Origin of the sequence: Shinella zoogloeoides (assembly GCF_030733845.1) — a bacterium.
GTDB lineage: Bacteria > Pseudomonadota > Alphaproteobacteria > Rhizobiales > Rhizobiaceae > Shinella > Shinella zoogloeoides_C.
Map to the genome: position 1 here is coordinate 552,844 of NZ_CP132311.1, position 55,780 is coordinate 608,623.

Annotated in this window: 52 protein-coding genes, 1 tRNA gene and 1 CRISPR repeat array (2 of these 54 running past the window's edge); of the genes, 30 read left to right on the forward strand and 23 right to left on the reverse strand. The window is 65.5% G+C overall.

Annotated features, from left to right (window positions below):
* From Q9316_RS03625 to Q9316_RS03635, 3 genes are all read right to left on the reverse strand, one after another.
* Positions 1-504 carry the start of a sugar ABC transporter ATP-binding protein gene (locus Q9316_RS03625; protein WP_306033885.1) on the reverse strand. The gene continues 1,035 nt to the left of window position 1, outside the view, so only the first 504 of its 1,539 coding nucleotides appear in the window; it begins with the start codon at positions 502-504; its stop codon lies beyond the left edge, outside the window.
* Positions 505-661: 157 nt separating this feature from the next.
* Entirely contained in the window at positions 662-1,657 is a 996-nt protein-coding gene (rhaS, locus tag Q9316_RS03630; protein ID WP_306033886.1) for a rhamnose ABC transporter substrate-binding protein, read from the reverse strand.
* Between the two features lie 55 nt (positions 1,658-1,712).
* Positions 1,713-2,525: a DeoR/GlpR family DNA-binding transcription regulator gene (locus Q9316_RS03635; protein ID WP_306033887.1), complete on the reverse strand. Its 813-nt coding sequence runs from the start codon at positions 2,523-2,525 to the stop codon at positions 1,713-1,715.
* Positions 2,526-2,729: 204 nt separating this feature from the next.
* Here Q9316_RS03635 and Q9316_RS03640 point away from each other — a divergent pair, with 204 nt between their 5' ends.
* From Q9316_RS03640 to greA, 8 genes are all read left to right on the forward strand, one after another.
* A complete protein-coding gene (locus Q9316_RS03640; protein ID WP_306033888.1) occupies positions 2,730-4,826 on the forward strand; it encodes a bifunctional rhamnulose-1-phosphate aldolase/short-chain dehydrogenase in 2,097 nt (698 codons plus the stop codon).
* Between the two features lie 21 nt (positions 4,827-4,847).
* A complete protein-coding gene (gene rhaI, locus Q9316_RS03645) occupies positions 4,848-6,140 on the forward strand; it encodes an L-rhamnose catabolism isomerase (protein WP_306033889.1) in 1,293 nt (430 codons plus the stop codon).
* 83 nt (positions 6,141-6,223) lie between these two features.
* Positions 6,224-7,183, forward strand: a complete 960-nt coding sequence (gene bcsN / locus Q9316_RS03650; protein WP_306033890.1) for a cellulose biosynthesis protein BcsN — start codon at positions 6,224-6,226, stop codon at positions 7,181-7,183.
* Between the two features lie 88 nt (positions 7,184-7,271).
* The gene (gene bcsA, locus Q9316_RS03655) at positions 7,272-9,440 is read left to right on the forward strand and encodes a UDP-forming cellulose synthase catalytic subunit (protein WP_306033891.1); all 2,169 of its coding nucleotides are present in this window, start codon (positions 7,272-7,274) and stop codon (positions 9,438-9,440) included.
* Positions 9,437-11,779 (forward strand): cellulose biosynthesis cyclic di-GMP-binding regulatory protein BcsB, encoded by a 2,343-nt coding sequence (locus Q9316_RS03660; protein WP_306033892.1) that lies wholly within the window; start codon positions 9,437-9,439, stop codon positions 11,777-11,779. The genes bcsA and Q9316_RS03660 overlap by 4 nt, the downstream gene beginning before the upstream one ends.
* A gap of 158 nt (positions 11,780-11,937) precedes the next feature.
* Positions 11,938-14,106 (forward strand): cellulose synthase, encoded by a 2,169-nt coding sequence (locus tag Q9316_RS03665; protein ID WP_306033893.1) that lies wholly within the window; start codon positions 11,938-11,940, stop codon positions 14,104-14,106.
* Between the two features lie 95 nt (positions 14,107-14,201).
* The gene (locus Q9316_RS03670; RefSeq protein ID WP_306033894.1) at positions 14,202-14,411 is read left to right on the forward strand and encodes a hypothetical protein; all 210 of its coding nucleotides are present in this window, start codon (positions 14,202-14,204) and stop codon (positions 14,409-14,411) included.
* Positions 14,412-14,468: 57 nt separating this feature from the next.
* On the forward strand, positions 14,469-14,951 hold the full coding sequence (gene greA, locus Q9316_RS03675) for a transcription elongation factor GreA (RefSeq protein WP_306033895.1): 483 nt from the start codon (positions 14,469-14,471) through the stop codon (positions 14,949-14,951).
* Positions 14,952-15,001: 50 nt separating this feature from the next.
* Here greA and Q9316_RS03680 read toward each other — a convergent pair whose 3' ends face one another.
* The 5 genes from Q9316_RS03680 to Q9316_RS03700 all read right to left on the reverse strand — a co-directional run bounded on the left by Q9316_RS03680 (position 15,002) and on the right by Q9316_RS03700 (position 20,198).
* Positions 15,002-16,396 carry an amidohydrolase family protein gene (locus tag Q9316_RS03680; RefSeq protein ID WP_306033896.1) on the reverse strand — a complete coding sequence of 465 codons (1,395 nt, stop codon included), beginning with the start codon at positions 16,394-16,396 and terminating at the stop codon, positions 15,002-15,004.
* 105 nt (positions 16,397-16,501) lie between these two features.
* Positions 16,502-17,359 (reverse strand): LysR family transcriptional regulator, encoded by an 858-nt coding sequence (locus tag Q9316_RS03685; RefSeq protein ID WP_306033897.1) that lies wholly within the window; start codon positions 17,357-17,359, stop codon positions 16,502-16,504.
* 114 nt (positions 17,360-17,473) lie between these two features.
* Positions 17,474-18,712 carry a saccharopine dehydrogenase family protein gene (locus tag Q9316_RS03690; protein WP_306033898.1) on the reverse strand — a complete coding sequence of 413 codons (1,239 nt, stop codon included), beginning with the start codon at positions 18,710-18,712 and terminating at the stop codon, positions 17,474-17,476.
* Between the two features lie 35 nt (positions 18,713-18,747).
* Positions 18,748-19,848: a carboxynorspermidine decarboxylase gene (locus Q9316_RS03695; protein ID WP_306033899.1), complete on the reverse strand. Its 1,101-nt coding sequence runs from the start codon at positions 19,846-19,848 to the stop codon at positions 18,748-18,750.
* Between the two features lie 119 nt (positions 19,849-19,967).
* Positions 19,968-20,198, reverse strand: a complete 231-nt coding sequence (locus Q9316_RS03700) for a hypothetical protein (RefSeq protein WP_306033900.1) — start codon at positions 20,196-20,198, stop codon at positions 19,968-19,970.
* 173 nt (positions 20,199-20,371) lie between these two features.
* On the opposite strand from Q9316_RS03700, the gene Q9316_RS03705 reads away from it, so the two are divergent.
* Positions 20,372-22,591 (forward strand): heavy metal translocating P-type ATPase, encoded by a 2,220-nt coding sequence (locus Q9316_RS03705; protein WP_306033901.1) that lies wholly within the window; start codon positions 20,372-20,374, stop codon positions 22,589-22,591.
* Positions 22,588-23,169, forward strand: coding sequence for an SCO family protein (locus tag Q9316_RS03710; protein WP_306033902.1), 582 nt, complete (start codon positions 22,588-22,590; stop codon positions 23,167-23,169). The genes Q9316_RS03705 and Q9316_RS03710 overlap by 4 nt, the downstream gene beginning before the upstream one ends.
* On the opposite strand, the gene Q9316_RS03715 is transcribed toward Q9316_RS03710, so the two are convergent.
* Positions 23,166-23,582, reverse strand: a complete 417-nt coding sequence (locus tag Q9316_RS03715; protein WP_306033903.1) for a MerR family transcriptional regulator — start codon at positions 23,580-23,582, stop codon at positions 23,166-23,168. The genes Q9316_RS03710 and Q9316_RS03715 overlap by 4 nt on opposite strands.
* Before the next feature lie 360 nt (positions 23,583-23,942).
* Here Q9316_RS03715 and Q9316_RS03720 point away from each other — a divergent pair, with 360 nt between their 5' ends.
* The 3 genes from Q9316_RS03720 to Q9316_RS03730 all read left to right on the forward strand — a co-directional run bounded on the left by Q9316_RS03720 (position 23,943) and on the right by Q9316_RS03730 (position 27,002).
* Positions 23,943-24,986, forward strand: coding sequence for a hypothetical protein (locus tag Q9316_RS03720; RefSeq protein ID WP_371877950.1), 1,044 nt, complete (start codon positions 23,943-23,945; stop codon positions 24,984-24,986).
* A gap of 17 nt (positions 24,987-25,003) precedes the next feature.
* A complete protein-coding gene (locus Q9316_RS03725; protein WP_306033904.1) occupies positions 25,004-25,711 on the forward strand; it encodes a L,D-transpeptidase in 708 nt (235 codons plus the stop codon).
* Positions 25,712-25,802: 91 nt separating this feature from the next.
* Positions 25,803-27,002, forward strand: a complete 1,200-nt coding sequence (locus Q9316_RS03730; protein WP_306033905.1) for an amidohydrolase family protein — start codon at positions 25,803-25,805, stop codon at positions 27,000-27,002.
* 317 nt (positions 27,003-27,319) lie between these two features.
* Here Q9316_RS03730 and Q9316_RS03735 read toward each other — a convergent pair whose 3' ends face one another.
* From Q9316_RS03735 to Q9316_RS03745, 3 genes are all read right to left on the reverse strand, one after another.
* Positions 27,320-29,881, reverse strand: coding sequence for a GcvT family protein (locus tag Q9316_RS03735; protein ID WP_306033906.1), 2,562 nt, complete (start codon positions 29,879-29,881; stop codon positions 27,320-27,322).
* 171 nt (positions 29,882-30,052) lie between these two features.
* On the reverse strand, positions 30,053-30,655 hold the full coding sequence (locus Q9316_RS03740) for a glutathione S-transferase N-terminal domain-containing protein (protein ID WP_306033907.1): 603 nt from the start codon (positions 30,653-30,655) through the stop codon (positions 30,053-30,055).
* A gap of 96 nt (positions 30,656-30,751) precedes the next feature.
* The gene (locus Q9316_RS03745; RefSeq protein ID WP_306033908.1) at positions 30,752-31,756 is read right to left on the reverse strand and encodes a GlxA family transcriptional regulator; all 1,005 of its coding nucleotides are present in this window, start codon (positions 31,754-31,756) and stop codon (positions 30,752-30,754) included.
* Between the two features lie 107 nt (positions 31,757-31,863).
* Here Q9316_RS03745 and Q9316_RS03750 point away from each other — a divergent pair, with 107 nt between their 5' ends.
* A complete protein-coding gene (locus Q9316_RS03750) occupies positions 31,864-32,328 on the forward strand; it encodes an SRPBCC domain-containing protein (RefSeq protein WP_306033909.1) in 465 nt (154 codons plus the stop codon).
* Between the two features lie 2 nt (positions 32,329-32,330).
* Here the strand turns inward: Q9316_RS03750 and Q9316_RS03755 are convergent, their stop codons facing one another.
* From Q9316_RS03755 to Q9316_RS03765, 3 genes are read right to left on the reverse strand one after another with little or no spacing between them, the layout of a single operon-like run.
* Positions 32,331-32,750, reverse strand: coding sequence for a GFA family protein (locus Q9316_RS03755; RefSeq protein WP_306033910.1), 420 nt, complete (start codon positions 32,748-32,750; stop codon positions 32,331-32,333).
* Positions 32,751-32,760: 10 nt separating this feature from the next.
* Entirely contained in the window at positions 32,761-33,219 is a 459-nt protein-coding gene (locus Q9316_RS03760; RefSeq protein ID WP_306033911.1) for an SRPBCC family protein, read from the reverse strand.
* A gap of 11 nt (positions 33,220-33,230) precedes the next feature.
* Positions 33,231-33,572, reverse strand: a complete 342-nt coding sequence (locus Q9316_RS03765; RefSeq protein WP_306033912.1) for an ArsR/SmtB family transcription factor — start codon at positions 33,570-33,572, stop codon at positions 33,231-33,233.
* A gap of 128 nt (positions 33,573-33,700) precedes the next feature.
* On the opposite strand from Q9316_RS03765, the gene chrA reads away from it, so the two are divergent.
* Positions 33,701-35,092: a chromate efflux transporter gene (gene chrA, locus Q9316_RS03770; protein ID WP_306033913.1), complete on the forward strand. Its 1,392-nt coding sequence runs from the start codon at positions 33,701-33,703 to the stop codon at positions 35,090-35,092.
* A gap of 3 nt (positions 35,093-35,095) precedes the next feature.
* Here the strand turns inward: chrA and Q9316_RS03775 are convergent, their stop codons facing one another.
* Positions 35,096-35,653, reverse strand: coding sequence for a helix-turn-helix domain-containing protein (locus Q9316_RS03775; protein WP_306033914.1), 558 nt, complete (start codon positions 35,651-35,653; stop codon positions 35,096-35,098).
* A gap of 76 nt (positions 35,654-35,729) precedes the next feature.
* Between Q9316_RS03775 and Q9316_RS03780 the strand changes: the two genes are divergently transcribed.
* From Q9316_RS03780 to modC, 5 genes are all read left to right on the forward strand, one after another.
* Positions 35,730-36,866 (forward strand): aminotransferase, encoded by a 1,137-nt coding sequence (locus Q9316_RS03780; protein WP_306033915.1) that lies wholly within the window; start codon positions 35,730-35,732, stop codon positions 36,864-36,866.
* Between the two features lie 177 nt (positions 36,867-37,043).
* On the forward strand, positions 37,044-37,190 hold the full coding sequence (locus Q9316_RS03785; protein WP_242220819.1) for a DUF1127 domain-containing protein: 147 nt from the start codon (positions 37,044-37,046) through the stop codon (positions 37,188-37,190).
* Between the two features lie 623 nt (positions 37,191-37,813).
* Positions 37,814-38,587, forward strand: coding sequence for a molybdate ABC transporter substrate-binding protein (gene modA, locus Q9316_RS03790; protein ID WP_306033916.1), 774 nt, complete (start codon positions 37,814-37,816; stop codon positions 38,585-38,587).
* A 92-nt stretch (positions 38,588-38,679) separates the two neighbouring features.
* Entirely contained in the window at positions 38,680-39,381 is a 702-nt protein-coding gene (gene modB, locus Q9316_RS03795) for a molybdate ABC transporter permease subunit (protein ID WP_306033917.1), read from the forward strand.
* Positions 39,378-40,451, forward strand: a complete 1,074-nt coding sequence (gene modC, locus Q9316_RS03800) for a molybdenum ABC transporter ATP-binding protein (RefSeq protein WP_306033918.1) — start codon at positions 39,378-39,380, stop codon at positions 40,449-40,451. The genes modB and modC overlap by 4 nt, the downstream gene beginning before the upstream one ends.
* Positions 40,452-40,483: 32 nt before the next feature.
* Here modC and Q9316_RS03805 read toward each other — a convergent pair whose 3' ends face one another.
* Both Q9316_RS03805 and Q9316_RS03810 read right to left on the reverse strand, forming a co-directional pair.
* Positions 40,484-40,843, reverse strand: a complete 360-nt coding sequence (locus Q9316_RS03805; protein ID WP_306033919.1) for a winged helix-turn-helix domain-containing protein — start codon at positions 40,841-40,843, stop codon at positions 40,484-40,486.
* A 59-nt stretch (positions 40,844-40,902) separates the two neighbouring features.
* Positions 40,903-42,240 carry an aspartate aminotransferase family protein gene (locus Q9316_RS03810; protein WP_306033920.1) on the reverse strand — a complete coding sequence of 446 codons (1,338 nt, stop codon included), beginning with the start codon at positions 42,238-42,240 and terminating at the stop codon, positions 40,903-40,905.
* Between the two features lie 204 nt (positions 42,241-42,444).
* On the opposite strand from Q9316_RS03810, the gene Q9316_RS03815 reads away from it, so the two are divergent.
* Positions 42,445-42,993, forward strand: coding sequence for a cupin domain-containing protein (locus Q9316_RS03815; RefSeq protein WP_306033921.1), 549 nt, complete (start codon positions 42,445-42,447; stop codon positions 42,991-42,993).
* A 52-nt stretch (positions 42,994-43,045) separates the two neighbouring features.
* Here the strand turns inward: Q9316_RS03815 and Q9316_RS03820 are convergent, their stop codons facing one another.
* Positions 43,046-43,228: a YegP family protein gene (locus Q9316_RS03820; protein WP_306033922.1), complete on the reverse strand. Its 183-nt coding sequence runs from the start codon at positions 43,226-43,228 to the stop codon at positions 43,046-43,048.
* Between the two features lie 97 nt (positions 43,229-43,325).
* Positions 43,326-43,399, reverse strand: a tRNA-Gln gene (locus Q9316_RS03825).
* A 239-nt stretch (positions 43,400-43,638) separates the two neighbouring features.
* Here Q9316_RS03825 and Q9316_RS03830 point away from each other — a divergent pair.
* The 3 genes from Q9316_RS03830 to Q9316_RS03840 are packed head-to-tail and all read left to right on the forward strand — an operon-like array spanning position 43,639 to position 46,294.
* Positions 43,639-45,183, forward strand: coding sequence for a Ppx/GppA phosphatase family protein (locus tag Q9316_RS03830; RefSeq protein WP_306033923.1), 1,545 nt, complete (start codon positions 43,639-43,641; stop codon positions 45,181-45,183).
* Entirely contained in the window at positions 45,180-45,911 is a 732-nt protein-coding gene (locus Q9316_RS03835; RefSeq protein WP_306033924.1) for an RlmE family RNA methyltransferase, read from the forward strand. The genes Q9316_RS03830 and Q9316_RS03835 overlap by 4 nt, the downstream gene beginning before the upstream one ends.
* Positions 45,911-46,294: a VOC family protein gene (locus tag Q9316_RS03840; protein WP_306033925.1), complete on the forward strand. Its 384-nt coding sequence runs from the start codon at positions 45,911-45,913 to the stop codon at positions 46,292-46,294. The genes Q9316_RS03835 and Q9316_RS03840 overlap by 1 nt, the downstream gene beginning before the upstream one ends.
* A gap of 53 nt (positions 46,295-46,347) precedes the next feature.
* Positions 46,348-47,680: a CRISPR direct-repeat array (repeat unit 31 nt; unit sequence GTTTCAATCCACGCCTCCGTGAGGAGGCGAC).
* A 198-nt stretch (positions 47,681-47,878) separates the two neighbouring features.
* On the opposite strand, the gene Q9316_RS03845 is transcribed toward Q9316_RS03840, so the two are convergent.
* Entirely contained in the window at positions 47,879-49,288 is a 1,410-nt protein-coding gene (locus tag Q9316_RS03845) for a DHA2 family efflux MFS transporter permease subunit (RefSeq protein ID WP_306033926.1), read from the reverse strand.
* A 190-nt stretch (positions 49,289-49,478) separates the two neighbouring features.
* On the opposite strand from Q9316_RS03845, the gene Q9316_RS03850 reads away from it, so the two are divergent.
* From Q9316_RS03850 to Q9316_RS03875, 6 genes are all read left to right on the forward strand, one after another.
* Entirely contained in the window at positions 49,479-50,489 is a 1,011-nt protein-coding gene (locus Q9316_RS03850) for an MBL fold metallo-hydrolase (RefSeq protein WP_306033927.1), read from the forward strand.
* Positions 50,490-50,789: 300 nt separating this feature from the next.
* Positions 50,790-52,286: an IMP dehydrogenase gene (guaB, locus tag Q9316_RS03855; protein WP_306033928.1), complete on the forward strand. Its 1,497-nt coding sequence runs from the start codon at positions 50,790-50,792 to the stop codon at positions 52,284-52,286.
* A gap of 146 nt (positions 52,287-52,432) precedes the next feature.
* Complete coding sequence (locus Q9316_RS03860) at positions 52,433-52,792, forward strand: hypothetical protein (protein WP_306033929.1); 360 nt, start codon at positions 52,433-52,435, stop codon at positions 52,790-52,792.
* 115 nt (positions 52,793-52,907) lie between these two features.
* Positions 52,908-53,327: an MAPEG family protein gene (locus tag Q9316_RS03865; RefSeq protein WP_306033930.1), complete on the forward strand. Its 420-nt coding sequence runs from the start codon at positions 52,908-52,910 to the stop codon at positions 53,325-53,327.
* A gap of 137 nt (positions 53,328-53,464) precedes the next feature.
* Positions 53,465-54,340, forward strand: coding sequence for a dienelactone hydrolase family protein (locus Q9316_RS03870; RefSeq protein WP_306033931.1), 876 nt, complete (start codon positions 53,465-53,467; stop codon positions 54,338-54,340).
* A 177-nt stretch (positions 54,341-54,517) separates the two neighbouring features.
* A complete protein-coding gene (locus tag Q9316_RS03875; RefSeq protein ID WP_306033932.1) occupies positions 54,518-54,874 on the forward strand; it encodes a hypothetical protein in 357 nt (118 codons plus the stop codon).
* Positions 54,875-54,924: 50 nt separating this feature from the next.
* On the opposite strand, the gene Q9316_RS03880 is transcribed toward Q9316_RS03875, so the two are convergent.
* Both Q9316_RS03880 and Q9316_RS03885 read right to left on the reverse strand, forming a co-directional pair.
* The gene (locus Q9316_RS03880; RefSeq protein WP_306033933.1) at positions 54,925-55,500 is read right to left on the reverse strand and encodes a GNAT family N-acetyltransferase; all 576 of its coding nucleotides are present in this window, start codon (positions 55,498-55,500) and stop codon (positions 54,925-54,927) included.
* Positions 55,494-55,780: the final stretch of a LysR substrate-binding domain-containing protein gene (locus tag Q9316_RS03885; protein WP_306033934.1), read on the reverse strand. The gene runs 667 nt beyond the window's last position; the window shows 287 of its 954 coding nt (coding positions 668-954); its start codon lies off the right edge, out of view — the gene reads right to left on this strand; the stop codon is at positions 55,494-55,496. Before Q9316_RS03885 ends, Q9316_RS03880 begins: the two co-directional genes overlap by 7 nt.

Below are 55,780 nucleotides of genomic sequence, written 5' to 3' on the forward strand. Positions count from 1 at the left end.
CGCCACCAGATGCCGCTGGGCGATGGAGAGGTCCTTCAGCTTGATCGTCGGATCGATATTGCTTTCGAGCTGGTGCATCAGCGCGCTGGCGCGCTCGTTGATGGTCTTCCAGTCGATGAGGCCGAAGCGCGTGCGCGGCGCATGGCCGAGAAAGATGTTCTCGCCGACCGTCAGTTCGTCGAACAGCACGGTCTCCTGATGGATCGCCGTCACGCCGGCGTCGATGGCGGCCTGGGCGTTGGCGAAGGTCACCGGCTGCCCGTCCATGACGATCTCGCCCTCGTTCGGGCGGTAGATGCCGGTCAGGATCTTCACCAGCGTCGATTTGCCGGCGCCGTTCTCGCCGATCAGCGCCGTCACCTGGCCGGGATAGAGCGCGATATCGACGCCGTCGAGCGCCTTCACACCCGGAAAGATCTGCGAGATGCCGCGCATCTCCAGAATGGGCGCCTGTGCGGCGTCCGGCATCGGGACGGTATGGTGCTTTTGTGTTGCGGCAGGCATGGTTGCTTTCACCTTGAGGCCCCTCCCCAACCCCTCCCCACAAGGGGGAGGGGCTTACCCCGCCGCGATGCTACAGCTTGCGGCGGGCGGGGCGTTGCTCCGGATTTTCTCCCCCCTTGTGGGGGAGATGGCCGGCAGGCCAGAGGGGGTTTGCCGATCAGAAGATCTTCGCGAATTCTTCGACGTTCGAGGCATTGTAGACGAACGGGTCGGCCATGGCGGCTTCGCCGTTGTCGCCGATCTTGATCGAGCCCATGCGGCCGGCCTGGATTTCCGAGCCCGGCGCGCCGTCCGTGTCGCCCTTGACGAGGTGATAGGCGATCTGGGTGGCGGAATAGCCGAGGTCGATCGGGTTCCAGATGGCGAATTCCTTGGTCGCGCCCGACTTGATCGCGCCGGCCATTTCCGACGGCAGGCCGAGGCCCGTCACGTAGACTTCGCCGATCTTGCCGGCATCCTTGACGGCCTGCGAGGCGGCGAGAACGCCGACCGTCGTCGGCGCGACGATGACCTTGACGTTCGGCTGCGAGGTGAGAAGGCCGTTGGCCTCGCGGTAGGACTTGTCCGCAAGGTCGTCGCCATAGACGGTGGTGACGAGGTTGAGGCCCGGGAAGTCGCTGATCTGCTTCTTCATTTCCTCGATCCAGGTGTTCTGGTTGGTCGAGGTCGTTGTTGCCGACAGGATCGCGAAGTCACCCTTGCCATCAGGCAGGTGGTTCTTGGCAAGCTGCAGGCACATCTTGCCGATCAACTCGTTGGACGACGGGTTGAGATGCAGGATGCGGCCTTCCGGCGCCACGCCGGAATCCCAGGAGATGACCTTGATGCCGCGCTGCTGGGCCTTCTTCAGCGCCGGAACGACGGCGTCCGGGTCGTTGGCGGAGATCGCAATGGCGTCGACGCCCTGCGCGATCAGCGAGTTGATGACCTCGATCTGGCCTTCGGCGGTCGTCGTCGTCGGGCCGGTATAGATGATCTCGACGCCGCCGAGCTCCTTGGCGGCTTCCTGCGCGCCCTTGTTGGCGGCCTCGAAGAAGCCGTTGCCGAGCGACTTGACGACGAGGGCGATCTTCATGTCGGCGGCGCTGGCCGGGGACATCATGGCGACGAGCGCCAGCGCGGCGCCGGCGAGCAGTTTCGTGGACAATTTCATGGTCTTCCTCCCAGTGTTGAAAACAACGTCACTCCTCCCGGCCGCCCTCTTTTTGTTAGGCTGCCGAGGTGGAATCCTCCTTCTCGGTCGAAGCCATGGGCTTGACCGCAATGAGCCTTATGCCGGCATGGGCGACCATCGCGGCCGCCTCGTCCGAAATCCTGTCGTCGGTGATGATCGTCGTCACATTCTCCAGCGGGCATAAAATGAGACTGGAGCGCCGCTCGAACTTGCTGGAATCGACCATGACGATCAGCTCTTCCGCCTGCCGCATCAGCTTCTGCTCGCTCTGGATGACCAGCGCGTCCGATTCCATGATGCCGAGCGCGTTGACGCCCTGCGCGCCGATGAACATGCGCCGCGCATAGAAATTGCGGATCGCGTCATTGTCGAAGGGCGAGAGGATGAGGCTCTGGTCGCGGTAGATCGCGCCGCCGGGAACGCTGACCGTGCATTTGGAATGCTTGACGAGATGTTCGGCGATGGCGAAGGAATTGGTCATCACCTGCAGGCGGCGGGCCGACATGAAATGCACCATCTGGAACGTCGTGGTGCCGCCGTTGATGATGATCGAGTCGCCTTCCTCGCACAGCTCTACGGCGCGGCGGGCGATTGCGCGCTTGCGATCGATGTTGATCGATTCGGACACCTTGAAGGGACGCGCCGCCAGATTACCGAGCTGCGGCGGATGCACGGCCTCGGCGCCGCCACGCACACGGCGCAGCTTGCCCTGAACGTGCAGGGCGGCGATGTCGCGGCGGATGGTGGCTTCGGATGCCTCGGTCAGTTCGGCGATATCCTGCACCGTCACGACGGGCTTTTCCTGGATAGCGCTCAAAATGATGCGATGGCGTTCGCGTTCGTGCATGGGGCTCCTCCTAAGTATGATTTATTCGCATTTGTTTTATCCTGTCAATCACAAACGATCAAAAAAGATCATTGTGCGCTGCAACATGATCTTTAATGATCAAAATTGATTGACAGTTCGCCGCGGAATGCGTCATAGCTCCCGATGAAGGAGACGGGAGGCCGTGCTTGGTGTCCCGCGCATTGACAAGCCAGGGAGGATATTATGACGGGTCAGTCCCGCCTTCTCGAAAAACGTTGGGATGATGCCTATGCTGCCGGGCTCGACGAGCCGGGCAAACTGCTCTATCGCTCCAACCTCCTCGGCGCCGACAAGCGCATCACCAATTACGGCGGCGGCAACACGTCGGCCAAGGTGCTGGAAACCGATCCGCTGACGGGCGAAAAGGTCCGCGTCATGTGGGTGAAGGGTTCCGGCGGCGATGTCGGCACGATCAAGCTCGACGGCTTCGCCACGCTCTACATGGACAAGCTCGAGGCCCTGAAGGGCATCTACAGGGGCGTGGAAGACGAGGACCGCATGGTCGGCTTCCTGCCGCATTGCACCTTCAACCTCAATCCGCGCGCCGCCTCGATCGATACGCCCCTGCATGGTTTCGTGCCCTTCGCGCATGTCGATCACATGCACCCCGACGCGATCATCGCCATCGCTGCCGCGAAGAATTCGAAGGAACTGACCGCGCAGATTTTCGGTGCTGACATCGGCTGGCTGCCCTGGCGCCGCCCCGGCTTCCAGCTCGGCCTCGACCTCGAAGCCTTCGTCAAGGCGAACCCGAAGGCCAGGGGCGTCGTGCTCGAAAGCCACGGCCTCTTCACCTGGGCGGACGATGCCAAGGACTGCTATTTGCTGACGCTCGACATCATCAACAAGGCGATCGACTGGTTCGCCCGCGAGACGGACGGCAGGACGATCTTCGGCGGCGCCGTCGCGACGAGCCTCGGTAAGGCCGAACGCCGTGCGGTCGCCGCGAAACTGATGCCGGAAATCCGTGGCCGTATCGGCAAGGGCGAGCGCAAGCTCGGTCATTTCGACGACCAGGCCGCCGTGCTCGAATTCGTCAATTCCCGCGAGTTGAAGCCGCTCGGCGCGCTCGGCACGTCCTGCCCGGACCATTTCCTGCGCACCAAGATCCGCCCGCTGATCGTCGATTTCGATCCGGCAAAGCCCGATGTGGACGGCGTGATCGCCGGCCTCGACAAGGCGCTGGAAGACTACCGCGCCGACTACACCCGCTATTACGAGACCTGCAAGCACGGCAATTCGCCGGCCATGCGCGACCCCAACCCGGTCATCTTCCTCGTTCCCGGCGTCGGCATGCTTTCCTTCGCCAAGGACAAGGCGACCGCGCGCATTGCCGGCGAGTTCTACGTCAACGCCATCAACGTGATGCGCGGCGCTTCCACCGTTTCCGAATATCAGGGGCTGCCGGAACAGGAGGCCTTCGATATCGAATACTGGCTGCTGGAAGAGGCAAAGCTCCAGCGCATGCCTAAGCCGAAGAGCCTTGCCGGCCGCGTCGCGCTCGTTACCGGCGGGGCCGGCGGCATCGGCCGGGCGACGGCCGAGCGGCTGGCGGGCGAGGGCGCCTGCGTCGTGCTTGCGGACATCGACGCGGGCGCGCTGGAAAATGTCGGTGCGGACTTCGCGAAGAAATACGGCAGCGATGCGGTGCGAACGGTCAAGCTCAATGTGACCGACGAAGCCGGCGTGATTTCCTCTTTCGCGGAGGCCTGCGTCGAATTCGGCGGCATCGACATCCTCGTCTCCAATGCCGGCATCGCTTCCTCCGCGCCCGTCGAGAGCACGGAACTGTCGATGTGGAACAAGAACATCGACATTCTCGCGACCGGCTATTTCCTCGTCTCGCGTGAGGCCTTCCGGCTGTTCCGCCGCCAGAATCTCGGCGGCAACGTGGTCTTCGTCGCGTCGAAGAACGGCCTTGCCTCCTCGCCGAACGCCTCGGCCTATTGCACGGCCAAGGCTGCCGAGATCCACCTTGCGCGCTGCCTTGCGCTGGAAGGCGCCGAAGCGGGCATCCGCGTCAACACGGTCAATCCGGACGCGGTGCTGCGCGGCTCCAAGATCTGGGATGGCGAGTGGCGCGAACAGCGTGCCGCCTCGTCGAAGATCGAGGTGGACGACCTGGAGGAGCATTACCGCAAGCGCTCGATGCTGAAGCTGAACGTCTTCCCGGAGGACATTGCCGAGGCGATCTACTTCCTGGCATCCGATCTTTCGGCAAAATCGACCGGCAACATCATCAACGTCGATGCCGGCAACGCGCAGAGTTTTCCGCGCTGATCTGCGCAGAGGGAGGGTGGAATGGCAGAGTTCAAGATCGCGCAGGACGTCATCGCGCAGGAAAACGACAAGCGGGCGAGGGCGCTTGAGGAAGATTTCGACGCGCTCGGCGCCAGCCTTGCCCGCCGCGGCATCGACATCGAGGCCGTCACGCGCAAGGTCGAGCAATTCTTCGTCGCCGTTCCCTCCTGGGGCGTCGGTACCGGCGGCACGCGCTTCGCCCGCTTCCCCGGCACCGGCGAGCCGCGCGGCATCTTCGACAAGCTGGATGACTGCTCGGTCATCCACCAGTTGACCCGCGCGACACCGACCGTCTCGCTGCATATTCCCTGGGACAAGACGGACGTTAAGGACCTGAAGGCGAAGGGTGATACGCTCGGCCTCGGCTTCGACGCGATGAACTCCAACACCTTCTCCGACGCGCCCGGCCAGGCGCATTCCTACAAATACGGCTCGCTCAGCCACACGGATGCGGCAACCCGCGCCCAGGCGGTCGAGCACAATCTGGAATGCATCGAGATCGGCAAGGCCATCGGTTCCAAGGCGCTGACGGTCTGGGTCGGCGATGGCTCGAATTTCCCAGGCCAGAGCAATTTCACCAAGGCCTTCGAGCGCTATCTCGCGTCGATGGCGGAAATCTACAAGGCGCTGCCGGACGACTGGAAGCTGTTCTCCGAGCACAAGATGTACGAGCCGGCGTTCTATTCGACGGTCGTGCAGGACTGGGGCACCAACTACCTGATCGCCCAGACGCTCGGCCCCAAGGCGCAGTGCCTCGTCGATCTCGGCCATCACGCGCCGAACACCAATATCGAGATGATCGTCGCGCGGCTCATCCAGTTCGGCAAGCTCGGCGGCTTCCACTTCAACGATTCGAAATACGGCGACGACGATCTCGATGCCGGCGCGATCGAGCCCTATCGGCTGTTCCTCGTCTTCAACGAACTGGTGGAGGCGGAGGGCCGCGGCGGCGAAGGGTTCCACCCGGCCCACATGATCGACCAGTCGCACAACGTCACGGACCCGATCGAAAGCCTGATCAACAGCGCGAACGAAATCCGCCGCGCCTATGCGCAGGCGCTGCTTGTCGACCGCACGGCGCTTGCCGGCTACCAGGAGGATAACGATGCGCTGATGGCGACGGAAACCCTCAAGCGCGCCTATCGCGCCGACGTGGAGCCGATCCTCGCCGAGGCCCGCCGCCGTTCGGGCGGCGCGATCGATCCGGTCGCGGCCTACCGTGCCAGCGGCTACCGCCGCAAGGTCGCCGCGGAGCGCCCGGCCTCCGCCGCCGGCGGTGGCGGCATCATCTGATCCTTTAGCGCCCCCTCAAATTGTAGGGGGCGTTGCCATTTCTTGGGATTCCTATTTCCGCCGTGGCGAAATATGACTTTCCCATGTGTGATTCGGCGGCGATTCGTTTTCTGCGCCGTAGCGGCAAGATGCTTCGCGGGGCATCGCTGCTGACGGCAATCACGGCGACGGCTCTTGCCGGCTGCGCGGCACGCCCGGGAACGGGCATCGCCACGCTGTCGACGACCGTTCCGGCCGCAAGCGCGCTCGTGCTGCCGGCGCCGGGCACGCTCTCCATCGTCGGCGTGATCCAGCGGCAATATACCAACGCCATCGAGCAGCAGATCGCGCTCTCCACCTCGGCGGCGACGTCGGGCCAGAATTTCCTGAGCATCCAGGCTTTCGGGCCCGCCGAGACGGTCGCCATGCCGGCCGGCGCGCTCGCCTTCAAGCCGGTCCGCCATTCGGCGATCCGCGCGGAGATCGCCACCTATTTCGCCGGCCGCTCGCTGCCGATCTCCGCGAATTTCGTGCGCAACGGCTATGGCCCGTTCGGCTACGCCTATGGGCGCGGCGCGGGCAATGACGGCTGCCTCTACGGCTGGCAGCAGATCCGCTCCGACGAAGCCGACCGCAACAAGCTGAACAGCCTCGGCATGATCCAGGTCCGCCTGCGCGTCTGCCAGGCCGGCGCCTCGGAGAAGGAGCTGGTCGAGATGATGTATGGCTACACGATCGTCGGCGGCTTTTCCGGGCAGACGTGGAACCCCTACGGCACGCCGGCATCCGTCGACAGCCAGGTAGGCGGCGGCGAGCCGCTGCGCGTGCCGTTCGAGGAGCGCAGGGTGGAGCCGGCGGTCCGCGTCGAGAGCGAGAACAGCATTCCCGTCACGCGCCGGATTCCGGAAAGGAAGCCGGTCCGCAAGGTCGAGGCCGTCGATACGGAGAACGCCGTCGTCGTGCCCTCGCCGACGGGCGGGGCGACGGCGACGGACGACGCGGCCGTCGTGGTCCCGTCGCCGGTCTGCGTCACCGGAGCTTCCGGTTCTGCGAAGTGCGATTGAAGTCGTGGCCTGCCTCATTTTTCGTTAACTGTATGGCGCGTAATGTCCGACCGATACGTGCCATGATGGCGACGGCGAAGGACGGTGAATGAGACATACCGGCACGATCATCCTGTGGGCGCTCGTCTCCGCTCTCGTGATCCTCGTGATCACCCTGCCCATCAATCTCCAGACCCAGCTCATCGCGAGCATCGCCGTCGTGACCTTCATGGCGGTGATCAAGGTGCTGCGCGCCGAGGGCATCTGGCGGCTCATCGCGCTCGCCTTCGGCACCGCGGTCGTGCTGCGCTACGTCTACTGGCGCACGACGAGCACGCTGCCGCCGCTGAACCAGCTCGAGAACTTCATTCCCGGCTTCCTGCTCTATCTTGCCGAAATGTACAGCGTGATGATGCTGGCGCTCAGCCTCTTTGTCGTCGCCATGCCCCTGCCGCCGCGCAAGAGCCGCACGGCAGAGCAGGGCAGGCTGCCCTCCGTCGATGTCTACGTGCCGACCTACAACGAGGACATGGGGCTTCTCGCCAATACGCTCGCTGCCGCAAAGGCGATGGACTATCCCGCCGACAAGCTCACCGTCTGGCTGCTCGATGACGGCGGCACGGAGCAGAAGCGCAACGCCGCGGCTGTGGTGGAGGCCCAGACGGCCGAGGCGCGGCACCGCGAATTGCAGGCCCTCTGCCGCGATCTCGGCGTCAACTACCTCACCCGCGCGCGCAACGAGCACGCCAAGGCCGGCAACCTCAACAACGGCATGCAGCACTCGACCGGCGATCTGATCGCCGTCTTCGACGCCGACCACGCGCCGGCGCGCGATTTCCTGCGCGAGACCGTCGGTTACTTCGCCGACGATCCCAAGCTCTTCCTCGTCCAGACGCCGCACTTCTTCCTCAATCCCGACCCGCTGGAGCGGAACCTGCGGACCTTCGAGACCATGCCGAGCGAGAACGAGATGTTCTACGGCATCATCCAGCGCGGTCTCGACAAGTGGAACGCCGCCTTCTTCTGCGGCTCGGCGGCGGTGCTGCGGCGCACGGCGCTCAACGAGGCGGGCGGCTTCAGCGGCCTTTCCATCACCGAGGACTGCGAGACGGCGCTGGCGCTGCATTCACGCGGCTGGAACAGCGTCTATGTCGACAAGCCGCTGATCGCCGGCCTGCAGCCCGCCACCTTCGCCAGCTTCATCGGCCAGCGCAGCCGCTGGGCGCAGGGCATGATGCAGATCCTGCGCTTCCGCTTCCCGCTCCTGAAGCGCGGCCTCACCCTGCCGCAGCGCCTCTGCTACATGTCCTCGACGCTGTTCTGGCTCTTCCCGTTCCCGCGCACGATCTTCCTCTTCGCGCCGCTCTTCTATCTGTTCTTCGATCTCGAAATCTTCACGGCGTCCGGCGGCGAGTTCCTCGGCTATACGCTCGCCTATATGCTCGTGAACCTGATGATGCAGAACTACCTCTACGGCTCGTTCCGCTGGCCGTGGATCTCGGAACTCTACGAATATGTGCAGAGCGTGCATCTTCTGCCGGCCGTCGTCTCGGTCATGCTCAACCCCACCAAGCCGACCTTCAAGGTCACGGCCAAGGACGAATCGATCCGGGTGGCGCGGCTGTCCGAAATCAGCCGGCCGTTCTTCGTCATCTTCGCCGTGCTGTTCATCGCCTTCCTGATGAGCGTCTACCGCTTCTACTCCGAGCCGTACAAGGCGGACGTGACCTTCGTCGTCGGCGGCTGGAACCTCCTGAACCTCATCATCGCCGGCTGCGCCCTCGGCGTCGTCTCCGAGCGCAGCGAGCGGGCGGCGAGCCGGCGCGTCACCATCAAGCGCCGCTGCACCTTCATCGCCGAGGGGCGTGAATACCCCGCCACGCTGGAGAACGTCTCGGCCAATGGCGCGCGCGTGCAGGTATTCGGGCTGGAAGGTGAGGCGCAGACGGGCAGCCGCGCTGAACTGCGCTTCACGCCCTATGGGGGCGATCACGAGGAAGTCTTGCCGGTCGATATCCGCAATGTCGAAAATCTCGGCAATGTCGTCGCCATCGGCTGCCGTTTCATGCCCGAAGAGGCCCGGCACCATTCGCTGGTCGCCGACCTCATCTTCGCGAACTCCAACCAGTGGAGCGATTTCCAGGTCTCGCGCCGCTACAACCCCGGCCTGCTGCGCGGATCGCTCTGGTTCCTCGGCGTCGCGGTCTACCAGACGAGCCGCGGCCTGCTCTATTTCCTGCGGAGCTTCGGCGGCGGCAAGAAGGAGGCCGCACCGTGACGCGCCTTCGCAAGCTGCCGCTCCTCGGCCTCGCGCTCGCCCTGTCCGCCTCCGTCGCCTTCGCGCAGGAGCCCAGCGTGCCCTTCGACATGTCGGGCGAACGCCCGGCCGTCGAGACGAAGCCCGCGACGGGCGGCGACCAGCCCGTTACCACGCAGACGAGGGAGCCGGAGAAGAAGGCGGCGACGCCCGACACCACCGCGCGGCGCTACATCATTCCGGCCGCATCCCTGCTGCTGGAAGGGGAGGTCGCCAGCCAGTCCTTCCCGGTCTTCCTCACCAAGCAGCAGGCGACGAGCGCCACCGCGATCAGCCTCGGCTATTCCAACGCCGTCGTGATCGCGCCTGAATCCTCCAGGCTCACCGTCATCGTCAACGACGCCGTCGTCGGCGAACTCCCCGTGCAATCGGCGGAGGGGACCAGGGACGTCCGCTTCGAGATACCCGCGGGCCTGCTGCGGCCCGGCATCAACCGGGTGACGTTCAATGCCGTACAGCGCCACAGGACCGACTGCACGATCCGTTCGACCTACGATCTGTGGACGGCGATCGACCCCGCGCGCACCTTCCTCACGGTCGAGGCCGATCCGAGCGGCCGGTTGCTTACGACCGACGACATCGCCGCCATCGGCCTCGGCCCGACGGGCCAGACGAAATTCGTCATGGTCGTGCCGGAAATGGGCCAGCCCGCCGCCACCAACGCGCTGATGCGGCTGAGCCAGGGCCTTTCGCTGATGGCGAAGATGCCCAACCAGACCTTCGACGTCGTCGACACCCTGCCGGCCAAGGCCGGGGCGGGCGAAATGACCGTGCTGGTCGGCACGGCCGGCGACCTTGCGGCGCTGCTGCCGGGCCTGCCCGCGACGGCGCGCTCTTCCGCCGTCGCCACCTTCGTCGACGCGCCGGCCGGCGACCGCAAGATCTTCGTCGTCAGCGGCCCGGACTGGCCGTCCATCGAGGGTGCGGTCGAGGGCATGGTCTCGCCCGTCGACCGGCCGATCGGCGTGACGCGCGAGGCGCTCAGCGTGCGCCAACGCAACGCAGCGGACATGCCGCTCCTGACCGGCGAGACGTCGCTGACCTTCGCCGCGCTCGGCGTGCGCACCGGCGAATTCAGCGGCCGGCGCTTCCGTACCGGCTTCGATATCGGCATCCCCTCGGATTTCTACGCCGATGCCTATGGCGAAGCGATGCTGCTGCTCGATGCGGCCTATTCCGCCGAGGTGCTGCCGGGCAGCCATATCGATATCTACGTCAACGGCAACATCGCCTCGACCTTGCCGATCACCAATCGCAATGGCGGCATCTTCCGCCACCTGCCGATTCGCGTGACCATGCGGCACTTCCGTCCCGGCCCGAACCGCATCGACATCGAGACCGTGCTGATGACGCAGGCGGACAAGGTCTGCGCCCCCGGCGCCAGCGCGCTGGAGGAGCCGCGTTTCGCGCTGTTCGATTCGTCCGAGCTCCGCACGCCGCGTTTTGCGCGGATCGCCCAGTTGCCGAACCTCGCCGCGCTCTCGGGCACCGGCCTGCCCTATAACGGCCAGGTCGATCCGACCGCGCTCTATCTCGACCGCCTCGATGCCGACACGCTCTCGGCGAGCGCCACCTTCCTCGGCAAGCTGGCGGTGGCGAGCGGACGTGCCCTGCAGGTCCGGCCGGAAGCCTCCGCGCTGGCGATCGGCGAGCGCAACGCCATCCTGGTCGGCACCATTTCGCAGCTTCCCCCGCTCGTGCTCGGCCAGACCCACATTGCCGGCGAGAGCGCGTCCTCCTGGGGCGCCAAGGCCGGCGACGGCCAGCAGGGCGCAACGCAGGAGGCCTTCAACGAGTGGCAGTCGCGCGTGCGCGGCGGCTCTTGGCGCGGACAGATTTCCGCACTCGAAACCTGGCTGCACGACACGTTCGATATTTCACTTTCCTCGCTTCGCCTCCTGCCCGGCGTGGAGGAGCCGGTTACGCCCGGCGAGGATGCCCGCTTCCTGATCGCGCAGGGCGACAGCCCCGACCAGACGGCGACCTGGACTGTGCTCACCGCCCCCACCGGCGCGGACCTTCGCGCCGGCATGACCGCCGTCGCGCAGGACGATCGCTGGCGCCAGCTCGACGGGCAGGCGAGCCTCGACGGCAAGGGCGCCGAAGCGCTCGACACCCGGCCGGTGAACCGCACCCGTTTTGTCGTCACGCAGCCCTGGAGCTTCGCCAATCTCAGGCTCGTCGCCGCGAACTGGCTGTCCTCCAATATTCTTGCCTATGCGGTGCTGTTCTGCGCCCTGTCGATCCTGCTCGGTATCGCCACGTCGGGCCTGCTGCGCCGTTTCGGCCGGGGTGTCTAGGCTCCTGTTTACTAGCGGTTAACCCTATCGCGCTTTTATCGGGGCTGGTTGGCTCTTCTTGGGGGACGTGGCGACATGTCCCGGCGTTCTTGACGCATGGTGTCGTCACGGTCCAAGCCGGAGCTGGGTGTCATTCGATGTACCGAAGGAAATTCGGGATGAAGTCGATCCTGATGGCGTTCGCCCTCATCTCAGCCGGCGCGGCGAGCGTCGCCGGCCTTTCCTTCGGCGTGCCCGGCGATCTGATGAAGGACCTGCCGCGCCTCGGCACCGGGTCGAATGGGCAGGAATCGGAAAACGGCGGCGTCGAGACGGGCAAGCAGCCGCGGCTGGAGGTGGCACAGCTCGAAAGCGGACAGGCGGTCCAGCCTTCCGGCGGCGCTGAAATCGCTGAGCGCAAGCCGGCCGTCGATGAAAGCGCGCTGCGCTATTTCGCGGCGCGCGGCGATACTGCCCGGCTGAACGCCGAGATCGCCCGCCTGCGCGCGCTCTACCCCACCTGGATACCGCCGGAAAATCCGCTTGCCGTGCCGGAGAACGAGGACCGGCAGCTCGAGGAGATGTGGGCGCTCTACAGCCAGTCGCGCTATGCGGACGTGCGCGCGGCGATCGCCAGGCGCCAACAGGAGGACGCGCAATGGACCCCGCCGGCCGATCTCGTCGAGCGTCTCGACATAGCGGAAAAGCGTGCCGCGCTGGTCGCGGCCTCGAATGCCGGCAAGCCCGAGGAGGTGGTGCGCATCGGTGCCGAAACGCCGAGCCTCCTGACCTGTAGCGACGCCGACGTGCTGTGGCGTGTGGCCGAGGCCTTCTTCAAGACCGACCGCGTGCAGCGCGCCAAGGATGCCTACGGCTACATGCTGGACAACTGCACGGAAGGACCGGTGCGTGTCGCCACCGTGCAGAAGGCCTCGACCGTGCTCGGCTATGCCGACATGCAGGACCTCCTTGCCCGCGAGCGCACCGGGGCGGACGGTGTCAAGGAATTCGAGGCGATCCGCAACGATCTTGCCCGCCGCTTCGTCGGCGAGGGCGACGAGGATCCGGCGATCACCGTCTCGCCCGCCTACCTGAAGATCGTTGAAAAGCTGGTGGCGGACGAGGGGCTTGCCTCCGACGCCCTCCTGCTCGGCTGGTATCACCTGCGGCGCGATCAGAATGCGCTCGCCGAACCCTTCTTCCGCAAGGCGCGCGCCGCCGAGGATTCCGCCTCGGCATCGCAGGGCCTTGCCCTCATCCTGCTCGCGCGCAAGATGCCGGCCGAGGCGGAGGAGGCGATGTATGCCTGGCGCACCTCGTCCGACCAGGCGATGCAGACCTATCTTGCCGCCACCGCCAACCTGCTGGCGCTCGATCCGCTGCCGAAGCTAGAGCCGAAGGTGTTGAACCGCATCGCCGGGGTGACGCTGGAAGAGAAGCATCCGGAGACCGGCGAGCAGTTCGGCTGGTATGCGCTCGCCATGAACCAGCCGCGGACGGCCGAGGAATGGTTCGCTCAGGTCCTGAAGTGGAAGACGGACTACGAGCCTGCCGCCTACGGGCTCGGCGTTGCGCGACTGCGGCTGGAGGATGGCGCCGGCCTTGCCGCCGTCAAGCAGGCCTGGGGTGCTCGCTCCGAGCGCATCGCGCGGCTTGGCGAGGAGGATACCAGTGATGATGCGGCGCCCCTACGCCGCGAGCGCCAGCCGCGCATCGCCCGCACCGAGCGGCGCGTGCCGGTTGAGGAGATGGCCGGAACCCGCGCACGGGTCGTAGAGGAGGTTGCCGTCAGGCCTGAGCGCTCCGAGCGCACGGCGCGGCGGGTGGAAGGCGCCCCGAACTGCCGCACGACGCGCGACCCCAGCGGCCTGTCGCCAGCAAATGCGCTCGCCCTCGGCTGGTGCCTGATGGAGATAAACCGGCCTATGGAGGCGGCGCAGGCCTTCGAGGCGGCGCTTGCCGGCGGAGGAAGCATCCGCAGCGATGCCGCCTATGGCCAGAGCCTTGCCTATTTGCGGGCCGGCCTTACCAGCGAGGCGGCCGTCGCGGCCACCAAGGGCAAGCTCGACAGCCGCCGCGGTGCTGAACTGCAGGTATCGATCCTTACGGACCGGGCCGTCAGCAGCTTCCGGGCGAAGCGCTTTCGCGAGACGCTGGTTTTCCTCGATCAGCGCAGTCAGGTCCGCGCCGAACCGGTCGACCTGATGGTGCTGCGCGCCTATTCCTACAAGAATCTCGGCATGCGGGCGGATGCCTACCGCCTCTTCGAAGCCCTCGGCGAAACCGGCCGGCAGGACGCCATTCGCGCGCTTGCCGAAATGCGCGCCGAGCAGGCCGGACGGCAATAACCGGCCCTTTAAAAAATCGTTCTGGACAAAACGGGGTGGCCGGGAACATCCGGATGAACTGCGAATTTCTCCCTTTGCCTTGAAGGGAGGGCGAGATGAACGAACAGTCCAATATCCAGTTGCATTTCGATGTTCTGAGTTGCCGGGCGCTTCTGTGCTGCGAAGGCCGCGACTATGTTCTGCCCGATACCTACCCGAACCGGGAAGCCGCCGAAGCCGCTGCGAAGAAATTCGCCTGGGAGAAACTCGGCGCGCAGGCCCGCCGCGGGCGCAAGCCGTCCGATCTCGCGATCTGGCTGCGGTAGCATTCCTGTTCGAATTTCCGTAGAGATCGAACGCAGGACAAGATACGGAGTTCGAGCGTGAGCGTCGCATTCGTCAAGGAAGAAAGCGCGGAAACGGCAGCGGAAACCCTGCTGCCGGAGAGGCCCGTTTCACCCCACCCGAATCTCGTGACGGAGGCGGGCCTGAAGGCGCTGGAACGGCAGCTTCAGGAGGCTCGTGAGGCCTTCGAGGCGGCAAACGGCATCGACGACGTCAACGAGCGCCGCCGCCAGACGGCTGGCCCGGCGCGGGACATTCGCTATTTCTCCGAACGTCTGCGCACCGCCCAGCTCATCCCTCCGCCCAACTCGAACGATATCGTCGCCTTCGGCAGCATCGTCACCTTCAACCGCGACGACGGGCGCGTCCAGACCTACCGCATCGTCGGTGAGGATGAGGCCGACCCGAAAGCGGGCTCGATCTCCTACGTCTCGCCCGTTGCCCGGCTGCTGATGGGCAAGGGCGTGGGAGATGTCGTCACGGTCGGAGAGCAGGAGCTGGAAATCGAGAAGATCGCGTGAAGCACGCAATCAGACAATGAAAAGGCCGGCATCGCGCCGGCCTTCTCGTTTTATGCGGTGGCCTTGCTGACGCTTCCCGAAACGAGGCGGCCCTTGTGGAATGTCGCGCTGCGGGCGGGCAGGCGGGCGACGGCCTCGGCCGAGCAGCTTGCGCCGGTCAGGGTGAAGCCGGCCTCGTCGCCGGCCTTCGGCCAGGCGCGGTTGCCGTCGTCGTCGAGCGGCAGGACGCCGCCGGTGGAAATGGCGAGCGAGCGGGAGAGATGGTATTCGTCCGAGCCGCGATAGAGCTGGGCGTACAGGTTCGCCTTCTCCAGCATGTCGCCGCTGCCGAAGGGCGACCAGTGGTCGATCACGCTGTCCGTGCCCGTCATGACGAAGACGCCGGCCTTGGAAAGCTGCGGCAGCGGCATCATCAGCCCGCCGATCGGAACGGTCGAGGCGATGGTGATGCCGCTCGCGGCGAAGCGGGCGGCCATTTCCTCCAGCCGCTCCGGCGAGAGCGTCGTCAGCGCGAAGGCGTGGCTGATCGTCACCTTGCCCTTGAGCGCCGGGTTCTTCTCCACCGTGTCGACCATGTAGTCGATCGCGGCAACGCCCGCCGGGCTCGTCTCGTGCAGGTGGATGTCCACGCCCTTGTTCGTGTCGAGCGCGATCTGGAACATGGCGTCGAGCGACTTTTCCATGGCGCCGTCGACATTGGTCGGGTCGAGCCCGCCGACATACTCGACGCCCAGCTGCATCGCCTCGCGCATCAGCCCGTCCACCTTGGAATGCAACAGGCCGTGCTGCGGGAAGGCGACGATCTCGCAGGCGAAGTCGTCTTCATGCTTTTCGAGCGCCAGCTTCAGGTGTTCGAGGCTTTTCAGGCCGCTCACCGGATCGATGTTGCAATGGCTGCGGGCGACCGTGCTGCCCTTCGATTGCAGGAGGGCGATCAGGCCCTCGGCGCGCTCGACGGAGGTCGGCAGCAGTTGCGGCAGCAGCTTCTCCTCCAGCGCGATCATGTCCATGATCGTCTTGCCCTGGCGCGGGCGCGGGGCCTGCCACGGGCCGCCGTAGAAAGTCTTGTCGAGGTGGATGTGCATGTCGCGCATGCCCGGCAGCGCAAGCTGGCCGCCCGCCTGGTAGGTTGGCAGCCCGGTGGGCAGCGCCGCGCCGGCCGCATGCAGCGCCGCGATCCGGCCGTCCTTGATTTCCAGCGTATGGAGCGCCGTGCGGGTGGCGACGATGACGTCGCCGTCCTTCTCGAAGCCCTCTTCCAGCCGCACGTCGGCAAGGAGGTAGTGGCTGTCCTTCACGGATGTCACCATGGCATCCTCCTTGTTGTCGGCGGCGGCCGCGTGGCTCGCGCCGCCGGAAAGGCCGGCGACGGCGGCTGCGGTGGTAAGTTGGCCGGTGCGGCTCAGAAAGGCCCTGCGGCTCTGCGATACGGCGTGCTGCAACATCGTCTCCTCGTCGTCATGCGTGAAAGGGATGGTGCATTCTAGGCAACGGGTACGCCCCATGGCAGCGACATTTGAGAATGCTGGCTATTCGATTCGCCAATAGGACTAGCGCTTGAGGCCGCAAAACGTAATGAGCCGTTCGGCGAGGTCGAGCGTGATCGCCGCGGCATTGTCGCGATAAAACAGGGCAAGCTCGAAGTCGTCGACCGGCGGCAGGCCTTCGGCCTTGCCGAGAACGCGGTGATCGGGCAGCCGGCAGCTTGCCGGCAGCAGGCTGACGCCGAGCCCTGCGGCCGAGGCTGCGGCGAGCGCCGCCAGCCCGCCGCCGCTATAGCTGACGCGCCAGCGCAGGCCGAGGCCGTCCAGCATCCGGCACAGTTCCTCGCGGTAGAGCCCGTTCACCGGGAAGACGGCGATCGGCACCGGGGACTGTTCGATGGCGGGGTGCTTTTCGCTGTCGAGCCAGAGCAGCGGCTCCGGCCGGGCGGCGCGCGGCAGGTGCACCCGGCGCTGCTTGACCAGCACGAGGTCCAGCTCTTCCTGGAGATAGGCGCGGTGGAGGTCCGGGCTGAGCCCGCTGGTCACGTCGAGCCGCAGGTGCGGATGCGCGCGCTTGAAGGCGGCGAGCAGGTCGACCGTCGGCACGGTGAAGTCCTCCGGCATGCCGAGCCTGAGCACGCCGTCGCGCCACGGCCCCGTCAGCGCGTCGTGCGCCTCCTCGTTGAGCGCGATGATGCGGCGGGCATAGCTCAGGAGCTTGATGCCCTCCTCGGTCAGCCGCACCTCATGGGACGTGCGCTCGAACAGAACCTTGCCGAGAAGCTCCTCCAGCCGGCGCACCTGCTGGCTGACGGTGGATTGCGAGAGCGAGACGCGGTCGGCAGCGCGTGTGAAGCTGCTGGTCTCGCAGACGGCCACGAAGCTGACGAGGAGCTGCGGGCTGAACATGGGATAGCGATTCATTCTTCCGCCGCCGCGTTATGCCATCGAAATGGCGATCGCTTCTTGTAGGGAATGCGGAAGACGCTTCCAAGGGGCGCCGGCCGCGCGAAGGGCGCGGCCGGCGGTTTTCGAGGCTTAGAAGCTGACGGCGCGGTCGCCGTCCTCGTCCTGGATGCGGGTCGGCAGGCCCATGCCGTTGAGCAGGTTGATGAAGGGCTTGGGCGGCAGTTCCTCGACATTCGCCATCTTCTTCACGTCCCATTCGCCGGTTGCGACGAGCATCGCGGCGGCGACCGGCGGAACGCCGGCGGTGTAGGAAATGCCCTGCGAGCCCACTTCCTCATAGGCTTCCTTGTGGTCGGCCACGTTGTAGATGAAGACGGTCTTTTCCTTGCCGTCCTTCAGGCCCTTCACATAGTCGCCGATGCAGGTCTTGCCCTCGTAGTCGGGTGCCAGCGAGGACGGATCCGGCAGGACCGCCTTGACGACCTTGAGCGGCACGACTTCGAGGCCTTCGGCCGTCTTGACCGGCTGCTCGGACAGGAGGCCGAGGTTCTTCAGCACGGTGAAGACGTTGATGTAGTGATCGCCGAAGCCCATCCAGAAGCGCACGTCCGCGCCGTCCATGTTCTTGGCGAGCGAATGCACCTCGTCATGGCCGCACAGATAGGCCTTGCGCTTGCCGACGACCGGCAGGTCGTATTCCTTGCCGATCTCGAACATCTTGTTGGTCTGCCACGCGCCGTTCTGCCAGGAATAGACGACGCCGGTGAATTCGCGGAAGTTGATTTCCGGGTCGAAGTTCGTGGCGAAGTATTTTCCGTGGCTGCCGGCATTGATGTCGACGATGTCGACGTCCGTCACCTTGTCGAGATATTCGTCCTTGGCGAGCTTGGCATAGGCATTGACGATGCCCGGGTCGAAGCCGGCGCCGAGAATGGCGGTGATGCCCTTCTCCTCGCATTCGGCCGCGCGCTTCCATTCGTAGTTGCCGTACCACGGCGGGGTCTCGCAGATCTTGCCCGGCTCCTCGTGGATGGCCGTGTCGATATAGGCGACGCCCGTATCCATGCAGGCGCGCAGCACCGACATGTTGAGGAAGGCGGTGCCGACATTGATGACGATCTGCGCCTTGGTGGAGGTGATGAGCGCCTTGGTGGCCTCGATGTCGAGCGCGTCGAGCGCATGGCCTTCCAGCACGCCCGGCTGCTTCATCGCGTTCTTCTCATGGACCGACGCGATGATCTTGTCGCACTTCGCCTTGGTGCGCGATGCGATGTGGATGTCGCCGAGCACGTCGTTGTTCTGGGCGCATTTGTGCGCCACGACCTGTGCGACGCCGCCGGCGCCGATGATGAGCACGTTCTTCTTCATGTCGGGGAATATCTCCTTCTATCCGTTCTGCCGCCTCAGGAGAGGCTTGTCTCATAGTCCGCGTAGGTGAATTCGCGGACGGTGTTGATGCTGCCATCGAGCTCGCGGATGGCGATCGCCGGCATTTTCACGCCATTGAACCAGTTCTTCTTGACCATCGTATAACCGGCCGCATCCTGAATGGAGATGCGGTCGCCGACCTTCAGTTGTTGCTCGAAAGCGAATTCGCCGAAGATGTCGCCGGCCAGGCACGACTTGCCGCACACCATGTAGCGGTGCGGTCCCTTGTTGGGGGAGAGCTTGGCGCTCTCGCGGTAGATCAGGAGGTCCAGCATGTGGGCCTCGATGGAGCTGTCGACGATGGCGAGATCCTTGCCGTTGTTCAGCGTGTCGAGCACCGTCACCTCAAGCGTGGTGGACTTGGTGATGGAGGCTTCACCCGGCTCCAGATAGACCTGGACGCCGTAGTCGCCGGCAAAGCGCTTCAGCCGTTCGGCGAATTGTTCCAGCGGATAGTTTTCGCCGGTGAAGTGGATGCCGCCGCCAAGGCTCACCCATTCCGCCTTCTTCAGGAGCGGCGCGAACCTCTCCTCGATCGTGCCGAGCATGCGGTCGAAGAGGTCGAAATCGCCGTTCTCGCAATTGTTGTGGATCATGAAGCCGGAAACGCGGTCCATCACCGCTTCCACCTGCCTCACATCCCATTCGCCAAGCCGCGAGAAGGGGCGGGCGGGGTCTGCGAGGTCGAAGCTGGAGGAGGAGATGCCCGGATTGAGGCGCATGCCCCTGACGATGCCGGCCGCCCTGTCGGCGAAGCGGTCGAGCTGGCCGATCGAGTTGAAGATGATCTTGTCGGCGTGGCTGACGACCTCGTCGATCTCGTAATCGGCATAGGCGACGGAATAGGCGTGCGTTTCCTTGCCGAAGCGCTCGTGGCCGAGGCGCACCTCGTTGAGCGAGGACGAGGTCGTGCCGTCCATGTAGTCCCGCATGAAATCGAAGACCGACCAGGTGGCGAAGCATTTCAGCGCGAGCAGCGCCTTGGCGCCGGAGATTTCGCGCAGCAGCGCCACCTTCTCCATGTTGGCGAGAAGCTTCGACTTGTCGATCAGGTAGTAGGGCGTGGTGAGGGACATGAGGGTCCTGTCTTCTTGCGGTGGATGGGGCGGTGCCGGCATGCCGGCAGCACGATAGCAACGCCGGCAGCGGAGGCGAAAACCTCCTGCTTCAAGCGGCTGGAACGGAAAAGCCGATGTTACGGTATCGTCGTCCGGGCACGGCGATGTGACAGCGCCTTTGCGCTGTCGCCATGCTTGAGCGGGAAAAGGGCGGGCAGGCGCGGCGTCTTCGCCGGGCGCACGAGGCCCGGCGGCGAAACGGCATAAAAGCCTGACCGTGCCGCTGAGGCACCCATCAAAAAGCGTTCTTCCGTTCGGGGGGCGTCGATCGAGCCCATCCCCGATTGGAAGAGGGCGTCGCAAGACATGGCGTCCTCCCCAACCAGCAGATGAAACCTGCAAATAAGTGGGCGCTGTCTAGCACAGGCACGCGGCGGATTTCAATGCGGTAGTTCGTCCGTATTTTTTTCGGCTGTGGCTCTTGCACCTCTAGTCGCTAGAGGTCGTAGAACATCCTCACGAGACTGAAGAGGATTTTTCGATGTCGGATGTGAAAGAGACGCGTTTTCGGGTGGAGGGTATGGATTGCGCTTCCTGCGCCAGCAAGATCGATACGGCCGTGCGCCGCATGCCGGGGGTTTCGGACGTATCCGTCTCCGTCACCGCCGGCACGATGCGCGTGCAGCACGGCTCGACGAGCGATCTCGACGCCATCCGCCGCAAGGTTACCGGCCTCGGCTACACGGTGACGCCGGGCGCGGCCCTCGCCGCTGAAAAGCATGAGCACGGCCCGGCCTGCAACCACGACCATGACCACGGGCACGATCACGCCGGCCACGACCACGAGCCGAAAGCAGCCGCTGTCGAAGGACTGCACGGCCACGATCACGGTCCGTCCGAAGGTCCCTGGTGGAAGGGCAGGAAGGGGCGCCTGACCATTCTTGCCGGTGCTTCGCTGGTGATCGCCTATGGTATCGGCCATCTCTTCCCAGCAATTGAGACCTACGCCTTCGTCATCGCCATGTTCGTCGGCCTCGTGCCGATCGCGCGCCGCGCCATCATGGCGGCGCTCGCCGGCACGCCTTTCTCCATCGAGATGCTGATGACCATCGCCGCCGTCGGCGCGGTCATCATCAACGCCACGGAGGAGGCGGCGGCCGTCGTCTTCCTCTTCCTCGTCGGCGAGCTTCTGGAGGGCGTCGCGGCCGGCAAGGCGCGCGACAGCATCCGCTCGCTCTCGGCCCTCGTGCCGAAGACCGCGCTTCTCGAAGAGGAGGGCCGCACCAAGGAGGTGCCGGCGGAGCAGCTTGCCGTCGGCGCCGTCATTCTCGTGCGCCCCGGCGACCGTATTTCCGCCGACGGCACGATCCTCGAGGGGGAGAGCGCCATCGACGAGGCGCCCGTCACCGGCGAAAGCACGCCGGTGCGCAAGGAGGCCGGCGACACGGTGTTCGCCGGCACGGTGAACGGCGATGCGGCGCTGCGCGTGCGCGTCACGGCCGCCGCAGCCGACAACACCATCGCCCGCGTCGTCAAGCTCGTCGAGGAAGCGCAGGAATCGAAGGCCCCGACCGAACGCTTCATCGACCGCTTCTCGAAATATTATACGCCCGGCGTGGTCGTCGTCGCCGCGCTCGTCGCGATCCTTCCGCCGCTCGTCTTCGGCGGCGTCTGGAGCGAATGGGTCTACAAGGGCCTCGCCGTGCTGCTGATCGGCTGTCCCTGCGCGCTCGTCATATCGACGCCCGCCGCCATCGCCGCCGCCTTGTCCGCCGGTGCCCGCCGCGGCCTGTTGGTGAAGGGTGGAGCGGTGCTGGAAGGCCTCGGCAAGCTCACCGCCATCGCCTTCGACAAGACCGGCACGCTGACCGAGGGCAAGCCCAAGGTCACCGACATCGTCGCCTTCTCGGAGCCGGCCGGTGAGGTGCTGCGCCTTGCCGCCGCGCTGGAGGCCGGCTCCAGCCATCCGCTGGCGCTCGCCATCCTCGGCAAGGCGGCGGAGGACGGCGTGGTGCCCCCGGTCGCAAGCGGTTCGCGGGCGCTTGGTGGCAAGGGCGTCACGGCGACCGTCGAGGGCAGAGACATTTTCCTCGGCTCGCCGAAGGCCGCCGCCGAACGGGTCGCGATTACCGAAGAGGTAACGACCGTCACCACCGCGCTCAACGACGACGGCAAGACCGTTTCCCTGCTCATCGTCGACGGCGTGCTCGCCGGCGCCATCGCCATGCGCGACGAGCCGCGCCCCGATGCCGCCGCCGGGCTCAGGGCCCTGAAGGATGCCGGCATCAAGACGATCATGCTGACGGGCGACAATGCCCGCACCGCCAAGGCGGTCGGCGCCGAACTCGGCATCGAGGTGCGCGCCGAACTGATGCCGGAGGACAAGCAGCGCATCGTCGGCGAGCTCCAGCGCGAAGGTTTCGTCGTCGGCAAGATCGGCGACGGCATCAACGACGCCCCGGCGCTCGCGGCCGCCAATGTCGGCATCGCCATGGGCGGCGGTACGGACGTGGCGCTGGAGACGGCGGATGCGGCGATCCTGCACGGCCGTGTCGGCGACGTCGCGCTGATGACGGACCTGTCGAAGCGCACCATGCGCAACATCACGGAAAACATCTTCATATCGCTCGGCCTCAAGGGCGTCTTCCTGGTGACGACCGTCGTCGGCATCACCGGCCTGTGGCCGGCGATCCTCGCCGATACCGGCGCGACCGTGCTCGTCACGTTGAACGCGCTACGCCTGCTGCGGCCGATCAAATGATGCGGCGCAGGACTGTTGTCGCCCTTGCCGGCAGTTTTCTTGCCGGTGCCGCGATCGTCACAGTGACGGTCGCGGCAAAGGCGCCGCCCCCCGGTGCAGCAAGGCAGCGCGCCTTCACGCTTCAGACCGTCGACGGAGCGCCCTTCCGTTCGGCCGATCTGGCGGGAAAACCCTATCTCGTCTTCTTCGGCTTCACCCATTGCCCGGATGTCTGCCCGACCGCGCTCTTCGAGCTGACGGCCCTCCTGAAGGATATCGGCCCGGCCGCGGACCGAATCACGCCGCTCTTCATCTCCATCGATCCGGAGCGGGACGCCGCGGAGCTTCTGAAGCTCTACATGACCTCCTTCGATCCGCGCATCGTCGCGCTGCGCGGCGATGCCGTCCAAACGAAAGCGGCGGCGGATGCCTTTTCGGCTTTCTACAGGAAGGTTCCGACGGCCTCGGACAGCTACACGATGGAGCACACGGCCGGACTCTTCCTCATCCGCGCGGACGGCCGGCTGCAGGGCATGCTCGACATGCACGAGCCGCGCGAAACCCAGCTTGAGAAGCTGAAGCTGCTGGCGGGCTCCTAGTCGTGCTCGTCGTGGCAGAGATCGTGGTTGGCGAGCGCGCGTATGACGTAGCAATCGCGGATCTGGTCGGTATGGCAATGGCTGGTGATGCGCTCCAGCTCGGCCTCCAGCTTGCGCAAGCGTTCGATCTTGCGCCGCACCGTGGCGAGCTGCTCGGCGGCGATGCGGTCGGCGTCGCGGCAGGGGCGCTCGGGATGCTGGCTGAGTTCGATCAGCTCGCGGATGGCGTCGATGGTGAGGCCGAGGTCGCGGGCATGGCGGATGAAGGCGAGCCGCTCGCGCTCCTCGTTGGAATAACGCCGCTGGTTGCCCTCCGAGCGCTCGGCATGGGAAAGCAGGCCCATCTGCTCGTAGTAGCGGATGGTCGGAACCTTGACGCCCGTGGCCTTGGAAAGATCGCCGATCGTCAGCATCGCTTTGCCTCATCAATGAACTGCACCACAGATGTGCCGGGCGCATCGGCAAATCAAGTTTTCTTTGCTTCTTCTTGCCACTGGACGGCTTCGAGCAAGCTTTTGACGTTTTTTTGTTCGTCCTGTGATCGCCGGACGAAAGAAAGCCGCAAATCTGGTCTTGAAGCTCAAGCAGCTTGAGCGTTTATGCTTCGCCGAAATGAAAGCCCCGGATTCGGGGTGCCGGACGGGGCATGATGCCGCGCATGGGCCGATGAAGGCCGCAGGATTAACGAAGTTCTAAGCAATCGCTTGGACTCTGAAGCCGAGATGCGCCGCTTCGATGCGGCGCGCCAGGACCCCTAACAACGAAAACGACCCATGTTTGCGCTCCGCCATCGTCTTTCTCGTGAAACCAGCCGCCTGCGCCTGCCGCTTCTCGCGCGGCTTGCCGCCGCGACCGTTGCGGGCGGCCTGCTGGCCGGCTGCATGGCCATGGACGTCGCCTCGCTTGCCGAGGCGCCGCAGCTTTCCAACAAGGTGAAAGCGGAGATGTCGAAGAAGAAGATGCGGCCGGAAAGCCCCGTCCTCGTGCGCATCTTCAAGCAGGAAAGCGAGCTGGAGGTCTGGAAGGTCAATGCGAGCGGCCAGTATGCGCTCTTCAAGACCTATCCGATGTGCCGGTGGTCCGGCAAGCTTGGCCCCAAGACGAAGAGCGGCGACCGCCAGGCGCCGGAAGGCTTCTACCATGTCTCCGCCGGCATGCTGAACCCGAACTCGCAATATTACGTCTCCTTCAACCTCGGCTATCCGAACCGGCTGGAATCGGCGCTCGGCTATACCGGCGAGGCGCTGATGGTGCACGGCGCCTGCTCGTCGTCGGGCTGCTATGCCATGACGGACCAGGGCGTCGGCGAGATCTATGCCATCGTGCAGAAGGCGCTGGACGGCGGGCAGCAGCGTTTCCAGGTGCAGGCCTATCCCTTCCGCATGACCACGGAAAACATGGCCAAGCACAAGGGCGACCCCAACATGCCCTTCTGGCGCACGCTGAAGGAAGGCTACGACGCCTTCGCCTTCACCAAGCGCCAGCCGAAGGTTTCCGTCTGCGGCGGCCGCTATGTCTTCAACAGGGAATTTGCGGACGGCGAGCCGAGCGATCCGCTGGCGCAGTGCCCTGCCACCGTCGGCGGCGCCGAAAACGCCCTGATGGCGAAGATCGGCGCGGAACAAAAGAAGCTGGATGCGGCTTTCGCGAGCGCGACGCCGGTTTCCAGCTTCGCCTATTCGGACGGCGGCATGCATCCGAGTTTCCGTTCGCTTCTGAAGCAGAAGGGCGCGGAGGGCATGGCCGCCCGCATCTCGCGCACGAAATATCCGGTCAGCCGGCCCGAGGCCGCGCTTGCCGATCCCTATGACGATTGATGTATGAGGATTTTGTATTGACTGGTGAAAGCGTAACCCGCCGGTCCTTCCTGCTCGGCAGCGCAGGACTGGCGACCACCCTTCTGGCCGGCTGCACCACGACGCCGGTTCGCGAAAGGGTCGAAATCGAGCCCGAACCGGTCGATACCAGCATCTACGCCGCCATGTACGGGCCCAAGCCGGACGAGCAGTTCCCGCTGCCGGCCATTCCCTACCAGAAGATCGATCCGCGCTTCTATCGCCAGATGGTGCCGAACCCGACGGGCGAGCGGCCCGGCGTGATCGTCGTCGACACGGCGAGCCATTTCCTCTACCTCACCTATGAGGACGGGCAGGCCATGCGCTACGGCGTGGGCCTCGGCCGCGCCGGCTTCGAATGGGCCGGCCGCGGCGTCATCCAGTACAAGCGGCAATGGCCGCGCTGGACGCCGCCGGACGAAATGGTCGCCCGCCAGCCGGAACTGGAACCCTACAGCATCCGCAACGGCGGCATGGAGCCGGGCCTCAAGAACCCGCTCGGCGCCCGCGCGCTCTACATCTTCCAGAACAAGGAAGACACGCTCTACCGCATCCACGGCTCGCCGGAATGGTGGACGATCGGTAAGTCCGTCTCCTCCGGCTGCGTGCGCATGCTGAACCAGGACGTGGTCGATCTCTTCAACCGCGTGCAGAACGGCACGCCCATCGTCGTGCTCGGTTCGCCCGTCGTCGCTGCGGCCTATTGACTGTATACGATTTTCGCGTCTTATTGTGTGCGATTGCGATCCGCTCTCTTGAAGGGCGGGCCGTGTCGTGCGGAAATGGAGGCGTTGAATCATGGCCGGGATCGAAATCCTTTTCACCAATGCAAGGCTGGCGGACGGTTCGCTGAAGGATATCGGCGTTGCCGAAGGCCGCATCGTTTCGATCGCGTCGGCCGGCAGCGGCGAGGCGGGCGCGCGGCAGGTCGACATTGCCGGCGCATTGCTGGTCCCGGGCTTCGTCGAGGGCCACATCCACCTCGATACCAGCTTCTACGGCGACAAGTGGATACCGCACAAACCCTGCACCAACGGCTTCGACGTGCACGAACGCGTCGCCTTCCAGGCCGAGAACATGGCCAAGGCCGCGCCGATGGAGGAGCGCGCCCGCAAGCAGCTCGAACTCTGCGTTGGAAACGGCTCCCTCCAGATGCGCAGCCATGTCATGGTCGATGGCTCGGTGGGGCTGAAATCGCTCGAAACGATCCTCGATATCCGCGAGGAATATCGCGATATCATCGATATCCAACTCGTTGCCTTCCCGCAGAGCGGCATCCTGAAGAGCCCCGGCACGCCGGAGCTTCTGGATGAGGCGATCGGCCTCGGCGCCGACCTCGTAGGCGGTCTCGACCCGGCAAGCTTCGACCGCGACGTGAGCGGTCATCTCGACGTCGTCTTCGGCGTGGCGGAAAAGCACGGCGTCGGCGTCGATATCCACCTGCACGATTTCGGCTCGCTCGGCGCCTTCACCGTCGAGGAAATCTGCGCCCGCACCGCGGCGCTCGGCATGCAGGGCAAGGTGGCGATCAGCCACGCCTACGGCCTCGGCGACCTCGATGCGGACGCCGCCCGCCGGATCGGCGGAAAAATCGCCGCCGCCGGCGTCTCGATCATGACCAACGCCCCCGGCGATCACGCCTTTCCGCCGGTGGCGCTGCTGCGCGGCGAGGGCGTCACCGTCTTTTCCGGTAGCGACAATATCCGCGATTCCTGGTGGCCCTATGGTGACGGCGACATGCTCGGCCGCGCCATGATGATCGGCTACCGCTCCGGCTTCTACACCGACGAGGAACTCTCCGCCGCCTTCGACGTGGTGACGGCAGCCGGCGCCAGGGCGCTCGGCCTCGAAGGCTACGGCATCGCCATCGGCGCCAAGGCCGATTTCGTGACGCTCGCCGCCGCGCATGTGCCGGAGGCCGTGGTGGCGGTGCCGAAGGGCCGCCGGGTGTTCAAGGCCGGGCGGCTGGTGGCGGAGAATGGGGTGGTGGTGCGCTGAGGGGGCGCCGCTGCCTTTGCGCCCTAGCATCCCCGAACCGCCAGCGAGCAAGTCCCAAACCTCTCTTCCGTCATGCCGGCCTTGAGCCGGCATCCAGCCACCGCGCGTCCGCGCGGTGAGAGGACTCGTGGCATTCGATGAAGAAAGTCTTTCCCGCGCAAGGACTTGCGCGGGCTGGATGCCGGCTCAAGGCCGGCATGACGGGAGAGAGGTATGGCGGCGGAGCCAGAAAATGCAGAGCTTGCCGCAACCCATCAAAGCAAAAAGGGCGCACCCGCTTCCACCGGCACGCCCTTAATTCCGTCCGCGACTCCGCGTTACGTCCGCGGCTTCAGGTTCTCGGGATCATACAGCGGCTTGTAGCCGATGCCGACCACCTCGACCGGGTAGGTCTCGGCGAAATATTCGATGTTGAGCTTGCGGCCCTCCTGGCAATAGGCGTGCGGCAGGTAGGCGAGCGCGATGTTCTTGCCGATGGTCGGGCCGAAGGCGATGGAGGTCGTGTAGGAGCGGCGGCCGAGTTCGTCGATCAGCACCTCGCCGGTTGCCGGATCGATGACCGGCAGGTTGCCGAGCGGGTAGCGCTTGACGCCGTTCCTGTCGGTATTCTCCGTCATGACGAGTGTGCAGAGCATGGCGGGCTGGTGGTCGCGCGCCTTGTATTCCAGGTGCTTCGCCTTGCCGCGGAAATCGGCTTCCTTCACCTTCGGGCGTGCAAGGTCCGCCTCGATGAGGTTGTACTGGGTGAGGAGGTCGGCGTTCTGCAGGCGCAGGCTCTTTTCCATGCGGCGCGAATTCGCATAGGTCTCGACGCCGAAGGCCATGACGCCGGTGGCGCGCAGCGCGTCCCAGACGGCAAGGCCGTCCTCGTACTTCATGTGCAGTTCCCAGCCCTGCTCGCCGACATAGGAGATGCGGAAGGCGGTAACCGGCTTGCCGGCCATCTCGATCTGCTTGATCGCGGCAAAGGCGAAGTTCTCGATATCGAGGCCATCGGGATCGGCGACAACCTTCTTCAGGGTCTCGCGGGCGTTCGGGCCCCAGATGCCGATGGTGATGAACTTTTCCGAGACGTCTGTGATGGTGACGTCGAGGCCGCGGTCCTCGGCGACGCGCTTCATGTAATGGAAGTCGCGCGGGCCGGCATCGGCGCCGTTGACGAGGCGGCAGCGGTCGGCCATGCGGAAGACCGTGAAGTCGGCGCGCACCATGCCCTCGTCGTCGAGGAAGTGGGTGTAGATGCCCTTGCCGATATTGCCGTCGCCGCCGATCTTTGCCGCGCAGAGCCATTCCAGGAGTTCGACGTGGTCGGGGCCTTCGATGTCGACCATGTGGAAATGCGAGAGGTTGACGATGCCGCAATCCTCGCTCATCGCCAGATGCTCGGCATTGGAGACGCGCCAGAAGTGGCGGCTGTCCCACTCGTTCTCGCGCACCGGCACGCGGTCGCCGTACTTTTCCAGCAGGTGCTCGTTGGCGGCGTAGCCATGCGCGCGCTCCCAGCCGCCGAGCTCCATGAAGTAGCCGCCGAGTTCCTTCTCGCGCTCATGGAAGGGCGAGCGCTTGGCACCGCGGCCCGAGGCATAGGGTTCGCGGTTGTGCACGGCCGGGAAGTAGATCTTCTGCGCGGCCTCGTAGCTGCGGCCCTCGATGAATTCCTCCGTCAGCTGGTGCGGGTAGAAGCGGGAATAGTCGATCGAGTTGTGGTCGATCTCGGTGCGCCCGTCCGTCATCCAGTCGGCGATGAGCTTGCCGTAGCCGGGACCGTCCTTGACCCAGATGGCGACGCAGTACCAGAGGCCGCGCACCTTCTGGCTCTCGCCGCAGGACGGACCGCCGGCGGCGGAGACCTGCAGGAGGCCGTTGAAGGAATGGCCCTCGTTATAGCCGAGCTCGCCGAGGATCGGCGTCAGTTCCATCGCCTTTTCCAGCGGCTCGAGGATCTGCTCCATGTCGAGGTCACGCTGCGAGGGCGACAGGCGCGCCTCGTGTTTTTCGAGGATGTCGCGCGGGTGGCAGAGGCGCGGATTGGTCTGCTCGTAATAGCCCCACTCGATCTGGCCGCCTTCGGTGGTCTTCGGGTCGCCCGTGTCGCGCATATAGGCGGAGTTGCCCTGGTCGCGCAAAAGCGGATAGCCGATTTCCTTGCCGGTGCCCTCGAACTCGTTATACGGGCCGAAGAAGGTGAGGGGATGGTCGACCGGCATGACCGGCAGGTCCTCGCCGACCATTTCGGCGATCAGGCGGCCCCAGATGCCGGCGCAGACGATGACATGGTCGGCCATGATCGTGCCGCGATGGGTGACGACACCCTTGATGCGGCCGCCCTCGACGATCAGCGACTGGGCCGGCGTGTTGCCGTAGACCTGCAGCTTGCCGGATTTTTCCGCGGCATCGACCAGCTTGCCGGCGACGGTCTGCGAGCGCGGCACGACGAGGCCGGCATCGGGATCGAACAGGCCGCCCATGACCTGGTCTTCCTCGATCAGCGGGAACATTTCTTTGATCTCGGAGGGCGAGACGTAATGCGCGCGCGTGCCGAAAGCCCGGGCGGAGGAAAGTTTGCGCTTGATTTCCTCCATCCAGGTGTCGTCGCCCGTGCGGGCGACTTCAAGACCGCCGATGCGGGCGTAGTGGCCCATCTTCTCGTAGAAATCGATGGAATACTGGGTGGTCCAGACCGAGAGATAGTCGTGGCTGGTCGTGTAGCAGAAGTCCGAGGCATGCGCCGTCGAACCGATGTCGGTCGGGATGCCCGACTTGTCGATGCCCACGATATCGTCCCATCCGCGCTCGATGAGATGGTGGGCGATCGACGCGCCCACGATGCCACCCAAACCGATGATGACGACCTTCGCCTTTTGCGGAAACTCTGCCATTTGCTGGACCCCGATGAAATATTGAGCCCGATTTTAGGGCCTCGTTCGGTGCCAGTGCAGCCTGTCTGCGACGGGTCCGCGACCAGTTCCGACAGTCCCCGGAAGAGCGCCCTGCGCCGGCGGCACGACCCTAGCGGATCGATAGGCGGGCGCAATGCTTTTCCGCCGGCGTCAGGCAGCGCCGTCAAGCGGGGCGACGCCCTCCTTCTCCAGCACGGTCCTCACGGCAGGCCGTGCCTCGATGCGGTCCGCCAGCGTCCGCAGCGGCCCCGGCAGCGCGATGCCGCACATCGCGGCCCAGCGCGCCATCACATAGAAGAAGGCATCCGAAGCCGAAAAGCGCGCGCCGAACAGATAGTCGCCTTCGATCCGCGTGGCGATCCAGCCGAAGCGGCGGCCAAGCGTTTCGGTCAGCCAGGCCTTCTCCTCGTCGTTCTGCGTGAAGAACAGCCGCACGAAGGGCTTTTGCAGCTCCGTCGAAAGGAAGGCGAGCATCTGCAGGTGGCGCGTGCGGCCGAGCGGCCCGTCCGGCACGAGGCCGTCACCCGCGTGGGCGATCCAGTCGAGCAGCGCGACGTTCTCCGTGAGGAGCATGCCGTCCTCAAGAAGGAGGGCGGGCACGTAGCCGTTCGGATTGATCCTCTCGTAGGCGCTGCCGTCCTTCAGGGTGTGCTGGAAGAGATCGACCGCGTGCGGCCGGAAGGAAAGGCCGGCTTCGTGCAGCAGGATATGCGCGGCCTGGCTGCAGGCGGTGGGGGCGTAGTAGAAGTCCATGTCACGTCTCCTCGTGTTTCGATGAGACGAGTGTGCCGGCGATGGTTCCCGAAGGTCAGAGGCAAACGGGCTGCTTTCGGGGCAAACCGGCCATCGTCAGCCGAGGCTGCGCGGGCGGTTGCGCTGGCGGTACTGCGCGGGCGTGACGCCGACGCGGCGGCGGAAGAGCTTTCGGAAGAAAGTCGGATCGCCATAGCCGACAGCGACCGCGATATCCTCGATGGCTTCAAGCCCGGTCTCCAGCATCTGCTTGGCCTCCTCGATGCGCATGGCCTGCACATAGTCCACCGGCGCATAGCCGGTGGCGGCCTTGAACTGGCGCTTGAAGGTACGCTCGGCCATGCCGGAACGGGCCACCATGGCGGCCACCGGGTTGGGGGCGGCATAGTTGTCGGCAAGCCAGGTCTGCACCTCTGCGATCGTGGCATTGCCGTGCTGGCGGGGCCGGGCCATGGCGGCGAAGGGAAGCTGTCCGTGACCCCGGTCGCCGATGAGGAAGAGCCGGGCGACGCGTGTCGCCTCCTCCGCTCCGCAGAAACGGCCGATGAGGTAGAGCGCCAGGTCCTGCCAGGAGGTGGCGCCGCCGGTGGTGATCAGCCGCCCGGCGCGGCCGCTGTCGCAGAGAATGCGCTCCGGCCGGAAGGCGACCTTCGGATAGTGATCGCGGAAGATATCCGCCAGGATCCAGTGCGAAGCCGCCTCCGTGCCGTCGAGCAGCCCGGCCTCGGCCAGCAGCACCGCGCCGCTGCAGGCCGAGCAGATCAGCGCCTCCGCCTCGATATGCCGGCGCACCCAGGCGATTTCCCGTGGCCACCGCCCGGCCGGTGACAGGCCCGCGTCGAGGTGGATGTCGCAGACGACGACGATATCGGCAAGGTGGCCGGAAAGCCCCTGCTGCGGTGTCACGCGCAGGCCGCTGCCCGTTTCGTGGGGCCGGGTCTCTGCGGAAACAAGTACGGGATCGAGGGCGCGCAGCGCCTTCGGGCCGCGACCGGCCTCGCCGAGGATTTCGTGCAGGCCATAGGGCGCCATGGTGCCGCTTTCCGGCAGGGCGAGGATGGCGACGGTGAGGGGACTGGTGGGTTTCGGACGTATCGGCATGGCGCGAGATTGGCATATCTGCCCCGAAAGTGTCGAGAACGTCTCTATCGGTCGCGGTCGCTGGCGTTCATGCTCTTCCCGTTCCCAACGACAGGAAGGAGAAAACCATGTCCATCGAATACGGCACCGTCGATATCACCCGCACCTTCGCCGCGCCGGCCGCGGCCGTCTTTTCGGCCTGGTCGCAGCAGGCGGCGCAGGAGGCCTGGGGCGATCCCGGCCCGGACTGGCAGATGCGTTTCGAGCGTTTCCGCTTTACAGTCGGCGAAAGCGATCTCTGCCGCTTCGGCCCCAGGGGCGGACCCGTCTATCTCAACGAGAACCGCTACCTGCAGATCCTGCCGGAAAAGCGCATCGTCTATGCAAGCCTGCTGCGGGAGGGCGATGCGCTCACCTTCGCCGGCACGGTCGTCGTGACCTTCGAGGCGGTCCCCGACGGCACGCGCATGCGGCTCGTCGAGCAGGGGGCCTATTTCGATGGCCGCGACAGGGCGGAGGACCATCTGGCTGGCTGGCAGGCCATGCTGAAAGCCATGGATCACTACCTCCGGCAACAGGCCCGCGCGGCGTGAGGTCAGAGATGGGCGTGGTGGGCCGGCGGGTTTTCGTAGTCGTCCACCATGCCATTCTCATAGATGACGGGCGCGGCGCTCAGTTCCTCCTCGGACACATCGTCCAGCGTGCCAGCATTGATGCAGTAGAAATGCCCCATGAAGTCCTTGTGATAGCCGCGGGAGAAGGAGCGGATGCCGCAGGTCTTGCAGAAGAAGTGGTCGATATCGCCTTCCAGCCAGCTCGAATCCGCCGCGCGATAGGTGAGGAGCCGGTCCTCGCCCGAGAGAAGCTTGAAATCTTCGCGCCTGGTGAAGGTCTTCAGCATGCGCGTGCGCCGGCAGAAGGAGCAGTTGCAGCGCCGCAGGCCCTCGTCGAGGTCGAGCACGCATTCGTAGCGGACGGCGCCGCAATGGCAGCTTCCGTGATAGGTCTTCTTCATCGCGTCCTCCTCAGGTGCGGTTTTGCAGGATGTAGGCGGTGAGCCGGTCGAGGCATTCGCCCCAGCCCTCGGCGTGGCTGTCGCGGGATTCGACCGTCTCGAACGGTGTCTGCGCGAAGGTCAGCCGGGTACGCGCGCCAACCGCCTCGAAGGCCACGCTCACCAGCGTTTCCGGCCCGTCCTCCCCGGTCCAGCGGAAGGTGAAGGTAAGGCCGCGGTTCTCGTCGATCGCGCGGTAGAGGCCGCCCATCGGATAGTCCGCGCCCTCCGGCGAGCGGATCACCGCCGACCATGCGCCGCCGGGGCGGAAATCCATGCGGATGGAATGGGCGGTGAAATCCTTCGGCCCCAGCCAGCGGGCAAGGTGCTCCGGTGCCGCCCAGGCCTTGAAGACGAGGGCGACGGGCGCGTCGATCAGGCGTTCGATGACAAGGCCTATGGGGTCCGCGGTCTCGGCTTTCTGTTGCATGGCTTTCCTCCTCAGTTCTTCTTGTCCGGTTCGCCGGCCTGCAATTCCCGGAGATAGTCGTCGAGCCGGTCGAAGCTCGCCTCCCAGAAGCGCCGGTAGCCGGAAATCCAGCCGTTCGCGTCCTTCAGCGGCGCCGCTTCCAGATGGCAGGGCCGCCATTGCGCGGTGCGGCTGCGGGTGATGAGCCCGGCGGCCTCCAGAACCTTCAGGTGCTTGGAGACCGCCGGCAGGCTCATGTCGAAGGGCGCGGCAATCTCGTTGACTGTCGCATCTCCTTCGGAAAGCCGTGCGAGGATCGCGCGGCGAGTCGGGTCCGCAAGGGCGGCGAAGGTCAGGCTCAGCGGGTCGCTCACGAATTTATCCGTCCGGTTAATTAACTTATGGGTTTAATAATGCCGCCAGCCTCATCCGTCAACCCCACCGCCGACTTGACAGGGAGGGGCGCTGCTGCGATCGATCGTGGTGAAGCGGAGGGCAGCCGGTGAACGAGATTGGAGAAGGGCCTGTCCAACCGTCCGGCCACGGCGTGTCCTTCGGCGAAGCGCTGCGCGTCTGGTCGCGCGTGGCGGCCCTGAGCTTCGGCGGCCCCGCCGGGCAGATCGCCGTCATGCACCGCATCGTCGTCGACGAGAAGCGCTGGATCGGCGAGAGCCGTTTCCTGCACGCCCTGAACTATTGCATGCTGCTGCCGGGACCCGAGGCGCAGCAGCTCGCCGTCTATATCGGCTGGCTTATGCACCGGACGCCCGGTGGTCTTGTCGCCGGCCTGCTGTTCATCTTGCCCGGTTTCCTCTCCATTCTCGCGCTGAGCTACGTCTACGTCATCTTCGGCGATGCGAGCGTGGTCGAGGGCCTGTTCTTCGGCCTCAAGGCGGCGGTGCTCGCCGTCGTCGTGCAGGCGGTGTTCCGCATCGGCAGCCGGGCGCTGGTCAATCCGGCGATGATCGCCATTGCCGCCGCCGCCTTCCTCGCCATCTTCGCCTTGAGAGTGCCGTTCCCGCTGATCGTTCTCCTTGCCGCGATCGTCGGCTATCTCGGCGCGAAATCCGGTTCGCGCTTCTTCCGCACGGCGGGCGGACATGCGGCGGCGAAAGGGGCGGTGTTGCAGGATCGGGATTCGCTGCTCGGCGAGGACACGCCTGCCCATGCGCGCCCCCAACTCGGCTGGTCGCTGAAAATCTCGGCGGTGCTGCTCGCTCTCTGGCTTGGCCCCGTCGCGCTGATCTGGTTCTTCGCGGGCAGCGACAGCGTCTTCACCGAGATCGGCGCCTTCTTCAGCAAGATGGCGGTCGTCACTTTCGGCGGAGCCTATGCGGCGCTCGCCTATGTCGCGCAGGAGGCCGTGCAGAACTATGGCTGGCTGAAGCCCGGCGAGATGCTCGACGGGCTCGGCATGGCCGAGACGACGCCGGGCCCGCTTATCATGGTGCTGCAATTTGTCGGCTTCCTCGGCGCCTGGCGCGATCCGGGCAGCCTCGACCCGATGGTGGCGGCGACGCTCGCCGCCGTGCTCACCACCTGGGTCACCTTCGTGCCCTGCTTCCTCTGGATCTTCCTCGGCGCGCCCTTCATCGAGAGGCTGCGTGGCCATGCGGCGCTGTCGGGCGCCATGGCGGCCATCACCGCCGCCGTGGTCGGCGTCATCCTCAACCTCGCGGTCTGGTTCGCCGTGCACACGCTGTTTGCCGAGGTGACGGTGCTTGCCGCCGGGCCACTGCGGATCGAGCTGCCCGTGGTCGCGACGGTCGTCATGCCGTCCGCGCTGCTTGCCGCGGCGGCCGCCTTCGCACTCTTCCGCCTCAAGGCGTCCGTGCTGCTGACGCTCGGCCTTGCGGCACTCGCCGGCATCGGCTGGCGGCTGCTGTCCGGATGAGGATCAGGCAATCACGTTGCGCACGAAGCGGACGGGAACCGCGCCGGGATTGGCATAGGAATAGGCCTGGTCCGTGCCGTAGACGGTGAAGCTGCCCGCCGGATAGTCCCGCGTCGTGCCGGAAAGTTCGAGCCGCAGCGTGCCCTCGGTCACGAAGAGCATTTCGTGCCAGCCGGCGGGGTCCGGTTCCGCGTCGTAGCGCTCGCCGGGGCCGAGCGACCACAGCCACATCTGCGCCTCCCTCGTCGCCGGCGCGGAGCCGAGCAGGACGGCGGTGCTTTCCGGGTCCGCCCCGCGCCATGTCACCTCGTTGATCTCGGCTGAAGGCGCCCGGGCCGGGTCGCGCACGAGATCGACGAAGCGGACACCCATGGCGGTCGCCAGCTTGTCGAGGCTGGAAAGGCTGATATTCGCATCGCCCCCTTCGAGCGCCACGATCATGCGCCGGCTGATGCCGGAGGCTTCCGCGAGCGCCGCCTGACTGAGGCCGGCCGCCTGACGAAGGCGGCGCAAATTGCCGGAGACATGGGCGAGCACGTCGCCACGTTCTTGACTGTGCAATATATTGCTCATACCGTTCCACTATCGAAGGGGCGGCACCGCCGCATGCGGCCTTCTAACCCGAAAGGACCCGGCCATGAAGATACGCGATTTCGGCGTCGAGATCTGGATGAACCGTTATGAGAACCATTGCGAGCTGAACCTCGCGGAGACCTGCGTCGAATCGCTGACGGTCGAAGAACTTCTGGACATGGCCGGCAAGCGGGAAGAAATCCTGTCCGAACTCCTGCCGATGAAGCTGACCTATGGCGCGATCGAGGGCAGCGAGCGCCTGCGCCGCCTGATCGCCGGCCTCTATGAAAAGCAGGTGATGGAGAACGTCGTCGTTACTCATGGCGCGATCGGCGCCAATGCGCTGGTGCACGAAACGCTGGTGGAGCCCGGCGACCGGGTCGTCTCGGTCCTGCCGACCTATCAGCAGCATTATTCCATCCCGGAAAGTTTCGGCGCGGATGTCAGGCTGCTGAAGCTGACGGCCGAGCACGGTTTCCTGCCCGACCTCGAAGACCTGCGCCGGCTCGCGACACCGGGCACGAAGCTCATCTGCCTCAACAACCCGAACAATCCGACCGGATCGTTGATGGACCGGGACTTCCTGCTTCAGGTCGTCGAGACCGCGCGGGCCTGCGGCGCCTGGATCCTCTGCGACGAAGTCTATCGCGGCACGGACCAGCAGGACGACGGCATGACAGCTTCCATCGCAGACCTCTACGAGAAGGGCATCAGCACCGGCAGCATGTCCAAGACCTGGTCGCTGGCGGGCCTGCGCCTCGGCTGGATCGTCGGGCCAAAAGATTTTCTGCACGCCGTTTCCATCCATCGTGACTACAACACGATCAGCGTCGGCATGCTGGACGATCACTTCGCCGCCATCGCGCTGGAAAACCGCGACAAGATTCTGGCGCGCAGCCACGGCATCACCCGCCGCAACCTCGCCATCCTCGCCGAATGGGTGGAGGGCGAGCCGCTGATTTCCTGGGTGAAGCCGAAGTCGGGCACGACGGCGCTGCTGAAATACGACCTGCCGCTCACCTCCGAAGCCTTCTGCACGCGGCTGCTGGAGCGCACCGGCGTCATGCTGACGCCCGGCAGCGCCATGGACATGGAGGGGCATCTGCGCATCGGTTACGCCAACGGCGAGGCGATCCTGCGCGAAGGGCTGAAGCGGCTGTCCGCCTTTCTGAGGGAGGAGCAGGCGGCACGCGCCGCCTGATGGGTGGAGCCGACGCGCTTCGTTAACGGAGGCTTACCAGACCCATGCGCCAATCGCATGGGTGGCGTGCCGCCTTTGCGCTATTCCGCATTGCAGCATTCCGCTATAACACGGCCATCGAAAGACGCGGCGCCACGGAAAGGTGCCGAACAGAGAGCCTCACGAAAGGGGATCATCATGAACATGGCACGTTCCTTCAACAATTGGCGCAAGTACCGTCAGACCGTCAACGAACTCGACCGCATGTCGGCACGCGAACTGCGCGATCTCGGCATCGAGCGTTCGGAAATCAAGTCGGTCGCCCGCGCAGCCGTCGGCTTCTGATCGACGCGTCGAAAGCGCCGGAATTTCCAAGCGCCCGCCCTCCGGCGGGCGTTTTTGCATGTGCGAACGAATCACCCTTTCAGGGCTTAATTCAACGGAATTGAGATATACGTTACGCGCATAACGCATAGCTGCATTGCAAAACAATGCCTATGAAATGACCAGGAATCGTATATAGTCATATTTATCGAAGCAACGTACCTCCTCCCACGAAGCTTCGATGATTGCAGAAGGCCCACTCCTCCTCCCAGGGCCGACTGCGGGAATGACGGCACTCCTCCTCCCAGTCGTCATTCGGTTCTATCGGAAAGCCTGCCGCACCTCCTCCCGCGGCAGGCTTTTCCATTTCTGGACCTCTTTTCCCCGAAGAAACGAAAAAAGCCGCGACCTTTCTGCGCAATGCGCCGTCGAACCGTCAGGCGACGTTTCCAAGAGCCGGTGCGCCGGTTTTCGAGCCCCGGCTGCGCATCGATGCTTTCCTCCCTTCGGCCGGTCGCTGCGGCCGATTTGCCTTCGTCACTTTCATTATATTTTTGAAAATATAGCGCTGGCCAAGTCGTAAACGTCGATATATTCAATCAGATATCACGCTGCCGCGAAGGCAGGCTCATGGGAGAACAGGAATGAACCGTCGTCTGCTTCTGAAACTCGTCGTCGCCGCCTTCGCGGCCATGCCGCTCGCCTTGCCGGCCGCCGCCGCGGAAAAGGTCACCGTCTTCGCCGCCGCCAGCCTCAAGAACGCGCTCGATGCGGCAAACGCTGCCTGGCAGAAGGAAACCGGCAACGAGACGACGGTCTCCTATGCCGCCAGCTCGGCGCTCGCCAAGCAGATCGAGGCGGCGGCACCCGCCGATCTTTTCATCTCGGCGGACCTTGCCTGGATGGACTACGTCGCCGAGAAGAAGCTGATCAAGGAGGACACCCGCTCCAACCTGCTCGGCAACCGCATCGTGCTCGTCGCGCCGAAGGACAAGGCCGAGACGGTCGAGATCAAGGAGGGCTTCGACCTTGCCGGCCTCGTCGGGGAGGGCAAGCTCGCCATGGGCGCGGTCGACAGCGTGCCGGCCGGCAAATACGGCAAGGCCGCGCTTGAAAAGCTCAGCGTCTGGTCTGCTGTCGAAGGCAAGGTGGCCGGCGCCGAAAGCGTGCGCGCGGCGCTCGCCCTCGTCTCGCGCGGCGAGGCGCCCTACGGCATCGTCTACCAGACCGACGCCGCCGCCGATCCCGGCGTCGCCATCGTCGGAACCTTCCCGGAAGACAGCCATCCGCCGATCATCTACCCGGTCGCGATCCTTTCGGAATCGCAGAGCACGGCTGCGGCGGCCTATCTCGACTTCCTGAAGTCGGACAAGGCCGCGCCCTTCTTCACCGAGCAGGGTTTCACCCTTCTCAAGTAAGGCGAGCCTGGCGATAGCCCCGGATGCTACGTCCGGGGCTGTTTGTGTTGTCTGGCTGATGCCGGCACATCGAAATTGACCGAGGAGCCCGCGTGGACTGGCTTGCCCTGAGCGATGAGGAATGGACGGCGATCCGGCTGAGCCTGAAGGTCTCGGCGGTTGCGGTCCTCGTCAGCCTGCCGCTCGGCATTCTCGTCGCGCTGGCGCTGGCGCGCGGCCGCTTCTGGGGCAAGTCGCTGCTGAACGGCGTCGTGCACCTGCCGCTCATCCTGCCCCCCGTCGTCACCGGCTTCCTGCTGCTCATCCTGTTCGGCCGGCGCGGCCCCGTCGGCGCGCTGCTTCATGACTGGTTCGGCATCGTGCTCTCCTTCCGCTGGACGGGCGCGGCGCTTGCCTGCGGCGTCATGGGCTTTCCGCTCATGGTGCGCTCGATCCGCCTTTCCATCGAGGCGGTCGACCGCAAGCTGGAGGAGGCGGCCGGCACGCTCGGCGCCAGTCCCGTCTGGGTCTTCCTCACCGTCACCCTGCCGCTCATCCTGCCCGGCGTCATCGCCGGCATGATCCTCGCCTTCGCGAAAGCCATGGGCGAATTCGGCGCGACCATCACCTTTGTTTCCAACATTCCCGGCGAAACCCAGACCCTCTCCTCCGCCATCTACACCTTCACCCAGGTGCCCGGCGGCGATGCCGGCGCCATGCGGCTCACCCTCGTCGCCATCGCCATTTCCATGGTCGCGCTGCTCGCCTCGGAATTTCTCGCCCATCGTATCGGCCGCAAGGTGCACCTCGAATGAGCCTCGTGGTCGAAGCAAGACACCGGCTCGGCGATTTCGCCCTCGACGCCGCCTTCACCTCGGATGGCGGGGTCACCGCCCTGTTCGGCCGCTCCGGTTCGGGCAAGACCTCGCTGATCCGCATCATCGCCGGCCTGACGCGGCCAGGCGCGGGGCGCGTGCTGCTGGACGACGACGTGCTGGTCGATACCGCGCGCGGCATTTTCGTGCCGCCCCATCGCCGCCGCTTCGGCTACGTCTTCCAGGAGGCGCGGCTCTTTCCGCACCTCACCGTCCGGCAGAACCTCAATTACGGCCGCTGGTTCTCGCCCAGGGGTGCCCGGACGGAACATCCGGACCGCATCATCGACCTGCTCGGCATTGCCGGCCTGCTCGACCGCCAGCCGGCGAACCTTTCCGGCGGCGAAAAGCAGCGCGTCGCCATCGGGCGGGCGCTGCTGGCGTCTCCCCGCCTGCTGCTGATGGACGAACCGCTCGCCGCGCTCGACGAGGAGCGCAAGGCGGAAATCCTGCCCTATCTGGAACGCCTGCGCGACGAGGTCGGCATTCCCATCGTCTATGTCAGCCATTCCGTCGCCGAAGTCGCCCGCCTTGCCGACAGGGTGGTGCTGATGGCCGATGGCCGCATCGAAGCCGTCGGCCCCGCGTCGGACGTGCTCGGCGGCCCGCGCCTTGCCTCCGCGCTCGATCGCCGCGAGGCCGGCAGCGTGCTTTCCGGCCATGTCGAGACGCGCGATGCTGCCCATGGGCTTGCCACCATCCGCCTCGAGGGCGGCGCGGCGATCCTCGTGCCGGGGGCGGCGGTGTCGCCGGGCGAGACGGTGCGCCTGCGCATTCCCGCCCGCGACGTCATGGTGGCGACGGTGCGGCCGGAAGGGTTGAGCGCGCTCAACATCCTCGAAGGCATCGTGGAGACCGTCGAGCCGGACGGGGAGGGCATGGCGAGCCTGCGCATCGCCTGCGGCGGGGATCATGTCCGCGCCCGCATCACGGCCTTGTCCGTCGAACGCCTCGGCTTGACGCCCGGCCTGCCGGTTCACGCCGTCATCAAGACGGTGGCGTTGGAATAGGCAATTTCAGCGGTGTTCGTATTCGCAGGGGTTTATTCGGCCAGATGTCCGACGATCCAGCCGATATCCTCGGCAAGCGCCGCCTGCGCTTTCTTCTCCATGGCGTGGTAGTGCGCGATCAGCGCCTCGCCGAAGGGCGTCAGCATCGCGCCGCCGCCCTGCTTGCCGCCGCGCTGCGATTCGACCACCGGCTCGCGAAACAGCCGGTTCATCTCGTCGACCAGCAGCCAGGCGCGCCGGTAGGACATGTCCATCGCCCGCCCGCCCGCGGAAATCGAACCGGTCTGCCTGATATGGGAAAGAAGCTGGATCTTCCCGCGGCCGATCCGGCCTTCCGGCTCGAACTGGAGCCGGAAGATGAGTTTCGGTTCGGTCTTGGCGGATGCTGACATGAAACTGGGCCCGTATGGATACGGGCCCAGATATAACAGCGTTTCTTACCGAGAAAAGCTTAAGACGCGCGCTTCAGGGCATCGCCGAGGATCGAGACGATATCCTCGAAATGCTTCTTCTCGGCGATCAGCGGCGGCGAGAAGGCGATGATGTCGCCGGTGACGCGGATCAGCAGGCCCTTTTCGAAGCAGTCGACGAAGACGTCATAGGCGCGTGCGCCCGGCGCACCGTCGCGCGAGGCCAGCTCGATGCCGGCGATGAGGCCGATCGTGCGGATGTCGATGACATGCGGCAGGCCCTTCAGCGAATGCATCGCCGCGTGCCAGTCGTCCTGCAGATCCGCCGCGCGGGTGAGCAGGCCCTCGTCGCGGTAGATGTCGAGTGTCGCGATGCCTGCGGCGCAGGCCGCCGGATGGCCGGAATAGGTATAGCCGTGGAACAGCTCGATGGCGTTTTCCGGCCCATGCATCAGCGCATCGTGCACCTTGCGGCTGGCAAAGACCGCGCCCATCGGGATCGCGCCGTTGGTGAGGCCCTTGGCGGTGGTCACGAGATCCGGCGTCACGCCGAAATAGTCGGTGGCGAAGGCGGCGCCGAGACGCCCGAAGCCGGTGATGACTTCGTCGAAGATCAGGAGGATGCCGTGCTTGTCGCAGATCGCGCGCAGCTTCTCCAGATAGCCCTTCGGTGGGATCAGCACGCCCGTGGAACCGGCGACGGGCTCGACGATGCAGGCGGCGATGGTTTCCGCGCCGTGCAGCGCGACCAGCCGTTCGAGATCGTCCGCCAGATCCGCGCCGTGCTCCGGCTGGCCCTTCACATAGGCGTTCTTCGAAAGGTCATGCGTGTGGCGCAGGTGATCGGAACCGGCAAGCTGCGGGAAGACGCGGCGGTTGTTGAGGATGCCGCCGACCGAGATGCCGCCGAAGCCGACGCCGTGATAGCCGCGCTCGCGGCCGATCAGGCGCGTGCGCGTGCCCTGGCCGATGGCGCGCTGGTAGGCGATGGCCATCTTCAGCGCGGTATCGACCGATTCGGAGCCGGAGCCCGTGTAGAACACGCGGTCGAGCTTGGCGCCCTCGGGGCCGGGGGCGATTTCGGCCAGCCGCTCGGCGAAGTCGAAGGCGATCGGATGGCCCATCTGGAAGGAGGGGGCGAAATCCATCTGCGTGAGCTGGCGCTCGACGGCGGAAGCGATCTGCCGGCGGCCGTGGCCGGCATTGACGCACCAGAGCCCGGCGGTGCCGTCGAGCACCGTGCGGCCGTCGGAACTCGTGTAATACATGCCCTCGGCGGCCGAAAGCAGGCGCGGCGCGGCCTTGAACTGGCGGTTGGCGGTAAAGGGCATCCAGTAGCTGTCGAGCACCGGTGCGTTGGGCTTGTTGTGAACGTTCATGGCAGATCTCCTCCGAAGCAATTCCGGCAAAGCGCGCAGCGGTTTTGCGCCCGGAACTGCGATAAAATTAAACTGGCTGAGGCGATAGACGCCATGATTTGCCATGCCGAACAAGTCCTTTTCTGGTTGACGTCAAGCGATTGAAATTAAAGGATGTGAAGTAAGCGGTTTTCGCTATTTCGAACATCTAGAACAGGAAATGCCATGTCGGTCGATATCGGGGGCAGGCTGCGCCACCTGCGCATGGCCCACAATCTCTCCCAGCGGGAGCTGGCCAAACGCGCCGGCGTCACCAATTCGACGATCTCGCTGATCGAATCGAACGCCTCCAATCCCTCGGTCGGCGCGCTGAAGCGCATCCTCGACGGCATCCCGATCGGTCTGGCCGAATTCTTCGCCTTCGAGCCCGACCGCCCGAAAAAGGCGTTCTACCGGGCCGACGAGCTCGTGGAGATCGGCAAGGGGCCGATCTCCTTCCGCCAGATCGGCGACAACACCTTCGGCCGCAGCCTGCAGATACTCAAGGAGTGCTACCAGCCCGGCGCCGACACCGGCAAGGTGCCGCTGGTGCATGACGGCGAGGAGGGCGGCATCGTGCTTTCCGGCCGGCTGGAAGTGACCGTCGACGACGAGCGCCGCATCCTCGGCCCGGGCGATGCCTATTATTTCGAAAGCCGCCGTCCGCACCGCTTCCGCTGCGTCGGCCCGGTGCCCTGCGAGGTCATCAGCGCCTGCACCCCGCCGACCTTCTGAAACGAAAAAAGCCCGCCGGCGGAACCGGCGGGCTTCTCATGGAAAAATTCGATCAGGCCTGGCTGTTGTCTTCGACAGGCGCGCCGGGGCCGTTCTTCTTGATCGACTCGATGGCGTTCTGCGCGCTGGCCTTGCTGGAATAGCCTTCCGTCGAGAACATCACTTCGCTGTTGTACTTGAAGCGAACGCGATACTCGCCAGCCTTGTCCTTGTAGATTTCGAACTTGTGCGCCATGGGCTTCCCCCTGCAGGTGTGAATCAGACACATGCAACGTGCCAGCCGGCGAAACCGCTGGCAAGGGCGCGGGAATCTACTTTATGTGGGAAAAGTTTGGCTGGGGAACCTGGATTCGAACCAAGATTAACGGAGTCAGAGTCCGTCGTTCTACCGTTGAACTATTCCCCAGCATGGCTGGTTCCGGCTGGGCCGGTGCCTGTGAGGCGGGCTTATAAACAAAAGAGGCGGAGATGCAAATGGTTTTTTTTGGGAAAATCGCATCGGCCCATTTCCCGCCCGATGCGTCGTCATTGCGTCACAAAAAGAATTTGGCGAACGGGCCGGGCGCTGGTAATGTCGCGCCAACGAAGATCGAGAGAGCGCCTGCTTGCAGCTTCAAGGCTTTGCGCGGCGCCATAGGCAGTAACGTGAACGACCCCGACAGCGGCGCGAAGCCGTCTCTTTCCGGGGCGCGAGATGCGGACGATGCGGGGCGGCCGAAGCGGTCGCGCCGTCGCAAGGGAAAGCAGAAGGGTGCGACCAGCCCCTCTGCCGTTTCCACGTCCGCAGGCCAGGCGGCCGGTTCGTCCGCGCCCGCCGAGCGTCCCCAGGCCGCGAACAGCGGCATCAATGCGCGCCGGAACAAGCGTCGCAAGCACGGCAAGAATCCGGGCCAGGAAAATGTGCGTCCGCTCTCCCCAGTCGGGCAGCGCGAAGCGCCCGAGCACGAGCAGCGCCAGGCCGACGGCCGCAAGGCCCGCCGCAAGCAGCGCGGCAAGAGGTCCGCCGCGCGCGCGGCCTCGCCCGTCGCCGAAGCCGCCGTGCTTTCCCCGGCCGCAGGGCTGGTTGCCGAACAGCGCCCCGCCCATCCGCCATCCGAACAGCGCCGCGAGACGCCGCCCTATCGCTTCGCCGAGCGCGACCAGCACGATGCGCCGCTCTATGCCGCGCTCGACCTCGGCACCAACAATTGCCGCCTGCTCATCGCCCAGCCGACCCGGCCCGGCCAGTTCCGCGTCGTCGATGCCTTTTCGCGCATCGTGCGCCTCGGCGAAGGCCTTGCGGCAAGCGGCCTGCTGTCCGACGACGCCATGGACCGCTCGGTCGAGGCGCTGAAGATCTGCGCCGCCAAGCTCAAGCACCGCAACATCCGCCGTGCCCGCCTCATCGCCACCGAGGCCTGCCGCGCGGCGGGCAATGGCGAGGCCTTCCTTGAGCGTGTGCGGGAAGAAACGGGGCTCGATCTCGAGATCATCAACCGCGAGACCGAGGCGCGGCTTGCCGTGTCCGGCTGCTCCTCGCTGGTCGGGCGCGAGGCGAAATCCGTCGTGCTCTTCGATATCGGTGGCGGCTCGTCGGAAATCGCGGTCATCCGCATCGGCGACAACCGCTCCAGCCGGCTTGCCAACCACATCACGCACTGGACATCCCTGCCGGTCGGCGTCGTCACGCTCTCCGAGCGCCATGGCGGGCGGGACGTCACGCCGGAAAGTTTTGCGGGCATGGTCTCGGAGGTCGAGGGCATGCTGGCGAATTTCGATTGCCCCGGCGACGGCGTCCATGCGCCGGAGGATTTCCACCTCATCGGCACGTCAGGCACGGTGACGACGCTCGCCGGCGTGCATCTCGACCTGCCGCGTTACGATCGCCGCCGGGTCGATGGCGTCTGGCTGTCGGACGACGAGGTCACGGCCATGCAGGCGCGGCTGCTGTCGTGGGATTTCACCGCGCGTGCGGCCAATCCCTGCATCGGGCCGGACCGGGCGGATCTCGTGCTTGCCGGCTGCGCCATTCTGGAGGCGATCCGCAAGCGCTGGCCCTCGCGCCGCATGCGTGTCGCCGACCGCGGGTTGCGGGAAGGCCTGCTCACCGACATGATGGCCGATGACGGCGTCTGGCGCCGTGGCCGCCACCGCCGCAACAATCGCGGCGGCCACCGCAACCCGGCAAAGCCCGAAGGACAGGCGTCATGACCAAGCCCCCAGTCAGCGGCAACCGCTCCGGCCGCAAGCTCGGCCAGAAGGTCAAGAAGGGCAAGCTCAAGGCCTCCTCGCGCCGCTGGCTCGAGCGCCATATCAACGATCCCTACGTGCAGCGCGCCAAGCTCGAAGGCTATCGCGCGCGCGCCGCCTTCAAGCTGCTGGAGATCGACGAGAAGCACAACATCCTTTCCGGCGCGCGGCGCATCATCGACCTTGGCGCGGCACCGGGAAGCTGGTCGCAGATCGCCGCCAAGGTAACGGATTCGACCGATACCGATCCGCGCGTCGCCGCCATCGACTTCCTCGAAATGGACCCCTTGCCGGGCGTGCGCATCCTTCAGATGGACTTTCTGGACGATGACGCGCCGCAAAAACTCATCGACGCGGTCGGCGGCACGCCGAACCTCGTGATCTCGGACATGGCCGCGCCGACCACCGGCCACCGCCAGACCGACCATATCCGCACCATGCATCTGTGCGAGGTCGCCGCGCATTTCGCGATCGAGGTTCTCGCCGAAGGCGGGCATTTCCTGGCAAAGACCTTCCAGGGCGGAACGGAGCGCGACCTGCTCAACCTGCTCAAGCAGAATTTCCGGCAGGTCATCCACGTCAAGCCCGGCGCCTCGCGCGCCGAATCGGTGGAAATGTTCCTGCTCGCCAAGGGGTTCAAGGGCCGCCAGGCGCGCGATGAGGCGGCAGAGGCCGAAGAGGGCGCCTGATGCTGCTCTATACGACCGTCGGCACGAACGACCTGGCGCGCGCCGGCCGCTTCTACGATGCGGTCCTGCCGCGCCTCGGCTACCGGCGGCAGAAGCAGGCGCCGGGCGAGATCGGCTACGGGGCTGACGGTGACGTGCGCTGCCGCTTCTGGGTGGTCGAGCCGTTCGACCGCGAACCCGCCACCTACGGCAACGGCGTCACCATCGCGCTGGTCGCCCCCGACCGCGCCGCCGTCGATGCCTTCCATGCCGCCGCCCTTGCCGCAGGCGGCACCGACGAGGGCGCGCCGGGCCTGCGCCCCTTCCACGCCAGCTTCTACGCCGCCTTCATCCGCGACCCCGACGGCAACAAACTCGCCGCCGTCTGCGAACAGCCGGAGTAGTGGCTCCGGAAGCGGGGTGCCCTCGTCCTCGCTACTCTCCGCGCTCTTGAGCAGTTTCAACCCACGCCTCCGTGAGGAGGCGACTCTCAAGACGCCTCCTGCGGGCTGGATCAAGGAGTTTCAATCCACGCCTCCGTGAGGAGGCGACCGAACGGGCTGTTCGGCTATCGTCCGCTGAACTGGTTTCAATCCACGCCTCCGTGAGGAGGCGACGATGAGCATCACCGCGCATGGATGGTCCGGCCGGAGTTTCAATCCACGCCTCCGTGAGGAGGCGACAGCAGAGAGGAAGATTTTCCCGTCATCGATAACGTTTCAATCCACGCCTCCGTGAGGAGGCGACCACCAGCAAGAGCGCCGGCCCGCAAGGCCTTCGTGTTTCAATCCACGCCTCCGTGAGGAGGCGACCCCGCATGCGCGACTCCGCCTCCCGTAACACGGCAGTTTCAATCCACGCCTCCGTGAGGAGGCGACGGCGCCGTGGCGCTGGAGGTGCTGGAGCTGCTGGCGTTTCAATCCACGCCTCCGTGAGGAGGCGACCCGCCATGCTCGATGTGACTGGCGGCTGCCTCGGCGTTTCAATCCACGCCTCCGTGAGGAGGCGACAACGAATTCGGCATGACGCCTGCTTCCGAGCGCGGTTTCAATCCACGCCTCCGTGAGGAGGCGACCTCCCAGAAGGCGCGCGCCTCGTCCTCATCGTCGTTTCAATCCACGCCTCCGTGAGGAGGCGACATGTTGCCCTCGGCATCGACAAACGGCCCGCCAGTTTCAATCCACGCCTCCGTGAGGAGGCGACAACTGCGTGTTGCCTTCGATTACCGCCGTGCCGTGTTTCAATCCACGCCTCCGTGAGGAGGCGACACCTCCACGACCCAGAAGTGCTGCCGCTCTTCGTTGTTTCAATCCACGCCTCCGTGAGGAGGCGACAGTTGTAGGCCGGGTTCGCGACCTCCACGACCCAGTTTCAATCCACGCCTCCGTGAGGAGGCGACCAACCGCAGACGGCCCGACTTGACGGCATCTTCACGTTTCAATCCACGCCTCCGTGAGGAGGCGACTGTAGGGGCTGAAATGCTTTTCTACGTTTTCGCTGTTTCAATCCACGCCTCCGTGAGGAGGCGACGGTCGCCTCGCCGCGGAAGAACGGGGCGATGGAGAGTTTCAATCCACGCCTCCGTGAGGAGGCGACATTGCTCACTGCCCCAAGCGTTCTGTTCCCGGCGGTTTCAATCCACGCCTCCGTGAGGAGGCGACTGGCTGAAGCCATGGGGCCAACAGGGGTCATGGTTTCAACCCACGCCTCCGTGAGGAGGCGACATGGCAACATCGTCCCAGTCGGGAACGACGTACTTGTTTCAACCCACGCCTCCGTGAGGAGGCGACTGCCTATGTCTATTGCATTGCCAGCGCGGAGGAAAGCCGGGTGGGAGCGCGAACGGGTGCCTGGCGGGGCAGGGTTTCGGGGGCATGGACTGGTGTGCGGGGCCGGGAGTGAGGGATTTCAACGGAGTAGGGTGGGTGCGAACCGGACGGGGATGGGCCGCACGCTTTGGGTTCGCGCTGCGTCGCGATGATGCGCGGTTACTTCGCCGCGGCAGGTTCTTCTTCCGGCGCGGCCATGCGGTGGCCGGAGACGGCGGCGCCGGCGTTTCTGGCCATGGCGAGGAAGGGGATGACGGCGAGAAGGGTCAGCGCCGAAATCACCATGAAGGCGATCTGGAAGTCGCGCAGTTCGAGCGGCGAGCCGGTCAGCGTGGTCTCGATTTCGAGGATGGCGCCCGCCACGGCGACGCCCATGGCAAGGCTGATCTGCTGGAGCACGGCGCTCATCGACGTCGCCTTGCTGGCGTCCTCGTCCGAGATGTCGGCGAAGGAGAGGGCGTTCACGCTGGTGAAGAAGAAGGAACGGGCGAAACCCGCGACCAGCAGGACGCCCGCCATGAACCAGAAGGGCGTTGCGGGCGTGAAGAGGCCGTTCACGAAGGTCAGCACCGCGCCGCAGATGGCGGCGGTGATCAGCGTCGTGCGGAAGCCGGCGAAGGTGAGCACGCGCTTTGCGAGGAATTTGGTGGTGATCGCCCCGACCGCGCCGGTGAAGGTGACGAGGCCGGACTGGAAGGGCGACAGGCCGAAGCCGACCTGCAGCATCAGCGGCATCAGGAACGGCACGGCGCCGACGGAAACGCGAAACAGCGAGCCGCCGATCGCGGCGGCGCGGAAGGCGCTGTCGCGGAAGAGCTTCAGGTCGAGCAGCGGCGTCGGGTGGCGCCGCGCATGGCGCACGTAGAGCATGGCGCAGACGAGGCCGACCGTGGTGGCGGCGACGCCGATGATCGGCGGCAGGGCGGGCAGGCTGACGACCGAGAGGCCGAACATCGTGCCGGAGGCGGCGACGGCGCTGAGGAAGAAGCCGAGCCAGTCGAGCGGCGGCGGCGCGGCGGCGCGGATTTCCGGCAGGTAGAGCCCCGAGAGGATATAGCCGACGATGCCGACCGGCACGTTGATGAGGAAGATCCAGTGCCAGGAGAAATAGGTGGTGATGAAGCCGCCGAGCGGCGGGCCGGCGAGCGGGCCGACGAGCGCCGGGATCGTCAGCAGTGCCATGGCCGAGACGAGTTCGGACCGGGACGTGCTGCGCACCAGGACGAGGCGCGCGACGGGCGTCATCATCGCGCCGCCCATGCCCTGCAGGAAGCGGGAGACGACGAAGGCGACGAGGCTGCCCGAGACCGCACAGAGGATGGAGCCGGCGACGAAGACGAGGATCGCAAGGCGGAAGATGCGCTTTGCCCCGAACCGGTCCGCCATCCAGCCGCTGAGCGGAATGAAGGTCGCCAGCGACACCATGTAGGAGGTAAGCGCAAGCTTCAGCGTGATCGGCCCGACGCCGAGATCGGCGGCGATGGCGGGCAGCGAGGTGGCGATGACGGTGGAATCCATCTGCTCCATGAAGAGCGCGACGGCGAGGATGAGGGGAACGATACGGTTCATCGGCAATTCGCGGGTAACGAGGTCCTGAAGCGCCTGTCTTCTGCGCCCCTGCCTGCCATCTGTCAAATCGCGCGCGGCGGCGCCTCCTATCACAAGCCCGTGAAGCGACGGGACCGGATCGTGACGGCGCCCTAGATGGACGCGTGTCATTCTGCCGTCGACGCAGCCATTCCACCAAAGAGGAAGCCCCATGGGAGACCATTCGACAATCTCGCGCCGATCCATGTTTCTGGCCGCCGGTATCGGCACATTGGCCGCGCCGCTTGTGCTGAACCGCGCGGCGGCCCTTGCTCAAACGGCCCCTGCTGAAGCGGAAAGCGATGCCACCGACATGCGCGTAAGCCCCCTCGAGACACGCAGCCTCAAGCTTGGCAGCTTTCGCATCCTGACGGTGCGTGACGGCATGCGCCCGTCCGGCGCGCCGAACGAGACTTTCGGCACCGACCAGTCCGCCGATGCGGTGGGCGCGCTCCTCAGCGAGAATTTCCTGCCCGCCGACAGCTTCGTCAACAGCTTCACGCCGACGCTCGTCGATACCGGCGCCGAGGTGGTGCTGTTCGATACGGGCATGGGCGAGGGCGGGCGCGAGGCCGGCATGGGGCGCCTCCTCGAGGGGCTGAAATATGCCGGCTACACGGCGGACCAGATCTCGGTCGTCGTCCTCACCCACATGCACGGCGATCATATCGGCGGGCTGATGGAGGGCGGCAAGCCGGCCTTTCCCAATGCACGCTACGTCACCGGCCGTACGGAATACGATTTCTGGGTCAATCCCGAGCGCATGGGAACGCCTGCCGAACAGGGCCACCAGGGCGTGCTCGCCAAGGTGCAGCCGCTCGCCGAAAAGCTCACCTTCATCGAGAACGAGGGCGCGGTCGTGCCCGGCATCACCGGCCTCGATGCCTTCGGCCATTCGCCGGGCCACATGATCTTCCGCGTCGAATCGGAAGGCAAGGCGATGATCCTGACGGCGGACACGGCGAACCACTACGTGCTTTCCTTGCAGCGGCCGGACTGGGAAGTGCGCTTCGACATGGACAAGGGACAGGCGGCGGCGACCCGCAAGAAGGTCTTCGACATGATCGCCACCGACAAGCTCGCCTTCATCGGCTACCACATGCCCTTCCCGGCGGCCGGTTTCGTCGAGAAGAGCGGCGAGGGCTATCGCTTCGTGCCGGTGAGCTATCAGTTCGATATCTGATGGTTTGACGCAGGGTGCGCCACTCGCAAGCCTCTCGATCGTCATGGTCGGGCTTGACCCGACCATCCACGCCACACCCGCAGCCTGGATCCTCGGGTCAAGCCCGAGGATGACGAAGGAGAGGTGGGGAGGTCTGCCGACGTCTCCCGGAAGCGATTCCGGGCGTTTTGCTATTTCCAATCCGTCATGAACGTGTTACCAGCCCTCGCCAACTTCCAAGAATTTCTTGCAAGCGACCGAGGCGGACCGCTCCCAATGTCCCCCTTGGTGCGTGAGCTTTACCTTAAAGGAACTTGGCCTATGGCGCGCATCATTGAAACGGCAACCGGTCTCGAAGCCCTGACCTTCGACGACGTTCTCCTGCAGCCCGGTCACTCCGAGGTCATGCCGGGCCAGACGAACATCGCCACCCGCATCGCCCACGATTTCGAGCTCAACCTGCCGATCCTGTCCTCCGCGATGGACACGGTCACGGAAAGCCGCCTGGCCATCGCCATGGCGCAGGCCGGCGGCCTCGGCGTCATCCACCGCAACCTGACGCCCGCCGAGCAGGCCGAGGAAGTCCGCCAGGTCAAGAAGTTCGAAAGCGGCATGGTCGTCAATCCGGTGACGATCGGCCCCGATGCCACGCTCGCCGATGCGCTGGCGCTGATGAAGGCGCACGGCATTTCCGGCATCCCGGTCGTCGAGAACGGCGGCAGCGGCAAGGCCGGCCGCCTCGTCGGCATCCTGACGAACCGCGACGTGCGCTTTGCCTCCGATCCGGCCCAGAAGATCTACGAGCTGATGACCCGTGAAAACCTCATCACGGTGAAGGAAAGCGTCGACCAGCAGGAAGCCAAGCGCCTGCTGCACCGCCACCGCATCGAAAAGCTGCTGGTCATCGACGGCGACGGCCGCTGCGTCGGCCTCATCACCGTGAAGGACATGGAGAAGTCGCAGCTCAACCCCAATGCCTCGAAGGACGCACAGGGCCGCCTGCGCGCCGCCGCCGCGATCTCCGTCGGCGACGACGGCTTCGAGCGCGCCGAGCGCCTCATCGATGCCGGCGTCGACCTGATCGTCGTCGACACCGCGCATGGCCATTCGCAGCGCGTGCTCGATGCCGTTGCCCGCGTGAAGAAGCTGTCCAACTCGGTGCGCATCATGGCCGGCAACGTCGCGACCTCGGACGGCACCAGGGCGCTGATCGATGCCGGTGCGGATGCGGTCAAGGTCGGCATCGGCCCGGGCTCGATCTGCACGACGCGCATCGTCGCCGGCGTCGGCGTGCCGCAGCTCGCCGCGATCATGGCCTCGGTCGAGGCGGCGCAGGCGTCCGACATTCCGGTCATCGCCGATGGCGGCATCAAGTTCTCCGGCGACCTCGCCAAGGCGATCGCCGCCGGCTCCTCGGCCGTCATGGTCGGCTCGCTGCTCGCCGGTACGGATGAAAGCCCGGGCGAGGTCTTCCTCTACCAGGGCCGCTCCTTCAAGGCCTATCGCGGCATGGGTTCCGTCGGCGCCATGGCGCGCGGCTCGGCAGACCGCTACTTCCAGGCCGAAGTGCGCGACACGCTGAAGCTCGTGCCCGAGGGCATCGAGGGCCAGGTCCCCTACAAGGGCCCGGTTTCGGGCGTGCTGCACCAGCTCGCCGGCGGCCTCAAGGCCTCCATGGGCTATGTCGGCGGCAAGGACCTCAAGGATTACCAGGAGAAGGCGACCTTCGTACGCATCTCCGGCGCGGGCCTGCGCGAAAGCCACGCCCACGACGTGACGATCACCCGCGAAAGCCCGAACTATCCCGGCGCCGTCTGATCTTTCAGCACTTGCTTGGATGCCTGAAAATGCCCGGCTTTGCCGGGCATTTTTGCTTCACGGCGTCGTGATTCCTGTTCCGTTTCTCCGATCCTGTGCATAGGATGAAATGCCGGCAATCTCGCCGGTTCATCTGGGGGACATCAATGAAGAAGATACTGGCTGGCGCCCTTGTGGGCCTGGGGCTGGTCGTGCCTGCGCATGCGCAGACGGTCAATGCCGGCACCTATGACGTCGAGGGCACGAACCTCGACGGTTCGGCTTATAGCGGCACGGCGACGATCGAATTGACGAGCGAGACGACCTGCTCGATCGAGTGGCATACCGGCTCCACCACCTCGAACGGCATCTGCATGCTCTACGACAACGCTTTTGCCGCCGGCTACGTGCTGGGGGATGCCATTGGCCTCATCGTATATCAGGTCAAGAGCGACGGGTCGCTGGAAGGCGCCTGGACGATCAGCGGCAAGGACGGTTCGGGCACGGAAATCCTGACCCCGCAATAAGCATTCGCCTTCGGCTTGCCGTAGCGGCCTTTCCGGTTGAGGCTTCCGCCGGAAACTCCTATTCATCCGGAGCAATTCTGTCCGCAAGAGCCCAACGTCAAGCCGAAGGAACCCCATGTCTCCCACGGAAGCCACGATCTGGCCGATCATCGCGCATGTCGCGCTCGTCTTCTGCCTCTACCTGTTGCTCTCCTCCCGCCGTGTCGGCGCGGTCAAGGAGGGGCGGGCCCGGCCCGACCAGTTCCGTGAGAACCGCGAGGAGCCGGCCGAAAGCCTCGTCGTCAAGAACGCCATCGCCAACCAGTTCGAACTGCCGGTGCTCTTCTACGCGGTGAGTATCCTCCTCTACCTCGTCGATGCCGACAATCCGGTTACCGTTGCCGGCGGCTGGCTGTTCGTGGCGCTGCGCTACGCCCATGCCTATGTGCATGTCACCAGCAACCGCCTGCGCCATCGCCGCCCGCTCTTCATCGCCGGGCTTCTGGTCGTCATGCTGCTATGGGTCTGGCTCGGCGTCTGGCTCGCCATGACCTGACGGGCCGGTAACGCAGTTGTGTGCGGCGGCTTTCCGGCGGCGGCCTATCTTATGCGTTGGCTAGCAATTCCAGCAAAAGTGTGCAGCGGTTTTGCGTCCGGAATTGCGGTAAACGAAAGAAAACCGGAGGATCCGCCATGGACAAGCCGCAGATCACGCAGGCGATGATCAACGCCTATGACGAATACACCCACCTGACCCTCGACCGCCGCCGCTTCATGGAGCGCCTGACGGCGCTCGCCGGATCGGGCGCCGCCGCGGCCGCCATCGCGCCCCTGCTGGCGGCCAGTTCCGCCAGCGCCGAGATGATCGCGGCGGGCGACGAACGCCTCTCCGCCAAGGACGTCGTCTATGGCGGCGGTTCCGGCGAGATGAAGGGGTATCTCGTACGCCCGAAGGAGACGACCGGCCCCCTCGGCAGCGTCATCGTCATCCACGAGAACCGCGGCCTCAACCCGCATATCCGCGATGTCGCCCGGCGCATGGCGCTGGAAGGCTTCATTGCGCTTGCGCCCGATTTCCTGTCGCCTGCCGGCGGAACGCCGGAGAATGAAGACCAGGCGCGCGAGATGATCGGCAAGCTCGACCCGGCGGCAACGGCCGCCAATGCGGAAGCGAGCCTGCAGTTCCTCGCCAAGCTCGACGGCGCGAACGGCAATGTCGGCGCCATCGGCTTCTGCTGGGGCGGCGGCCTCGTCAACCGCTTCGCCACGAAGTCGCCGGAACTCAAGGCGGGCGTCGCCTATTACGGCGCGCAGCCCCCGGCCGAGGACGTGCCGGCCATCAAGGCGGCGCTGATGCTGCACTATGCCGGCCTCGACGAGCGCATCAATGCCGGCATCGAGGCCTATCGCAAGGCGCTTGAAGCGAACGGAAAGAGCGTCGAGATCCACATCTATGACGGCGTCAACCACGCCTTCAACAACGACACCTCCGCCGCGCGCTACGACAAGGCCGCCGCCGACCTCGCCTGGCAGCGCACGGTGGCGTTCCTGAAGAAGAATCTCGCCTAGGCCGGTGAGCATGCAGAATAAAGCAAATAACTGATCCGTTTGACAAAACGGGGCCGGGTTCCAGGCGGATCCGGCCTCGTTTCTTCAAGGGGCAACAGCAGCATCGCGCGCATGCGGCCAAGCAAGTCAGTGCGGCCTCCAGCGAGCGGTTCCGGCATCACAAACAGGACGAACTCCGTGAAATCCATCGCAACCAAATCGATTGCCGCCTTCGCCGCGGCGACGCTGCTCATCTGTGCGCCGGCCGCCTTCGCCGCCGGCATGAAATTCGATATCAAGAACGATTCCGACTACATCATCGACGGCTTCTACACCGGCGAAGACGGTGAATGGAGCGCCAACTGGATGGACTTCAAGCTGAATGGCGGCGAGACCGCCAGCATGGAGTTCAACTACGACGGTCCGTGCGACGTCGAATTCTACGTCACCTGGGAGGCCGAGGATGGCTCCAGCATCAAGGGCGACGAGACGACGATCAACATCTGCGAAGCCAACACGATCTATTTCGACGGCAAGGAAGCCACCTACGACTGATCGCGGCGTACGACGTGACGATTGCCCCGGCGTGGCGGCATGCCGGGGTTTTACGCGCCGGGCCCGGCCAGCAGCATGGCGCAGCGCGTGTCGCGCGCCAGCCCGTGTTCGGCTTCCGCGTCGAGAACGCCCGCAAGGCGCGGCGAAAGCTCTGCATCGTCAAGCGTGCGGAAACCGAGCCGTTCGTAGAACGGGCAGTTCCAGGGAATGGTGCGGAAGGTCGTGAGCGTCACGGCGTCGAGATCGCGCCTCGCCGCTTGCCCGATCGCGTGCTGGATCAGCTTGCGCCCGATCCCGAAGCCCTGCTGCAGGTGATCGACGGATATCTCCCAGATATGCAGGTCGCGCCCGAAGATCTCGGCGCTGAGAAAGCCGACCGGATGGTCGTCGCTAGCAGTTGCCACCCAGTTCGTGCCCTTGCTTATCAGGTCGCGGTGTCGCTCGGTGCTCTGCACGTCGCCCACCGCCAGCCAGGAGAAGGCTTCGATCAGCCGGAAGGCCTGCGCGGCGGAGCGCTCGATCCGCCGCAGCGTCTCGATCTCGTCTTCGCGGGCAAGGCGGATCGTCACCTTCGACGGCCCGGCCTTGCCGGCGGGGATGCCGTCGAGCGGAAGCTGCGTCACCATCCCGGCAGGATATGTCCGGGCCGCAACCGCGGCATGCGCGGGAAGATCTTCACCTCGGCCTCGGGCAGGTCGTCGGCGGCCGTCAGCGGCGTGATGTTGTCGAGGCAGGCCGTGATGTGGCTGGTGATGGCGTTGGAGAGCGAGGGCGAGAGGCCCGGCCGCCGCATGATGCCGATCTGCACCGGCGCGAGCGGGGGAAAGCCGTCCGCCTGCGTCAGCACCTTCATGCCGGGGCGCAGCGCCGATTCCGGCAGCACCGAGACGGCCATGCCTGCCATGA

Excerpts from the sequence above, each read along its gene's own strand:
- Q9316_RS03750 (WP_306033909.1), top strand. The coding sequence starts at position 31,864 with ATGTCCATCGAATACGGCACCGTCGATATCACCCGCACCTTCGCCGCG.
- Q9316_RS03735 (WP_306033906.1), bottom strand. The coding sequence starts at position 29,881 with ATGGCAGAGTTTCCGCAAAAGGCGAAGGTCGTCATCATCGGTTTGGGT.
- Q9316_RS03700 (WP_306033900.1), bottom strand. The coding sequence starts at position 20,198 with ATGTCTTGCGACGCCCTCTTCCAATCGGGGATGGGCTCGATCGACGCC.
- rhaI (WP_306033889.1), top strand. The coding sequence starts at position 4,848 with ATGGCAGAGTTCAAGATCGCGCAGGACGTCATCGCGCAGGAAAACGAC.
- bcsN (WP_306033890.1), top strand. The coding sequence starts at position 6,224 with ATGTGTGATTCGGCGGCGATTCGTTTTCTGCGCCGTAGCGGCAAGATG.
- Q9316_RS03785 (WP_242220819.1), top strand. The coding sequence starts at position 37,044 with ATGAACATGGCACGTTCCTTCAACAATTGGCGCAAGTACCGTCAGACC.
- modC (WP_306033918.1), top strand. The coding sequence starts at position 39,378 with ATGAGCCTCGTGGTCGAAGCAAGACACCGGCTCGGCGATTTCGCCCTC.
- Q9316_RS03710 (WP_306033902.1), top strand. The coding sequence starts at position 22,588 with ATGATGCGGCGCAGGACTGTTGTCGCCCTTGCCGGCAGTTTTCTTGCC.
- Q9316_RS03740 (WP_306033907.1), bottom strand. The coding sequence starts at position 30,655 with ATGGACTTCTACTACGCCCCCACCGCCTGCAGCCAGGCCGCGCATATC.
- Q9316_RS03685 (WP_306033897.1), bottom strand. The coding sequence starts at position 17,359 with ATGAATCGCTATCCCATGTTCAGCCCGCAGCTCCTCGTCAGCTTCGTG.
- Q9316_RS03760 (WP_306033911.1), bottom strand. The coding sequence starts at position 33,219 with ATGCAACAGAAAGCCGAGACCGCGGACCCCATAGGCCTTGTCATCGAA.
- Q9316_RS03835 (WP_306033924.1), top strand. The coding sequence starts at position 45,180 with ATGACCAAGCCCCCAGTCAGCGGCAACCGCTCCGGCCGCAAGCTCGGC.
- bcsA (WP_306033891.1), top strand. The coding sequence starts at position 7,272 with ATGAGACATACCGGCACGATCATCCTGTGGGCGCTCGTCTCCGCTCTC.
- Q9316_RS03665 (WP_306033893.1), top strand. The coding sequence starts at position 11,938 with ATGAAGTCGATCCTGATGGCGTTCGCCCTCATCTCAGCCGGCGCGGCG.
- rhaS (WP_306033886.1), bottom strand. The coding sequence starts at position 1,657 with ATGAAATTGTCCACGAAACTGCTCGCCGGCGCCGCGCTGGCGCTCGTC.
- Q9316_RS03805 (WP_306033919.1), bottom strand. The coding sequence starts at position 40,843 with ATGTCAGCATCCGCCAAGACCGAACCGAAACTCATCTTCCGGCTCCAG.
- Q9316_RS03635 (WP_306033887.1), bottom strand. The coding sequence starts at position 2,525 with ATGCACGAACGCGAACGCCATCGCATCATTTTGAGCGCTATCCAGGAA.
- Q9316_RS03670 (WP_306033894.1), top strand. The coding sequence starts at position 14,202 with ATGAACGAACAGTCCAATATCCAGTTGCATTTCGATGTTCTGAGTTGC.
- Q9316_RS03860 (WP_306033929.1), top strand. The coding sequence starts at position 52,433 with ATGAAGAAGATACTGGCTGGCGCCCTTGTGGGCCTGGGGCTGGTCGTG.
- Q9316_RS03850 (WP_306033927.1), top strand. The coding sequence starts at position 49,479 with ATGGGAGACCATTCGACAATCTCGCGCCGATCCATGTTTCTGGCCGCC.
- Q9316_RS03780 (WP_306033915.1), top strand. The coding sequence starts at position 35,730 with ATGAAGATACGCGATTTCGGCGTCGAGATCTGGATGAACCGTTATGAG.
- Q9316_RS03840 (WP_306033925.1), top strand. The coding sequence starts at position 45,911 with ATGCTGCTCTATACGACCGTCGGCACGAACGACCTGGCGCGCGCCGGC.
- Q9316_RS03690 (WP_306033898.1), bottom strand. The coding sequence starts at position 18,712 with ATGAAGAAGAACGTGCTCATCATCGGCGCCGGCGGCGTCGCACAGGTC.
- Q9316_RS03680 (WP_306033896.1), bottom strand. The coding sequence starts at position 16,396 with ATGTTGCAGCACGCCGTATCGCAGAGCCGCAGGGCCTTTCTGAGCCGC.
- Q9316_RS03705 (WP_306033901.1), top strand. The coding sequence starts at position 20,372 with ATGTCGGATGTGAAAGAGACGCGTTTTCGGGTGGAGGGTATGGATTGC.
- Q9316_RS03730 (WP_306033905.1), top strand. The coding sequence starts at position 25,803 with ATGGCCGGGATCGAAATCCTTTTCACCAATGCAAGGCTGGCGGACGGT.
- Q9316_RS03870 (WP_306033931.1), top strand. The coding sequence starts at position 53,465 with ATGGACAAGCCGCAGATCACGCAGGCGATGATCAACGCCTATGACGAA.
- Q9316_RS03845 (WP_306033926.1), bottom strand. The coding sequence starts at position 49,288 with ATGAACCGTATCGTTCCCCTCATCCTCGCCGTCGCGCTCTTCATGGAG.
- Q9316_RS03695 (WP_306033899.1), bottom strand. The coding sequence starts at position 19,848 with ATGTCCCTCACCACGCCCTACTACCTGATCGACAAGTCGAAGCTTCTC.
- Q9316_RS03820 (WP_306033922.1), bottom strand. The coding sequence starts at position 43,228 with ATGGCGCACAAGTTCGAAATCTACAAGGACAAGGCTGGCGAGTATCGC.
- Q9316_RS03755 (WP_306033910.1), bottom strand. The coding sequence starts at position 32,750 with ATGAAGAAGACCTATCACGGAAGCTGCCATTGCGGCGCCGTCCGCTAC.
- Q9316_RS03640 (WP_306033888.1), top strand. The coding sequence starts at position 2,730 with ATGACGGGTCAGTCCCGCCTTCTCGAAAAACGTTGGGATGATGCCTAT.
- modA (WP_306033916.1), top strand. The coding sequence starts at position 37,814 with ATGAACCGTCGTCTGCTTCTGAAACTCGTCGTCGCCGCCTTCGCGGCC.
- Q9316_RS03880 (WP_306033933.1), bottom strand. The coding sequence starts at position 55,500 with ATGGTGACGCAGCTTCCGCTCGACGGCATCCCCGCCGGCAAGGCCGGG.
- Q9316_RS03865 (WP_306033930.1), top strand. The coding sequence starts at position 52,908 with ATGTCTCCCACGGAAGCCACGATCTGGCCGATCATCGCGCATGTCGCG.
- Q9316_RS03745 (WP_306033908.1), bottom strand. The coding sequence starts at position 31,756 with ATGCCGATACGTCCGAAACCCACCAGTCCCCTCACCGTCGCCATCCTC.
- Q9316_RS03815 (WP_306033921.1), top strand. The coding sequence starts at position 42,445 with ATGTCGGTCGATATCGGGGGCAGGCTGCGCCACCTGCGCATGGCCCAC.
- Q9316_RS03720 (WP_371877950.1), top strand. The coding sequence starts at position 23,943 with ATGTTTGCGCTCCGCCATCGTCTTTCTCGTGAAACCAGCCGCCTGCGC.
- guaB (WP_306033928.1), top strand. The coding sequence starts at position 50,790 with ATGGCGCGCATCATTGAAACGGCAACCGGTCTCGAAGCCCTGACCTTC.
- Q9316_RS03715 (WP_306033903.1), bottom strand. The coding sequence starts at position 23,582 with ATGCTGACGATCGGCGATCTTTCCAAGGCCACGGGCGTCAAGGTTCCG.
- Q9316_RS03810 (WP_306033920.1), bottom strand. The coding sequence starts at position 42,240 with ATGAACGTTCACAACAAGCCCAACGCACCGGTGCTCGACAGCTACTGG.